Below are 54,570 nucleotides of genomic sequence, written 5' to 3' on the forward strand. Positions count from 1 at the left end.
CCACGAACCCGCTGGAACGCCTCAATCGGGAGATCAAGCGCCGCACCGACGTCGTTGGCGTGTTCCCGAACAACGCCGCCCTGCTCCGCCTGGCCGGCTCCGTCCTCGTCGAGCAACACGACGAATGGGAAGCCGCCGACCGCCGCTACTTCTCCGAAGCCTCCATGACCGAGCTCACCGCGACCACCCCCACCATCGACGAGGCGGTGATACTCCCCGAGATCACCGCCGCCTAAACTAACGACAGCTGATCATCGCAACGAAGCGAAAGACCACCACTCAAACGGACGCGGCCGGCGGGGGCCGTTGGCCGCCGCCCGTTATGTGTGACATCGCGGACATGCGATCACCAAACGACGGTCCTTGGCGCAGCGCCCGACTCCGATACGAGAGCGAGAGTTTCCTGACGCCTCTAGTGCAGTGTCGACGTGAGATGTACCGTGAGCCTCATCTGAACGGGAGGACTGAGATGGCCAACAATAACGAGGACCGGTACGTCGTCCAGAATAAAGATCGCGGTGGTTGGGACGTGAAGAAGGAGAACGCGGAGCGTTCGTCTGGTCATTTTGAAACCCAGAAGGAAGCGATCGATCGCGCGCGGCAGATCGTCGACAATACGGGTGGCGGGCGCGGAGATATCCGTATTCAGGGCCGGGACGGCAAGTTCCGCGACTCCGACTCAGGGAGCAAGAACGAGTCGCCTCGGAAAGACACGCGCTGACCCTTCATTGATCTCGGTGCGTGAACCGCCGGTCAGCGCGTCGGAAAGATGCCTGCCTCGCGCCAACGATCGTGGTTGTCGTGCACCTCAACGTCGCAGTTGCGAAGCCGGGTGATCAGTTGTCGTCGGCTATCGACGTCATTGGTGAGCCAGACGTAGTTGAGTCCATCAATGTCGCTCAGTGGCCTGACGTCGCCTACTCGCACCAGGATGACCTTCTCTTGGCCAAGGGCCATCGCCCAGCCGGCCTCGAATATCACGTTCTGGCGGGCCTGCCCGGTCTCTCTCGCCTCACGAGGATCATCTCGCACGGGATCGTAGAAGTCGGCCTTCACATACGCGAGGTCGTCCGGCGTCATCAGGACGATCACGGCATCAGCAAGATCGATGCCTGCACGCACAATCTCGAGCGTGTGCGGGGTTCCTCCGCCTGCTCGCGTGGTGGCGTCGTCCCATGAAATGACGCGAAGGTCGAGAGCGGTTAGGAGGCTGCTGAGAGCTCGGTAAGCCTCAGCGTCGCGCCCGCGGACAACGAAAACGTATCGCTTGGAGGCCTTCGGGGGTTGAGGTGGCGGCGCCGAGCTGCCCGGTCGAGCGAAGGTCCGTTCAGGGCGCGGCGTCGCGGCCGTGGGGGTGTGAGTTTTCTGCTGCGCGTCTCGATCGAAGTTCTCGTAGAAGTCGAGGGATTCCGCGCTGCCGCGACGAAACGCGGATGACATGCCGGAAGCGCTCGTGGACACGTACGCAACGAGTGCAGCGAAGTCATCGCCTGCTCCACGATCTGCGAGCTTCTGGACCAGATGATTGGTCTTGCGAAGCTTATTCGGGTTCGTGCTCGGGGAAAGCGGGGCGACCTCGTACCTTGTGTAGAGGCCGTCAATAATCGAATGCGTTGCGTGCTCGTCTAACAACCTGGCCAAGGCCTGTCGTGTGGCTCCGCGAAATGCGGTCATCGCTTCCCCTCTCGTCACATCCCGATCGAGCGTACCCATTCGTCCGCGTGCTACGGGCAACCCTCGATCGATGTTGCCTCAGGAACCGGCTCCACTCTGTTATGACAGTTCCGGCGCATCCCACTGTCACTGGCCATCGACGTCGGATCGGTGGTGGAACGAGCTAAGCGCCCCGCTGCGGACACGTCCCTGGTCCGCTGACACGTCGCAACTGTGAGCGTTCGACTCCTACGGCAGGCCAAGCATCTCAGTGGAGCTGAAGGCCGGAGTACTTGAACGTCTCAGCGTGCCCAAGGGGACTCGACCAGTGCATGCGCCAAGGCGTATCCATTAATAGCAGCACCTCGACGGCGGACTGGCCCCTCATCTCGGTCTCGACGCGGACATCGGCAAATGCACCAGCCGCTACATCCCCGACGGCGCGCACGATCTCATGTGTGCCGTTCGGTGCCCAGAACACTGCGGTCGCCTGGCGGGCGTCAGTGAAGCCAGTGTTCTGGACGCGGAACACGATGTTGTCCGCGTCGTCGAGCGCGTAATCGCACTCCCACATGACCTCACGGAACTCACGTTCGCGAGCGTCGATCCGCGCTTGAAGATCAAGCGCCTTCTCGGCAGTCCTGTTTGCTTCGTCAGCGCGACGGTTTGCTCCGCCTGCGTACAAAGCGGCGACGGCCGCCCCAAGGGCAGCGACCAGAGCGACGACGAACCCAGCGATCTCCATGTCGCTGATCGTAGCTGCTCGCATTCTGGATGGTTTCAAGCCTCAGCGCCCTACCTCTTACTGTCACTCATGTGCCTGGACAGGTGTGACCAGCCCTTGCCGCTGGCAAGCTACCTGCAAGTCAACGGCAGCATGTCGTCGACGTCCAGAGGCATTGTCCGAATCGTCCCCGCCGACATGTGTTGACCTGGACCCTGACCGGCACGCCGTCAGACGATGGTGAGCGATGACGAGTGGGGAGTGTCATGGAGGACCACCCACCGCATCTGAGACCTGATGTAATCCTCGAGATTGGTCGTGTTCAGCACGCTTCCGCGTGTCTGCTGACCAGCTTCTCCAAACATGAAGATGCACTTGCTCGGGCCGGCGAAGCGACTGACGTTGATGATGCCGTCGTGGCCGGCGTCGGCGATCGTTTCTGCCCACGCGCGGGTCTTCTTATAGTTCTTTTTGGGTGCCGCCATGTCCCCGGGAACGACTCCAAAGATGCCGGCCTTCGGGTCGGTAAAGTTGGCGAGTTTGAGTTCCGGCGCTTCCATCTCTGACAAGTGCCAGCCAGCTACCGCCGAGCGTGGCAGGTCGAGGGTTCCGGCCGCGCCCATGAGGGTCTTGCCGAGCGCTTCCCGGACCGCGCACTCGGCTTTCTCAGCGCAGTTGAGCGTGCCGCGGGGCGCTTTCAGGTTGAAACGGCCCGGACCGCTTGAGAAGAACCACGGGCTGTGAGGCGCCCCGGACTTTCGGTCGCTCCCATGTACCCGATGAACGCGCAGGCCCTTCTTCCGTTTCAGCACGGGGAAACCCACGTACTCGGAAGAAGGGCCAGGCGCTCCTACAGTGCTTTTCGACCTATCCGTCCCCATGTGAGACATCATGCCAAACAGCCGCGTCATCCTTCGCCATTCTCAGAATGGCCTTTGCGTCGCGCGTGTCGGCACCGCGGAGGACGTCAATCGCAGTGCGGCCGTCGAAGGCGTCGAGCGGAGCCGTGAGCCAATACAGGACCGTCCACTCATCCGCAGCGGCGGGGAGCAGTACCTGGAGAATCTTCGGTAGTCCCGGCACTATCGACCCGGCACCATCGAACTGCAGCTCTGGGTAGATCTTCTTCCCATCCGCAGTCTCGACGCGCAGAAGGCGGTTGTTGTCGGTCCGGCTCTTGAGGGCCTGCCGGGAGATCCCCTTCAGTGCTTGACGAGCGGTCTCGCTCGTGAAGAAACGGCCAAACCGGTCGCTGATTGGGGGGCGCTGGCTCTGCACGATGGTGGCAACAGAGGCGACCGCGGCGGCACGCAACTCCTCATCGTTCGTGGGGAGTGTCAGTTCGCCGTTCTCAAGATTCTCTCTCAGAGCATCGACGAAGTGATCAACGAGCGCGTTGGTTTCTGGGCGATTGATGACAGCAGACATTTCAGTGCTCTCTCTCGGAGCCGCTCTCTTGGTGACTCCTTTACAGGATGCGCTATTCGCAACGTCGCGTCAAGTCGCGTCAAGGTTTTCTCCTAGGTTTCACAGAGAAGGCGTCACGGTCGATGTGCTTCTTGAGCGGGGCTCCGCTGGGGATCGTCTTGTGAGACGCCCGTCAGTCAGGGCGGCATGCGTCGCATCACGCCGACCGGGTCTCGCCAAAAAGGTCAGCGTGCGTCTGACGGCGGAGTCTTGCGGAACAGGCGACGCCAGCGCCGGCGTGATTGCCCCTCTACCTTGGCTGCGTAGCTTGATCCCGCGTTGGTCACGATTCGATTGCTGAGGTCCCACGGGGGTGGAGGTGTCTTGCCCGTGCGCCCGTCGATGTCGAAAGCCATCTTGGAGAAGGTGCTCCATGGTGTGGGTCCGAGTTCTCCCTGACGCCAGTGACGAATGCGCTCGGACAGCTGCGACAGCCGAGCGCGCTGCGCTAGTGGCTGCAGGTCAGTCAAGGAGTAGAAAGCATCCGCCACGGAGGCCAACGTCTTCGTGTCCGGATCACGAGCAACTAGGCGAGCAGCCTCAAGTAGCACGCCGATCTCATATGGTCCCGGCGCGAGCGGGGGAGAGCCCCCTCCTCGCCTCTCGTACTCGTCGAGAACTCGTTGGTGCGAATCGAGGGCTTCGACGCGCGCCGGGATTGCACGCATGATCGCCACCAGGGCATCGTCGAGACGTCCGTTGTAGTTTCGTCGGCCCTCCGCACGGAAAAACCATGCTGTGGTTCCCACCGCGAAGAGCGCACCGACAATCGCACCGACAAGCGTGTCCAATAGCTCCATAGTGGCGGCAGTCTACGTGGACTCACAGCAGCGGACAGCTCGTCCGCTTGCGGTGCGGTCGGGAGCCCTCGAGGATCGACGCCATCGTAATCAATCTCTTTGACCCGCCCCAGCGCCGGGCGCGACAGTCAAGCTCATCTCGAGCAAAACTTTCGGGCCCGGGATGAGGTGGTCTGATTGGATCAGCCCTCGATGTGCGGCTCTGCGGGCTTCGAGTGCTCGATCACCTGCTGAGTGATCACCTTCACTTCGCCGTCGCTGCGTCCATCGTCGTCGCTAGGGGTGCTCTGTGCCATTCTTGACTCCATCAACTTGGAAAACTGCGGTATCCGCGGGTGCCGGATGAGTTACCCCATATATAGTCCCGATGCCGGACGTTGTCCACGCTAGGACAAGAAGAGCGAAGCCAGACGTCAGCCAGATGTGTCTTTGGTTCAGTTGCTTGCGGGACAGCTCATGAGCTGATATTCGGCTTGCAAGCAGGGAGCGCCGCAGCCAGATCGTCTTCAAGGTCGCATACTCGACAATCGCGCCAGGCAGATCAGGCTGCTCCCCGAAACGCGAACGCATGCTCCTCAGTCCGCAGAGGGCCGAAAGCAAGTACAGGATCAGATTTCCTCCGCTGATCCACGGGTCGCCAGAAGCTGTGACGAGTTCTGTCCCTCCAAGGACTCCACTCGCTCCGATGAGTATTGCAGCGCGAGTGTTCGAGTTCGACACGCGCGTGCTCATCGCGCTCTCCTGTCGCTCGAGCTGGGCTTCGAGGAGGTCTAACTGGCTTGGAAGGAGCTGGCTGATCTGCGAGACAAACGGACTTGATGCGGGAGCCGTTCTTCGCCAGGGCCAGTCCACCAGATCAATCTAGCGCGGTGAGCACGTTCATCGCCTCTTATGAATGCTGGTGGGCCTGACGTAGCGAGCGTCACGCACTGTCCAGACCTGGGGTCAATTCTGACTAGCTCGATCATTCGAGCGTGGCAATCGCAGGGCTTCGACGCGAAGCATCACGGATCACTCCCGACCGCCGGTTCGCAGTAGATCACTTGTGAGAGAAGTCCGGCCACCCGAACTGACATAATTGCGATTATCGGCTATTTCCCGAGCGTCGAGATTAGAACATACGAACTACCATAGCAAGGTACTCCGTGGACCGCTGTGGGAGGTGATCGTGCGCCGATGGGCACGAACAAGCGCTACCCGCACATGTCAATGCAACGGCTCGAAGAGAGCCAGCTGCGCGCGGCGCGCAAGCGCGGTCCGCTGCACTCCCTGACGCATGAACAACTGCGGCTCGACCGAAGTCCCGTGACCATCGTCCCGGAGCGGGAGAAGCTCTGGGGACTCGCCTGGCTGCGCTTCGGGGACACGGACGTGCAGTGCACCGTCCTGGTGCGGCGATGGACGGCGGATGCCGTCGGGGTCGAACTCTCACTCGACGATGAGGTTCTACGGTGCTGGATCTGGCAAGGGGCGTGCCAGCGCATCAGCGAGCGGACAGAGGCCTGGACGTAGCCCGTTGTGATCGACTCATGGCGCGGTGGCGAGCGTCCCGGCACAGAATGGAGGGCGTGATCACCATGGTGATCACGCCCTCCATCGACCGTCGGTCAGCGAGTGAGTTCGGTGCCGGCTTTCACCTGGCGGGAGCGGTTCACGCGCGCCTTGGGCGCGCCCTTCTTCCGCCCCTCGTTCAGAGCCTGGTTCGCGGAGCGCGGGTAACCGCTGGCCGACTCAGCCCGGGCCTTGCCTGCCTGCGTCTTCGCCTCCTTCACCGCGGCGACGTCGGCGGTGAAGTCCTGGTGCTGTTCGGCCTCGAACAGGTCGGCCTGACGCTCCTCCTGGGCTCCATCAGCGCGGAGAGTGTCGGCGCGCTCTTCGTGCTCCTCGGCCGCGTCCAGGTGCTCTTGAGTCTCCTCAGCGGAGGCGCCGGTGGAGATCTCTTCCTCGGTAGCCTTCGTGCGCTCTTCCTCCGCGAGGGCGTCTTCACGGTGCGCTGCACGCCAGTCATCGATCGCGTTCGTGAGCGCGTTGTGCTGGTCGAGTGGGCTCGTGGGGTGCTTGGCCACGATCTCGTCCGTGTGGACGCCGTAGAGGTCGCGGATCCGCTCGCGCATGATGTCGCGGGCGTCGGCCGCGCGTGGGTCTCCGTCGAGCTGCTGGAGGAGGGAGAACTGCGTCGCCACACGGTTTCCGTCCGCTCCTGCCCACCATCCGTCGCGGCGCACCTGGTCGCGTGCAACGGTGATCGCCACATCGACCTGACGGTCCCCCGCGGCCTGCGCCCGCTCGAGGTGACGGGCCTGGTCGCGTTCCGCTCGTTCTGCCTCGACACGGGCGCGCTCTGCGAGACGTGCAGCGCCTTCGTCGAGCTCGCGGGACTGGCGCGCCTTCTCGGCGCTCTTCGCTGCGATGCGCTCGCCTACCTGGCCGAGCGACATGAGACCGGCACGAATGGCTTGGTCGCCGGCCTGGAAAATCTCTTCCTGTTCGTTCATGGTGTCCCCCTCTATCTACCGAGATCCGGGCCGCTGGTGCGACCTGGGTTCATTGGTCGTTGTTGCGTCGTGGGTCGTGCTCCGATCGTAGATCCAGGCACCCCCGTAACGCTCTGTCCGGTCGTCCGCTGCATGCGTTCCTGTACGGCCTTCAACGCGGCCTCCGCGCTCGAGCGGAGGGCCGCTGCGTTGTCTGCCGCGCCGCGCTCGTGCTGCACAGTTGCGATGCGCTTCGCAACGCGATTCATCTGTCGCATGACAGCGATCCACCCCGCCTTACTGTCGGTGCCGGCGCCGCGCGCCATCAACCGCATCTGGTAGCCGGCATCGAGCGCACGACGCATCGGCACGGCAGATCCGCGCTGCCCCTGAGCGACGCGGGCGAACTCGTCAGAGGCGGCCGCGAGCGGTCCCGGCGTGCCACGCTCGAGCGCCATAGACGCGTGCGCGTAGACGCCCGATAGATCCGCGGCCGCCGCCTCAGCGCTGAACACCGGGGCACTCTCCCCCGGCCGCACTGCCTCGGTGTCGTGACCTGCCACACGCGCCAGGGCGATCTCCGAGACGGGCGCAGCCTTCACCTTCTCGGGGGCGTCAAAACCGCGCACCCGGGCGGCGCGGCCCGCACCCTTCCAGGCATCCACCGCGGCAAGCTCGCTCGCGTTCGTGTGCTCCCACCCGGAGCGCAGCTGGGGCAGACCGAGCGAACGATCCAGCTTGGACGGTGCGTACCAGACGGGCTTCTCGTCGGCCTTCGTGGGGATCATCGCCGCGGTGTATCCGACGACGCGATCCGTGCCGCCCTTCTCGTATCGAGGGCGCACGATCACGCGGGCATTGCGTGCGGCGGCGATGAATTCTTTCTCGGAGTCCGAGTTCGCTGCGACCGTGCGCAGGCGTCGGCGCAGCTCGTCGCGCTGCGTGTACGCCTCGCCTTCGCGCGCGGCTCGTGCGGTCTCTGCCGGCTTGTTCGCGCTGAGGGTTCGGGCGTTCTGCTGTCGGCTCTCCAGGACGTCGAGTCCGTACTTGACTTCAAGCTCACCGGCGATCTTCTGTGCGCGCACGTAGTCGCGATGCGTGTCCGCCTTGGTGCCGTCCTCGCGGACCAAGTTGACCGCAATGTGCACGTGGTCGTTACCCGCTGTGGACAGGCCATGACGGATTGCAACCCAGCGGCAAGACCGCTCGCCCTCCTCGTCCACAAAACCCATCTCGCGGACAAAATCGGTCGCGATCGCGGACCACTGATCGTCACTCAGCTCGCCCTCTTCGGCCTTCACGCTGAGCGAGCAGTGCCACACGTGAGCGTCGCGCCGCTCCCCCGTCGCGAAACGCTCACCGGTCTCCTCGTCGACGTCGCACACCGGCACAGTGACCTCGGTGCCGAACAGCTTCGACGGCAAGTCGAGCGCGTTCGCGACGTCCAAGCCCGCGTCCGCCGAAAGCTCGCCCTGACCGGCCAACTCCATGATCACATCGTGCCCCGCGACGACGTGCGGCGCCGTGTGCTCGTTCGCCCGACCCGGACCACGGAGGTACATGATCAAACCCGGCATGCTCCCGCCCCGGGTGATGTTCGGCATCATCGCGAACTCACCAACTGCGGCAGCAACTCGTCGATCTTCGCCGACACCTCACGCACCGCGCTCAACGCATGATGCAGCTCATCCCCCGGCCGCTCCCCCGCGTTCGTCGCACGCGCGATCTGGTTCACATTGTTCGCCAACGACGCGAGAAGACGACGGGCATGGAAGAACTCGGCCGCAAGCCGACGACGATCCGTCGACGTCTCGCCATGCTCCGCAAGAGCAGCCTCAACCATGAGGCGCGGAATGGTGACATCCGCCTCCAACGCACGCTGCAACAGCAGCGCCTCCTCCTCCGCGGTCACGCCCACCTTGTGGACGTGCTGGCGGCCTCCCGGCGCGTTCTCACGCCGCCGCCGCCCGCGAACACGCGACGGAACAGGAGCGTCAGCCATGACTCTCCTCCCCTGCCCAGTGCAACGACCCAACCCCGTTGGGAACAGCCCGGCACAATGCCGGCAAGAGACTTAGGGTACCTAAGTCTCTAGCTTGCTCCCGTTCCATGCGTTCATCATACCTGCTAGAGTTGTGCTATGACAGCCGAACACGTGATTGAATCCGCCGAGCGCAAAGCGCGCGAGCTTCTGGATCAGCGCATCGAATCGGTGCGTGCCGTCGTCCGTGCGCAGCACGACACCGCGGCGCTGCGAGAACAGCTTGCCGAGTCCGAAAGGGAGAGCGCTCGCCTGTACCGTGCCGCGCTCAGTGACGGCTGGTCGGAGGCCGAGTTGAAGAAGCTCGGGATCACGGAGACCGGGCCGAAGACGTCACGACGTCGCAGCGCAGCCGCGTCCTCAGACAGCGAGCAGAACGGCTAATCAGCCTGGCTCACGATCCGCATTCCCCCTCACCCGATGCCGGATCATCGCAGCAGAAAGGACCCTGTCAAGGGCGCTTCGCGTCGCTACGCGATGAGGCACGGCCTCCCCCTTGACAGGGTCCTTTCTGCTGTATGGCGGCTTGATATCGGGTAAGGGAGAAGAGCGCTTAGGACAGCTCCGGTCCCCCGCGCCCTAGGTCTTTCTGCGATCCGGGTTTCCGAACGGCCGCCGTCGGCGCACGCTTCATGTACGCGGCATCGACCATCGGCCCGCCCGGGTGCAGGCGCGCCAGATTCAACTCTCGCGCTGGCTGCGCCCGACGCCCTTCCGCGATTGCAGAACGGTGCTCGTCCATCGATGTGAAATGACGCTCGAATCGCTGAACCGCCGGATTCTCCGCGAGCAGAGCTGCAGCATCCTGCGAGCGGGCACGACCGTGCGCCGTGTCGAAGAGAGGACGCGCATACGCGCTCGGCACCCAACGGCCACCGAGTGGATCCTGCCCCGCCTCGGCCGCGGTGATGGCCTCAGACCACCGCTGCACGATGCGCTCCTCCGAGACCTCGAACGGCACCTCCACGTCGACAACATGGACGCTGTAGCCGGCACGCTCCAGCTGTGTGCCGAGTTCGACCGCGGACGCCTCACTGCCCAACACGGTGTCGACGATGATATTCGTCCCTCGGGTCATCATCCGCGCCCGCTGCGCGGACGCAAGCTCCGACGACTCTTCGTGAACGAGCGCCGCCAACTCCATCGGGTAGAGCCGCTCCCCCGCCACCTCCAGGTCGCGGACGGCCGCCGGCTTGATCCATGACTCGTACGATCCATCCGCGATCGACTGGCGCAGCAGCGCGGCCTTGAAGTCGTCGGCATCGATGTTCACGTACGACGACTTCGACGCTCCGAGCACCCGATCCGCAACGCTCCCCTTGCCGGCACCGGGCGGCCCCGCGAGCACCAGAGCCTTGCTCTCGCCCCGCGCGTCCGGATAGCGCGCCGCTGCGTCTGCGAGCAGCTGCCCAAACAGTCGCCCACGCTGCGGTGTCAACTCACCGTCGACCCACCATGTGGGGTTGTTGATCGTCGCCGTCGGCGCATCCTTCGACACAGGCCCACCCGGACGGGAGAGCTGCCGAATCAGATCGATATGACGCTCAGCTTCCGCCGGACTCACTCGGCCGCCGCTCGCGGGTGACGACGCTCGAAGACCTCTTCGTAGATCTCGTCATCGATCAGTCCGGCATAGCTCGCCTGCTCGACCTCAGCCCACGACCCCTCAGGGTGAACAATCACATCGTCAAGCTCGAGCTCGGGATTCGTCTTCCCTCTCGGGGCATACGGCCACCGCGTGAGCTCGTCAACCAGGTGATCCCGCTCGAGGAAGCCGGCCGCATATCGCTGACAGATCTCATACGGCGATGCACCCGAGAAACCCTCTCGCGGCAGCGCCGTCTTCGTCGCCGTCTTCAACGCATTCGTCACCGACGGCTGCGCAATCCCCAGCCACCCCGCGATCCGCACCTGCGTGTACCCACGCTCCCCCAGAATCCGCAACGAACGCCGATAGTCCAGGTCGTCAATTTCCTTCCTCAGCCGAGCCCGAACAGCAGCCCGCGCCTCAGCAGGGATCTCCATGACAGTCATGATCACCACCTCCTATAGCCCAGTCTATAGGAGGATCATAGAAGCGGCTATAGCGACTGATCGCGACGGGCGGTTCCGAAGTCCGGGTCTCGATCTGCTCGCCACAGACCGTTCCATGCCCTGGTCACCAGCTCCCGAGTGCGGGAGGCGCGATCGTCGTCCGATCCGCGAAGCTCGGGCGGCGGCTCGAAGTAGGGCTCTTTCAGCTGCTTGGCGACCAGCGATTTCGAGATCTTGAGCATCCGTGCGACCTCTCGAACGCTCATCCCCTGCTCAGTCAACACAGCGATCGCTTGCGCTCGTACAACGTGGTGTGCGCGATACGCGTCCCACTTGAACTCCACGGCACGCTCTAGCGCAGCGGCCGCATCCTCCGTGGAAACAGGCTCGCCGTGCCAAGTGGGACGCGGCGCCGGCGTCAACGAATCAAGGAACTTTCGCTTCGACTGTCCACTCATGTGGACAGTCGATCGCAGAGTGTCCATTCGTGTGGACACTTGCTCAGAGAATCAGCTGCATCTCACTCGGGTGCACGTGCGCGACGTCGTGGCCTCGACGGAGGACGCATGGCCACTCACCGCGGCCGCCGTGATTGCATCGCAGCTCGTCGAGCGCTTCATCCGCGTCCTCCCAGTCCTCCCGTAGGTCAGTTGCGCGGTTTGCTTCATCGCGGAATCGGGCGAGGGCTTGCGCGTAGTTGTCGGGTGCTGCGTCGGACTCGTCGAAGTCCTCCCGGTGCTCCCCCGCATGCCCCTGGGAGTACGTGCACTTCGCGTCGATCACGTACTCATCTTCTTCACCATCGGGCCCAGTGACCGCGTAGGCGAACGGCGCTCGGCATTCGAGCGCTTCGAGCGCGGCCTGCGCGTCGTCGACGCGGGCGGACGCCGCCCGGTATGCGCTCAACGCCTCGTCGAAGCGCGTCGCCGCCGTCGTGAAGTTGCGGGGATCCACAGGCGTGTTCTCTGCGTTCATGGTCGTTCCCTTCCTCACCGGTCCACTGAGGGGCAGGCGCCCCACAGCCCAACGCGTTCGTCTCTGGCGGCCGCTTCCGCGGCCAGGTGGTCAGATTGTCCCTCATAGGACTTGTCGTAGGTGTACTCGTAGCCGGTGCCAGCTGCGATCGCGAGCACCGCGGCGCTCTGCCCGTCGACGTCGACGTGGCGGAGTAGCCGGCCGTACGCGTCTACGTCGGCCTGCGTGCTGTCGCTCTGCAGCTCAACCTTGCGGCCGTACAGCAGCTCGTCTAGGAAGTTGCGAGCCTCGATCGCGTAGCAGTCCCCCGCTGCGCCGTCGCGTCCGATCTCAGGCGTATCGATGCCGATGATTCTGACGCGCGACTCCCCCGCGCTTGTCTTGACGTCGATAGTGTCGCCGTCGACGACGGCGACAACCTCGGCCGCCTCGGCGGCCGCCACTACTGTCTGCGTTTCTGCAGGGCGTTCCTGCGGCGTACAACCGGCCGTCGACACGAGGGCCACGGCGAGCCCAGCGGTGGTGATCAGCAACGCACGCGTGCGCCGTGGCGGGCGCCGCGTGACGACCGGCCGATTGCCGGGGTTGTTCTCGTCCGTCACGATGTGCTCCTTGTCGATGTGGGGTGGTAAGTCCCGGTGGTCTGCCGTGTCTGGTTGGTCTATCGTGTGCGGTTAGCGAACGAGCCGGTTCGGCAGGCGCTCTGGCGGGGTCGGCAGCGTTCCTCCGTTGCTCGCTCGGGCAGCGTCGACGGCGATGCCGATGGCTTCGGCGGCCCATGCGCTGTCGGATGGCCAGCGGCCGGCCTGTTGATCGGCAGTGATAGCCGCGCGCATCCGCTTCATGGTGACGGTGGGGATGTTGAAGGACCGGGTGGAGCCGGTGCGCTCCTCGGAGCGCCCTCGAAGGCCGCCCCGAGTGGCACGCTGCTTCGGAGTCCGCGCCGCGTGTGTGTCGAGCGCTGCGGCGATCCAGCGGGCGAATGTGTCCGCCTCTCCCCCGTTGGTCCAGTCGGCGAGATATGCCGCTCGAGCGCCATTGAACTCGTCGGGCGTGAGGTAGATGCCCAGGCGGTCCGTGTCGCCGGGAGCCGCCTGCGGTCGCTTCTTCGGCGCCGCTGTCGGCCGACGCTCGGGCGTCGCTCGCGCCGGCGTGACCTCGTTGACCGGCTCTGCGGGCGGCTCTGCCGGCGCTTCCTCGGCGGGCGCGTCGACGGGTTCATAGAATTCGTGCGCGAGCGCGGCCGCGTTGCGGTCGCGGAGGCTTCGACGTGCCATGGCTGTCTCCTTGGTCTGGTTGGTCAGTGCTGTTTTGTTTGTCAGGCGGTGACGGGCACGGGTGGTGCGGTCTTTCGCGCGGGAATGGGAGTCCCGATGATCGGTGCGAGCGCCTGGGCGTAGTCCTCGGCGATCGCAGAGCCCGGCGCGTAAACGCTGACGGGCTTGCCGTCGGTGTAGGCGTCTTTGGCGGCTACTGCCTCGCGGACGGGGCTGGTGATGCGGCCGGGGAACTGCTCGGTAAGCACTTCGACGACTTCTCGATCGATCAGCCGCCCGTGGCGGTACTTGGTGGGGACGATCCAGTGGATGCGCTGCCCGACGTGCAGCCGGGGTGCGACGCGCTGCGCCACGAATTCATTGAGCTTGCCGAGCTGGTCATACGCTTCGGTCGCGCATTCGACGGGTGCGATCACGACGTCTGCAGCTGCAAGGGCAGAGAGGGTGAGGAGGCCCAATGCCGGCGGGGTGTCGATTACGACGTCATCCCAGTGGTCGGCGAGCTCCGGCATGTCGCGCAGCGAGGTGATGATCTCGGGCCGCTGGTCTAGAGAGGCGAGGTCCTGGCTTCCGACGAGAATGCTCACACCCGGCACGCTCGGCGACGGGACGGCCGCCTCGAGCGCGGATGCTTCCCCGACCAGCACGTCAGCTGCGACCGCCGACAACTCCGTGTCTTCGGTCACGCCGAGGCGCTTGGTGAGGTTGCCCTGCTGGTCGAGGTCGATTGCCAGCACGCGCCGCCCCATGGCGACGAGTGCCGCCGCGAGGTCTGCGGATGTCGTGGTCTTGCCCGATCCTCCCTTGAGGATCGCGAGCGTGTAGACGGTCACTTGGAGTCTCCCTGAGGGTCGAGCTGGTCGATGCCGCGCTGCACGGTCTCGATCAGCGCCGTGTTGACGGACACCTTCTTGCGGTCGGCGTAGTCCATGATCCGATCGCGGGTGTCTTCGTGGCCTGCCCACTGGATGAGGTTCGCGCGGGGTGCGGAGCGTTCGGGACGGGCGTCTTCTTCCGCCTTAGCGTCGCGCAGCTCCTTGATCAGTTCCCGCAGCCTGTAGATACCAACGATGATCACGGTCACCAGCCCGCAGAGCACGAGCCAGCCGACGACGATCAGCACCCAGGCCCAGATGCCCCAAGCCAGGAATCCTTGAACAATCATGTTTTCTCCTTCGTCTCAGGCGGGGTTCAGAACGGGGTGTCGCTGTTGGGGATGTCGGCGACTTCCCATGAGCCGGCCTGGTCGCTCTGATTGCCCTGCTCCCCCGCTGCGGTCTTGCGCTCGGCCTTCTTCGCGGTGACCGTGTGGTACTTGAGGCTGAATCCCACCTCAACGGCGGTGACCTGCTGCGCGGTGCGCTCCTGCTCGGTGCCCTTATCGGTCCACCGGTTGGTTTCGATGCGTCCCTCGATCGTCAGTCGATCTCCCTTGTGGGACGAGGCCGCGACGTTCTCGGCCTGCTCACCCCAGGCTTCGACGCGGAACGCGTTGGGCTCGGCGTCTTCGAATCCTCCGTCGGGCGTTCGGCGCTGTCGGTTCTCGATGATGGTGAAGTGGACCACGGGGCGGCCGTTCTGCGTGTAGCGCAGCTCGGGATCCGCGGTGAGGTTGCCGGCGAAGGTGATGGTCGACATGGGTTCTGCTCCTTGTGGTTGGTGGTGTTGGTCCGCCGTGTTGTTACTGTCAGTCTAGCCTAGTTGGTCAATGTGGTCTAGTTCATATCACGTGTTTTCTGGTCACTCTGGTGCGTCATCAGTCGGCACGTCGAGCTGAGCCCGCTTGCGTGCAAACTCCGCGAGCTGCTCGGGGGAGTAGTTGGCCTTCATGTACCAGTGATTCGCCTGCCACTGCCAAAGGTCAACGTCCCGCTGCAGCTGCGCGTTCTCGCTGGTGAGCCGGATGATCTCTTGCCGCATCCAGTTGAAGGACTCCCACGACACCGGGCCGCGCTCGTCTCTCTGCTCCTCGTCCATCGCTCAGCCCATGTGAGCGGCGACGCGCTCGATGTGATCAGGACGGAAACCGCTCCAGTGATCCTCGTCGTCGACGACCACGACGGGCGCCTGTGCGTAGCCGAGTTCCTTGACGTACTCGAGCGCAGCGTCGTCCTCGCTGAGGTCCACGACGCGATAGGGAATGTTCTTGGCGTCGAGCGCCCTATACGTGGCGTTGCACTGGACGCAGTTCGGCTTACTGTACACCCGCAGCTCGTTCTCGATCATGTCCCTTGTCCTTTCTCGATCAATTCGCTGGCTCGTTCCTGATAAGCGGAGCAGTGCCGCAGCAGCAGGGCCGGAACACAACCGCTAGGCGGTGGGGGGAGAGAATTTCGTTGCGATGTGAGGGAGCGTAGCGACCGCGTGGCGAAAATCTTGGAGGAGCCGGCCCCGCAGGGGCTTGTGTGTAGGACCGCGGCGGCAATGATGGAGCGGCAGGAACGATGCCCGAAGCTCTTAGAGCCTGGTGGCCCGCGAGGGCCACTCCTGGCCGCGTAGCGGCCCCGACGGGGGAGTGCGAGGGGGTTGCTCCCCTCGCGCCCCGATAGGGGCACGGCGGGCCTGTGCGGCTGTAGAATTACGGTGTGCTTCCGGTGTGGTAACCGGTCGCCGTGTTGATGTCAGGCCCGGCTTCCCCATTGGGGAACCGGGCCTGACTGCGTCAGGCGGCGGGCTGGTGGTCCTGGATCTCGGCGTATGGTGCGCGGTCGGTCCAGCTGTAGGGCGTCTCGACGCTGACCGTCTTGGCGTTGACGCGGGCGACCTTGGCCCAGTGGCCGCGGATCTTCACGGCGTCACCTTTGGCGATCGTGTCGCGGCTGTAGCCGGTGGCCGTGCCGGTGGCGATCTGGTCGGCGCGTACCTGCTCCCAGTAGGCGAGCTGGTCGCGCAGCTCGTCGAGCTTGGGCGCGTAGTGCTTTGCCCTCTTGGCCTTCTGCTCGTCGGTCGCGGGGCGGTAGCCCTTCTCCGGGTCGTACACGTCAGCGATGATCTGGCGCTCGTAGCGGCGGATATCAGCGCCGATCTTCTCGATGCGGTTGGCCACGGTCACCGGGTTGTAGCGGGCGTCGGTCGTTGCGGCCGCTGCGTCGGCGCGGCGGGCGGCTTCCTCGGCGTCGTTGTGGGCGTCGATGCTGCGCCGCATGCTTTTGTGCGCCTTGTCGATCGCGTTGCGGTGGCGGCGCTCGGAGTGGTGGCCCACCTTGATCGGCTCGCCGCCCTCGGGCAGGCTTCCCACGTCGCGCATGTGCTTCTCCCATGCGGCGTCTGAGTTCGCGGCCTTCCGCTCGGCCTTGGCGTCGAGTGCTGCAGCGCGGTCGGCCTGGCGGGCGATCTTCGCGGCCTCGACTTCGGCGGTGCGCCGGGTCGTGCGGTCGATCTCCAGTGGTGCCAGCTCGAACCCTGCGGCCTCCAGCGCGGCGGCGGTGCGGGTGATGATGTGATCTTGGGGGAGCCGGTCGCGGCTGTTCGGGACGAACCATGCGCCGATGCTCCGGCCCCAGCGCCAGCGGTTGGCCTTGAGGATTGTGGCGGTTCCGTCGCCCTTGGCGGTTCCCTCGATGATGGTTCCGGCTTCATGCGTGTGGGTGATCGTCAGCATGGCGTGTGCTCCTTGTTCATGTGGGGTGGTTAGTCCCGGTGGTCTGCCGTGTTGTTACTTTCAGTATAGTCTAGTTGGTCAATGCTGTCTAGTCTGTGTCTGAGTGGTCTTCGATGTCTTCGAGCTCGACGCGGTCGAATCGGTGGGCGATCTTGTCGGCGACGCGCTGCGCTCGTGCGCGGGTGCGGTAGGTGCCGGTGCGGGTCTCGTCGAATGTGACGCCGTAGCGGGTGCGCAGATCGATCCCGGTTTCGCTGTGGAGATATCCGGTTTCGCCCTTGTAGGTGACGAGAATGCGGGTGCTCATGGGTGCCTCCTGGTTAGGGCGGGGCGGGCCTGTGACCCACCCCACCGAGTCTCACTACGGGGTGTCGGTGCTCTCGACCGTGGCGGCGATCTGCTCGACGGGGGAGAGGGTGTAGCCCCAGCCTGCGAGGGTCTGCAGGTAGTGTGCCGTCTCCGGTCGCGGACTCCGCCAGGTGGTGCGCCCGGTGCTGGCCTCGATGCCGCCGAGGACGATTGCCAGGGTGACGTGGCCCGCCTTGGTCGGGTGCGCGGTGAGGAAGTCCGCGAACCGGTCGCCGTAGTAGCCCGATACCGGCTCGACGCCGAGAAGGTCGGCCGCGAGGGCGTTCCCGCTCAGTTCCCCGGCGACCAGGTAGCGCGCTTCGGTGAGGCTTCGGGCGATGACTTGTGCGGAGTCCTTGGGGAGCGTCTTGCGCCCGAGGAACTGGGCGAGCCATTCCCGGCGCACGCTCTCGGCGGCGTCCCAGTCCTTGTTGTTGGCGATCAGCTGCTTGCGCTCTGCCTTCTCCTCGTCGGTCATCGGTCCGGCCTTGCGGCCCATGCCGTCGTCGACGACGGTGTAACCGAGGGCTTCCGGCTCGTCGACGTAGTAGTTCACCTGGTGGTTTCCGTCGCGCTGTCCGAGCACGTAGACGGCCACGCCGTCTTTCCCCTGGATCTCGTCTACGCTCACCCGCTCGCCCTCGCTCGTGCGGAGGTCACCGAGGCGGTAGGGGGTGCGGGCGTCCCATGCGGGGGCTTCGGAGAGGATGCGGTGGCCTTTGGCGGCTTCGACCTGTTCGCCTGCTTCCCGGGCCTGAGCGGTGGCGCGCTCGTCGCGGGCGCGCTGGACGGCGTGGGGGAAGTATCCCGGCTCCTCGTTTGCGATCCGGGTCAGCGTTGCGACGACGTCGGGGGCGTCTTCGAACTCGATCAGTGTTGCGGCCTGGTCCAGGGTCATTCCGGTTTCCGCGATCAGGCGGGTTCCGGTTTCGCTGGCCGCGACCGTCAGGCCCGTCTTGATCTTGTCTCGCTTCGTGCCGGTGCGCTTGGCGATCGCGGTGACGGAGAGTCCTTCGAGTTCCAGGGCCTTGTATGCCTGGATGCGGTCGCCGTCGGTGAGTGCCTGGCGCTGGTCGTTCTCCACCAGCTGTTCCACGATGCGCTGCGCGTCGTCGGCGGCGTCGGCCTCGACGATGTAGACGGGCACGCTCGGTAGGCCGACCTGCTGAGCGGCGAGGGTGCGGCGCTGGCCGTAGCGGACGTGCACGCCGTTCTCATCGCGGGTTGCGACGATGGGGACAAGAACGCCGTTCGCGCTCACGCTGTCAAGGAATTCCTTGTCCAGGCTTGCCTCTGCCGCCGTGCGGACGTTGGTCGCCACGTCGATGGTCTGCGGGTCGATAAGTTCGAGGACTCCGGCGGATGCTGTTGCAGTGGTCATACTGTGCTCCTTGTTCATGTGGGGTGGTAAGTCCCGTTGGTCTGCCGTGTTGTTACTATCAGTATAGTCTAGTTGGTCAATGCTGTCTAGGGTGTTCTTCGTCTCCTTCGTCGTGTCCTTCGCTGTGGCACTGCACCCAGTAGTCGGCGGATGCGGGGTAGCCGTGCGCTTCGAGCAGCGTGGCTAGAGCGTCGACTTCGCCACAGTTCAGGCTCATGGCCGTCTCTCGGGCCAGGTCGGCGTTTGCGAAGGTGTCGCAGAATGTGGTGGATGCGTCGAGCCGGGTAGCGCTCATGGTGACCTTCTTTCTGGACTGGTGTCCGATATTCGGGTGCAGGGGCCCTCGGCCCTTGCCCTAGCGGAGCGAGAGGGCCTCGGCCCGTCTTCTCTTCCTCCCCCACGTTTTTTCGCCGTGGAGGCACTCCGTGCCGACTAGGGAGGGCTGTTCTGAGCGCGAGAGACCGTGGAATACCGGACTGAGCGCAGCGAGGGAGGATATGCCGCGAAAGCTCTCGCGCTCGGGGCTGACCGACCGCACAATGCCACAGGCTCTATGGCGAAAATGTGGCGCCACCGGCGCCAGACAGCGGCCGCGTGCGTCCGGCCTCCACGAGGGCGTAGCCCTCGCCTCGAGCTGGGAGAGCCGTTCGGGTCATCCGGTGAGCTGCGCCTCGAGGAACGTGGCCAGGTCGCGCGCGTTGAGCCGGGCCGCTTCGAGTCGACGTGCGGTCTTGTGGTCGTACCGCTGGTTCGGTCCGCGTGGGTATCCCACGCGTTCGTGGACAGACTGACCGGGCAGCTGCAGAGCGCTCGGGTGAGCGCGTCGGCCTCGACGCCTCTTGCGATGCGCCTGGTGCTCCTCATGCATGATCAGCCGCCACTTCGCCCACACGATCCGCTCGACGTCGTACCGCCTCGCGCGATCGGCCAGGTACCCGTCGACGAAGAGGCGGACAGCGATCGGCTGCGGGTCGACGTCCTTGGCCGCCGTCCAGGAGCCGTCGACGAGGCGGACGAGTCCGTGGCTGTGCAGACGGTGCAGCAGACGGCGGACGGAGGCAGCGGTGAATCCGGTGCGGAGGGTGAGATCTGCCACAGTCCAGGAACCTCCGGGCAGCAGTTGGAGGTGGAGGTAGCCGGCGGCACGTCCGAGAGAGCCGGGAGCTGCGTAGATGTCCTGGTTGAGTGCGGTAGTTCTCAGGGTCAGCTCACGGAGGAGGGCGGTGCGGGCGGGGGGCATACGCCCTTGTGACAAATCGGGTTCGTGAGGATCTGTGGAGAACTTTTCGGAGAGGGTGTACCGAGCCCCGTGCTCGCCTTCGGCCTGGGCGGTGCGCCGGATCCAGCCGGCGTCCTGCAGCGCGCGGAGGGCGTTGTGGGCTGTCTGGCGGCACCAGCCGGTCTCCAGTGCCAGACGGCGGATGTCAGCCTCGATATCGAGTGAGACGGCTTGTGCCATGTACAGGCAGAGGGCGTCGAGAATGGCGCGGTGCGCCGTGGAGCCTCGTGCGGCCCTGTGGGCCGTGGAGCCGCGGTCGGCTCCCCACATACCGGGGAGCGCGTCAGCGCGCTCCTGGACGCGTGTGAGGGCTGCGACGACGTGATTTTCTCGCTGAGGGAAGGTGGGGTCGTCGCCCTGACCGTTAGAGGGGTTTGCGGCGGCGTAGTAGACGGCCATTCGCCAGGCCCCATCGATGACGTGTCGCTGTCCCGCCTCGGTGCGCGGCACGCGGGTGCCGACGTGGCGGCGTGTGCGTGCGTGCTCGAGCGCGGGGGCGGTGCGTGCGAGCGCGGCGACGTCGGCGCGGCGCCAGCGGGCGTTCGCGGCCGCGAGGAAGATCTGCGCCATGGTGGCGGAGGTGTCCGCGGCCGGGGGAGCGGCGAGGATCTCCCGGATGCGGGGGGACAGGTCGCGGCGTTCGCCGGCGAGGTAGGGGTGCCCGTCGGCGTCAGCGTCGACGTCGCGGGGACGGGTGGCCTGTGCTGCCGGCGGCAGCTCCACGCCTTCCTCGTCCAGCCACACGTCCAGGTCCTGGAGGCGCTGCGGGGTCGTGGTGGGCCTCAACAGCACCTCGACCGGTCCCAGGGGACGGGAGTGCCCGCCCGCGCGGTGTGGCGACAGCGGCGGCCGAACCGCACCGGTCGCGGGGTTCGTGAGCGGCGAGAGATCCAGAGAGGGCAGAACGGTCCGCGCTCGGCGCGCGAGCTGGTTCACGGTGCCAGCGTCAGCGGGCGCGGTGAGCGCGATCCAGACGTGGCGGCCGCCAGAGGGGCCGGACTCGCAGACGAGATACGCGATCGCGAGCTCGTCGAGCCACCGGGTCAGTCGGCGAGCATCTTTCGCCGGGTTTCCGCCCTTGGCGTCCAGGTCGAAGCACAGGTACCGGAATCCGCCGGCGGTGTCGGTGAGGGGGAGGGCCCAGGGGCCGTCAGGGGCAGCGGTGCTGTCGGACGGGTAGGTGGCGGTGTAGCTGTTCGTGAAGTCGCCGTGCGCGTCGCGGACGTCGACGCGGACGCTGCGTCGACGCGTGAGCTGGGACAGCGACACGGTGAGATCCCAGGCAGACTCCGGTGTCCCCCAATCGGAGGACACCCCGCGGCGTGTCGCGTCTAAGACGGCATGGAAATCTGCGTCAAGTGGCGTTATGATGGGGTCAACTCCTTTCGAGGTAGCGCATGACGAAGCCCCGGTACCCTCCGGTTCTTCACTTCTCGATCCGTGTCCGTCGCCAAACATCTACGGGTCGAAATACTTGGGAGAAACCCGCCGCACATGCGGCGGGTTCTTTCGTTAAGCGGCTGGCACGCGCAGCATCCCGTCTTTGAGTGGCCGTTCGGGGAACCAGGTGGGACGCCCATAGGCGTCGAGCGGAAGGTGCTCGACCATGAGGTCGAACAGCTCCGACGGCGAGATCTCGAGTTCCTGCGCGAGCGCTTCCCAGCGCTTCTTGCTGGTGAGCTCGACCTCGTAGCCAAGGTTGGTCGGCTGTACCATCGTCCCTCTGGGACGGCGGTAGGTCCGCCGCTTCTTTTCGTCAGCCATGCAGTCAGTTAACCCCAAGGTCAGGGTTAACACCGGCGCGACACTCCGGGCCTTCAACCCGTACTTGAAACCCGGCATCTCAGCTGGCGTCGTCGCCCGTCAGGGGCTCTCCGAGGAGGTACTTCGAGTACTCGCGGAGTTCGCGGCGGATCGCCTCGCGATCGGCTGCGTATCTGACCCGCTGCCCGTTGCGGTCGTCGCGTGCGTCCGAGGTGACAATGCCATCAGCTTCAAGCTCGCGCACGTGGTTGAAGATCGTGCGGTGCGAGGCGCCGCCGAGGGCCTTCTCGATTTCGCCTGTCGTCATGGGCTCGGGGTTGGTCGCTAGGAGCCGCACGATGGCCGCTCGGATGGGGTTCGCACCAAACACTTTGACCGCCCTCGCTGGTTCAGGAGGCAGCGGCTGATCGGGAGATGCGTAGCGAGGCATCTGCCAAGTCTGCCGTAGCCGGTTCTGAGGCTATCAAGCAGGCAGGTTAACTGCAAGCTTGCAGAAGGTTTGCAATCTCGCAGGCGGCACGCACCGCTACTCTCCGAGGAGTTCGGCGTGCAGCGCGGCGAGAATCTGGCGGACGCGGGTCTCGTTGACGGTGTAGCGAAAGTTGCGCCCGGTGCCGCGCTTCTCGGGCGGCACATCGATGGTGACGACGTCGAGCTCGACGAGGGTACGCAGGACGCGGCCCAGAGATCCTCGGGGAGTGTCGGTGCCGGCGAGGATGTCGGAGAGGTACGCACCGGGGTTCTCGCGGATGTACTCGACCACGCGGAGGTGTGCGCGGTTGCGCACCAGGTTGACGGCGTCGTCAAAGAGATTTGGGGTAGCAGGCATGCGGCTCAGCATCCTTTAGGGTGCGGGCGTGGCGGTCGGGTCGCCAGGGCCGGTTCGTCGAGGGAGGGCGTACAGGTAGGTGGTTTCGACTTTGTCTGCGACGATCCAGGCCATCTCGGTGGTGATCCCGCTGGGTGCTATCGGGTCGAGCGGGAGTTCTCGGGTAGTGAACGGGGTCACCTGTGGCTGGTCATCGCTGACGTTGGTCCAGCTAGCTTGACGGCTGGCTGTCCCGTACACAATGGTGCCAGTGATTGCGGTGGGCGTGAGGTTGCCGAGCGGTTGAACGCTGGGATTGGTGCCGTACCGGATCCAGACGTTGCCGTAGGTGAGGGTGGTCCCGTCGATCGCGTGCAGCGGCACGGAGTCACTGCGGATGCCGCTCGTGCGGGTTTCGGCCTGGGAGAGGGTTTCTCCCGTGGCGACGTCGACGGCCGCGACGATGCTCTGCTGCCCTTCGGTGCTCCACACGGCGATGAGGGTGGTGGCGTCGGCTGCGGAGACGTTACTGAGCTCGGTGGTCCCGTCGGGGCGGGTGTACGGGGTCTCGGACACGTCGCCGTCGACGGTGATGGTGTAGATCGTGGTGTCGTCGACGGCGATCACGCCGGCGTCGGTGGTCATCACGGGGCGAGCGGTGACGGGGATGTCCTGTCGGGTGATGCCGTCAGCGGTGACGAAGCCCACGGTCTGATCGGGGAGGACGATCAGCGGTTCGGTACCGAGGAAACTTACGTCGGCACCGCGGGGGAGGTCGTAGTCGACGGAGTCGACTGTGCTGTCTTCGACGTAGAGCGGCCAGACGGTGAGGGCGTTGGAGCGCGAGGTCGCGAGGACCTCGTATCCGCCGATTGTGGTGGCCGCGAGCTGCGCGCCTCCACGAGGGGAGCCGTTGCCTTTCCAGACCGTCTTTCCGGTGTCGGGATCCAGAAGCCGGAGATCTCCGGCTTCGGTGGTGACCGCGACACGTCCGTCCGGGAGGAAGGTGGGTTCGGTGTTGGAGCGGATCGGCACGGCCCACGCTGCCGTCTGGTCGTATCCGGGAGGAGAGAGGACGGCGAGCTGTTCTCCGACACCGGGCGGCGGCGCGATGGTGGCCGTCGGCGTCGGTGCAGGCCTCGTCAGTGCGATCGCGACCGGCGTGGCTGCGCCGATGACGACGAGGCCGGCGACGGTGACGATCGAGGCGATGACAGCGCGTCGACTGACGCGCCGGTTGCCGATCGCCATTTTGCCGTCGTGCACCTGGTCGACGATGACGTGTGTGGTGCCGTCAGCTTCGACGACCATCCGGTCTGTGCCGTCGGGGGTGGCGGCGATGACGCGGACAGCGTCGTGTCCGTCGGCCTGCAGGATGCCGGCGACGTGGTCGATCGCCGCATCGGTGGCACCCTCGCCGGTGGCGATGGGTACACCGTCGAGAGTGACGGCGCCCTCGGCGTCGACCTCGAGGCGGTAGACGGGGTAGGGGGGAACGGTGGTCAGATCGATGTCGCTCATGCGGGGATGGTCTCCTCAATGCCCCAGAATTCCCAGTGCCAGGCTTCGTCGGGACCTGGTCCGCCGGGTTCGGCCCAATCGGGGTGCACCCAGCCGTAGCGGGGGGCGTTGGCTTTCAACCACAGGTAGATCGGGTGAGAGAATCTCAGCCGATAATGGCTGCGGTCGCCGACGTCGATAGCGAGCGCCCATCCGTGGTTGGAGGTGCCAGGCTCGGCGGCCTCATCCCCGTAGATCGCTTTGGCCTCGACCTGGCCGGCGTAATCCCGGTACCCGTCGTTGATGGGCAGGTCATAGCCGAACTCCGCCCGGAAGGCGTTGTTCATCGCGATCAGGTTGGCGACGGCGTCACCGCGCAGGGTGTAGTTCGGCGCCCAAGGAATGGGGGCGAGCAGGCTCTCGTCGATGCGGCCGTTCTCGAAACCGCCCCACTGGCCGGGGGGATTCTTCCCGGGCGGGAAGTTGCCGTTATTGCCGATCGGGTTCGCGCACTGGGCTGCTTCTGCCCCGTTACCGGGGTCGATGTTCACTTCCGCGAGAGCGGCGGCGACGTCGACGGCGTCCTCATAGAACTTCTCGTAGTGGTACGGGTCGTCGTTGCCCTGCACCTTGTGGGCGGCAATGCTCGGCTCCATCGATTCCCACCCGGCGACCTCTGCCAGCCGGGTCAGGAAGGTGCGGGATGCCGTCGCCGGATCCGTGACTTCCTCCCAGGTTCCCCACCCTTGGGACACCTGCTGCTGGAAGAGACCGCCACCGTCCGCGATAGAGCCGTCCGGGTTGGTGGCGTCGTCGTCGTGGTTGAGGTTGATCAGCGACGATTCGCCCATAGCAGTCATCACGCCGATGACCTGCGCCTTGACGGGCAGCTTCAGCTCCGTGGCGGCGTTCATGATGATCGCCGCGTTGACCAGCTGCTCGCCCTTCCAGGTGCCGACCTCGTCGACGGGCAGGTTCTCGATGTTCACCTCGTAGTCGATCGTGGGGAACTTCCCCCCGGGGAGGGAAGAGCACGACGTGGCGATGAGGACGAAGATCGCGATGAGCGGGATGCAGATGACACCGCAAACGGCGGCGGCTGCGCCCTTCATCCCAGATCCGCCGGGGGAGTGAGGCGGTCCACGAACCAGGATGGTGTGCCGTTCCCGTGTCCGTCTCCCTGACGGATGAGTTCGATCGTGTACTGGCCGATGTCGGTGGGCACGAGCACGCTCATCTGATTGAAGTTCGGGGCACTGGCGACGACACCGGGGCCCGTGACCTGGGAGGGGCGAACCCTGGCGGGGTTTGTGCCCTCGTAGGCCAGCAGGGCGTCGTTGGTGAGCATGGGAGAGAGCTCGGCCCACCACTCCTCGTAGGAGCGGTTGTGGTTCGCGAAGCTGGTCATGGCTTCCTCAGCCACCCGCACCCCGTCGTCGAGCGCGTCCGGCGCGATGGTGCTGGTGGGCGCGGGCTGGGCCGTCGCTGTGTCCGTGGGTGACGGGCTCGGGTTAGGTGTTGGTCCCGCGTCGGTGCATGCCGATAGCGTGAGCATGAGACCAACGGCGACGACGCTGATATGGGAAGTTCTCGGCTTCCGCGTCATATTCCGCGAGTTTCGGCGTCTACTAGATGACGGTTTCGTCATTTTCCCACCCCCCGTATCTGACTCATCCTTGATACTATAGGATCGCATTAGATCCTGTACACGAGGGGGGCTTCGATGACAGATACACCGACGACCCGCGTTAACCCGTTCCATCGGGTGCGCGGCGCCGAGCAGAGCGACGCCGATGTCGACCAGCTGCGCGGCGAGGAACTCGTGGGTCCGCCGACGCCAGAGTCTGCGCCGTCGGTTCCGCATCCGCTCGAGCAGGTCTTCCCGACGATCCCCGAGGCGCCTGGTGCTCTCGTGTATGTCATCGCACTGCACGGCGGCGCGGGAGCCTCGACGATCGCGGGCCTGATTCGTGAGCAGGCTGCGGATCTGCCGGGGGAGGCTGCCCGCGAAGGACATCGGGCCTGGCCTATCTCCTCGTATTCCGGTATGCCGATGAACGTTCTTGCGGTGGCACGCACTCACTATCACGGCCTCCAGACGGCAGAGAGATTCGCGCTGGCATGGGCTGCGGGGGAGTACCGGGACAGCCGGCTGCTGGGAATCGTGCTCGTCGACGACGGCCCACAGCTGACCAAAGCGCAGCTCAAGGCCGTTGAGCGCATCGGCCGGATGACGCCGCACGGGTGGCGGGTTCCCTGGGCCGAGGGATGGCGCCTGGCCGAGCCCACTCTCAAGACCTCTTCTCCTCGCGTCCGGTGGACCATCGGACGCATTCGCAAGCTTGCTCAAACCCCGCCTACGGAAGGAAAGAAATGAACACTCTGATTGAGGTCGCGACCGCGATCACCGGCGTCCTGCCCAACCCTGAGCCGGAGCAGCCTCCGGGCACGGAGGGCGTATCCACGCTGATCAACTGGCTTGCCTGGGGTGCGCTCATCCTGGGTCTTGCCGGCTTCCTCGCGAGCGCCGGGTACCTCGCATTCGCCGCATTCACGGGCCGCGAGATCCAGGGCTTCAAGGGCCTCGTGATCGCGCTCATCGTGTGTGTCCTCGTCGGCGCTGCCGGCGGCATCATCGCAACGTTCACCGGCTGAGCAGGGGAGAGATCATGAGCGACGACAACAGCGATAGCAACCGCGGCCTGGTCAAGTTCAACGCGTGGTGGCTGGCGGCAGCGATTTTGGTGCTCGCTGTCATCGCCGCTCTCGTACTGGTGCTGACCTTCGGCGGCAGGGACAACCCCGAAGGGGGCACCTCGCCATCAGGCGCACCGTCGACACCGTCCGCGCAGCCGGGCGAGGACGAGTCGACTCCGCCCGAGACAGGGGGTGTCTGCGACCTGCCCTCGGGATCAGACATCCCCACGGTCGGACCCGACGCCGAGTGGGTCAACCGCATGGGACTGCTCACCCCCACGTCGAGTGAGTATGCCGCGGCATCGGCCGACGACACTCTCTGGGGCTGCTTCGCTCCCTCACCGACGGGAGCACTTTTCGCGGCGACCAGCTTCATGGCTGGGCTACAGGAGAGCACTGATGCCGATGCATTCCGGGCTTTCGTCGAAGATGCGGCCGTAGACAACAACGGGCGGGCTCCGTTTATCGAGGAGAACGCCTCACTGGCTCGTTCGCCCGAACCGGGTCGCACCGCTCAGATCTCGGGTTTCCGGTTCGACAGTGTCGAACCGGAGGAGGTCGTGATTCGGGTCGGCATGAGCCAGAGTGCTGGGTCCGAGACGGTGACCGCCTATGTGTCGTTCACCCTTGTCTGGGACAGCGAGAGGGATACCTGGCTGGTCGATGTCGAGAGAATCACTCTCCGCCCCACTCTCGACCCGTTGGCCGGATACACGGACTGGAGCGCTTCGCAATGATCCGCATGGCAGCTGAGGAAGAGGAGTGCCAGGTTTGGGACGCACTCTGCTGGGCTGGCGAGGGCATCAGTGACGCTGCCAATAGCGCGTTCACGGATTTCGTGCGTGATATCTGGAAGCTGCTGATCGATTTTCTCGGGTGGATCAACTCGTTCTGGGTGGGCATCCCGAGCGCGGATGTGACAGCCCCGGCGATTGGTCAGATCAACGGGTGGATGGGCTGGTACACGGCCGCGATTGCACTGATCGGACTTCTTATCGGTCTGGGTCGCATGGCGATCTCGAACGACTTCAAGTCCGGTCTGCCGGCGGTCAAGATGGTCGTGAACCTCATCCTGGTCACGGGCGTGTACGCGGTGGCGTTCGCGGGTCTGACGACGGCGGGCGACCAGTTCGCGCCGTGGATCATCCAGAAGGCGACGGGGGAGGAGCTGAGCCTGTCGGGCATGCTGTCTCTCTCGGAGATGATGCTGATATACCCGGGTGGCGGGCTGTTCCTCGCGATCATCGGCCTTCTCGGCGCCGTGGTGAATGTCCTGTTCATGGTGATTCAGGGTGCTCTCGCGTCGACGATGTTCGCTCTGCTGCCAGCGGTGGCCGCGGGGAGTGGGACCGAGATGGGGTCGAACGCATTTCGTCAGCTGCAGGGCTGGTTGCTGGCCGTGATTCTGTTCAAGCCGGTGGCTGCGATCATCTACGCCTTCGGGATGATGCAGATGAAGAACCCGCCGGCGATCGAGGGCCTCGATGACATCGGGAAGTCGATCTACAACGCCTGCGTCGCCATGGTGATTCTCGGCATGGCGGCCCTCGCTCTGCCGGCACTGATCAAGTTCCTGGTGCCGGTGGCAGCGGCGGCAACCTCGAACGCGTTCTCGGGTGGCGCGGCGGTCGCTGGCGTTGCTGCAGCCGGGTCGGCCGTCGTGATGGTCGGGGCGGTAGCCGCGACCGGTGGAGCGGCTGCACCGGCCGCGGGCGCTGCTGCAGGAGCCGGTGGTGCCGGCGCCGCGGCCGGTGGCGCCGCATCGACTGCAGCTGCAGGTGGAGCGGCTGCCGGAGGCACCGCGGCGTCGACGGGCGCTGCTACCGGGGGAGCGGCGGCGAGCGGAGGAACGGGCGCTGCTACGGCGGCCGAGTCCGGTACGTCGGCCGCCGCATCCTCGCCGTCGACGAGCCCGGGCGGTGCGGCACCTGCCGCTGTGGACAGCGGTGGAGCTGCGCCCTCGAGCGGCGGTAGTTCCTCTGGGTGGAATGCGGCGGGATCCGCGATGAACAGTCTCGGCAGCTCGGCATCGAGCAGCAGTAACGGAATTGACGAACAGGGGTCGAACGATGAGTAGCAATGACACCACGATGGTGGAGCACGGCAACATCGTCATGCCCGCCAAGCTCGGCATCGGCGGGCTGGGTGCGGGTGTGACGTTCGGGTCTATCCCGTTCGCACTCGTCCTCATTGGATGCATCGTGCGCGGCTGGTGGCTTGCTGCCGGCATCATCACGCTCCTCGGCGTGGCCGCGGCGGTAGTGACCGTGGTCACCGTCAAGCAGGGCCGCAACTGGTATCGGCGCAAGGCGAACCGCATGGCATTCCGCGCTGCGGAGCGTCGCGGCGACACGCTTCTGGTTGCGGGGCCCGCGGGACGGATCCCGGATGGGAGCTTCCGTCTGCCGGGCCTGCTGACGGCGTCAGAGCTGAGCGAGCACAAAGACAGCTACGGCAACCCGTTCGGGATGATCCGTCTCGCCACAGCGACGACAAAGCACTACACCGTGGTGATCGAGTGCTTCCCCGATGGGGACTCACTCGTGGATCAGGACAGGATCAACCGGCAGGTCGCCCATTGGGGTGGCTGGCTCGCGCAGCTGGGTGTGGAGGATTCGATCGTCGGCGCATCTGTCACGATCGAGAGCGCGCCGGACTCTGGCCTGCGGCTGCGGCGCATGGTCGCGGAGAACGTGTCTGACCACGGCAGCGACTTCTCCACCGCTGTTGTCGGTGGCCTCGCGGACACGCTGTCGGGCGGTGCTCCTCAGCTGAGCACGCGTCTGGCGCTGACGTTCAATGGCACGGGTCTGGAGTCGAAGAACTCCGATCGGGGCGTGCAGGAGATGGCGGACGAGATCGGCAACCGCCTCCCGGTCCTGTTGGCTTCGCTGGGCATGACGGGAGCTGGCACCGGGGCGCAGGCGTGCACGGCGCAGGACATCGTGGACTTCACCCGCGTGGCGTACGACCCGACGGTGTCGGCCCGCGTCGAGCAGGCCCGCCAGGAGGGCGGGACAGGCCTGACCTGGTCGGAGGCCGGCCCTGCGTTCTCCGAGGCGAAGTACGACCGGTACTACCACGACCGTGGTGTGTCGAAGTCGTGGACGATGTACGAGGGTCCGCGATCAAAGTTCTACGCGACGGCGCTGCGCCGCGCATTCGAGCCGATGAAGGGCGTTCTCCGCAAGCGGGTGACGATCCTGTATCGTCCGATCCCCGCTGGGGATGCGCCGGATGTGATCGAGGCCGAGATCAACAACGCGCAGTTCAACTCGTCGACGAAGCAGCGCGCGACGGCCCGGCAAAAGAACCGCATCCGGTTCGCGAACAAGGCGGCCGAGGAAGAGGCCGCGGGTGCGGGTCTCATCCGGTTCGGCATGATCATCACCACGACGTGCCGGACGAACGATGAGTTCCCGCGTCTGGAGAAGGTCATCCCGTCGCTGACGAATCAGGCGCGCCTCAAGATCCGTGAGGCGCTGGGGAACGAGGACGTGGCATTCCTCGCGGGCCTGCCCCTGGGCGTGGTTCTGCCCGCGCACATGACGTTGCCCGATCAGATTAGGGACTGGCTGTGATGACGATGACGACGACAAGAGCGCAACGACGACAGACGGAGGCGGGAGAGCTGCGGCTGACCCCGCGTGAGGCAAAGCGCCTGGAGCACAAGGTGCGACCCCCGGCTGTCACTCCGCTGCAACGCTGGCTGCAGTTCCTCGACCGCACCCGAACGCAGCGCCGCCGTGCGCTGGGGCGTGCGGGGCGTCGAGGCTGGCGTACCAGCGGCACGGGGCGGATGCCCTGGATCGAGCCGCTGCCGGAAGCACAGGGCACCACGGTGCAGGTGTGCGGTCTCTGGCCGTTCATCGCCGGTTCGAGCGACCTTCCCGTGGGCGTCCCCCTCGGGAAGAACCTGCTGAAAGGCACGGTGGTCTGCGCCGATCCGATCAGTTGGTTCCTCGCCAATCTGATCAACCAGCCCTCGTGCTTCGTTCTCGGCCGTCCCGGCCTGGGAAAGTCGACGCTCGTACGTCGCATCGTGACGGTGCTGGAGGCCTGGGGGCACATCCCGATGGTCCTCAGCGACACGAAGCCCGACTACGTGGATCTGATCGACGCGATGGGCGGGCAGGTGTTCCACCTGGGCCCTGGCCAGGAAGTCATCAACATCCTCGATTTCAGCCAGTTGCTGAGCGAGCTCGAGCAGATCCCCGACGACATCACCCGTGGCGACGCGCCGCGGCGTGAGGCTATCGACGCGATGAAGCGGCGTCGGGCCACTCTCGTGACGGGTCTGCTGGAGCTGGGCCGTGATGCCCGGATCAGCGAGAAGGAACGCAGCATGGTCGTGGAGGGCCTGCGCATCCTCGATGAAGAATTCGACATCGAGAAGGAAGGCCGGCAGCCGCGGATTAGCGACCTGGTGGCCCTGGTGCGCTCTCGTCACCCGCGCCTCGCCGCGATCGCGCAAGACCGTGGCGATGAAGAACGGTATGCGGAGCGCACGGAGCTGCTGCTGGACGGTCTGATTGCGTTGACCTCGTCGGGTGTGTACGGGTCGATCTTCGACGGTGATAGCACCGTGCAGATCGAGGCCGGTCGGCCGGTCGTGTTCGATCTGTCGTCGATCGATGACGGCGACCTGACCCTGCAGGCGGCCGTGCAGGCCGTGTCGTGGTCGTTCGGGTCTGCGGTCGTCGACGCGGAGAAGTACCTCGCGGATGCCGCCCTGCGGCCCCGCCGTCACTACTTCCTGGTGATGGATGAGCTGTGGCGCATGCTGCGCGCCAGTTCGGCGATGGTGTTCTTCGTCGACGCGCTGACGCGTCTGAACCGTGCACGCGGTATCGCACAGGCGATGATCACGCACACGATGGATGACCTCAAGCTGTCGTCTGACGAGCTGACGACGATCGCGTGGGGCTTCGTGGCCCGGTCCGCGATGGTGTTCATCGGCGGGCTCGCGCAGTCCGAGATGGGGAACCTGGAGCAGGTGTTCGCCATGTCGGCACGCGAGAAGTCGATGATCATGGACTGGAGTGCCGACGGGTCGCTGAACCCGCACACGGGCACACAGGCGGTCCCGCCTGGGCGAGGAAAGTTCTTGCTCAAGATCGGAAAGAAGCCGGGGACACCGTTCGAGGTGGAACTCACGGCTGCAGAGATGGACGTGAACAACACGAACCGGGCCTGGACGACAGCGGCAGAGCGGTTCCGTGCGAACGCGGCACGCGTTACCGAGACGCTGGAGGAGGCGGCCTGATGCGCCCGAACCGGCGGGCACAACCTCTCGCGGCCGACACCGGGTGGCTGGTGATCGGCGGGGTACTCGCGGTGGCGATGTTCGTCGGGGTGCTGGGCTGGTTGGCTGCGCTCACCAACCCCGGCGTCGACGAGCTCGGCCGGCGTGACCCTTTCACGGTGCTGGCGGCTGTTCTGACAGGGAAGCTGTCGCCGGCGCCGCTGCAGGTCGTGATCTTCCTGCTCGGGCTGATTGTCCTGGGGGTGGCGGCCGCCGCGATCGCCACGCTGGCGCTGCGGCGCCGGTCATCGGGATCCCGGGTCGACCACAAGGCGGCGTCGATGGGACAGATCCGCGAGCTGGATGAGATGACGCAGAAGAAGGTCGCGGAGGACACCGCCCGTCTCGGCGCAGAAGGCGCAGCGGACGGTGTCCCGCTCGGCCGACACATCCCGTCCGGCAAGTTCCTCTTCGGCACGTGGGAGTGGGTGCAGATCTGGCTCATGGGACCGCGTGCGGGCAAGACGAGCTGCGTGTGCGTGCCGCAGATCCTGGAGACGCAGGGGCCGGTGTTCGCGACGTCGAACAAGCGAGACATCGTCGACCTCACCCGCGGGCCGCGATCGGAGATCGGCCGCATGTGGATCCACGACGTGCAGGACATCATCGGGGCGGAGCCCACCTGGTGGTGGAATCCGCTGTCGTTCGTGACGAACTTCGAACGTGCGGAGAAGCTTGTCGACGTGTTCGTCTCGGCCGCGCAAGAAGCTGACGCGAAGGAAGATGCGTACTTCGGGCCGGCCGGCCGGGAGACACTCGCGCGGTTGTTCCTCACCGCTGCGGTGACGGGGAGACCCATCACTGACGTGTACCTGTGGGCGATGGATCCCAGCGGGCGGGATCCCGAGATCGGAGATCCGTCTGTGCTGCTCGTCGAGGACGACTACACGCAGGCACAGGGCCTCTCGAAGACGCAGACGCTCACGGAGAAGCAGCGTGACGGCGTGTACGGCACGGTGCGGACCTTTATCGGCGTCCTGGCCAACAAGAAGGTGCTCCCGTGGATCACGGACACCGACGGGCGACCGCACTTCGACCCGTACGACTTCGTCAAGTCCACCGACACCGTCTACGCGATCTCTCGCGAGGGCGGTGGTAGCGCCAGGGCGATCACCGCGGCGCTGACGATGGCGGTCCTCACGGCCGCCGAGGAAGTCGGTTCCCGGATGCGTGGCGGCCGCCTCGCAACACCGTTGATGGCGGTCCTCGACGAGGCCGCGAACGTGTGCCGGTGGCGAGACCTGCCCGACGTGTATTCGCACTACGGCAGCCGCGGCATCATCGTCTCCACGTTCTTCCAGTCCTGGCAACAGGGCGTCGAAGCGTTCGGCATCAACGGGATGGACAAGCTCTGGGGAGCCGCGAATATTCGCGCCTCGGGCAGCGGCCTCGCGGACGATAAGTTCCTCCCGCACCTGTCCCAGCTGATCGGTGACCACGACGTGGTGCACCGCACCAGCACCCAGCAGCACGGAGGCCGGTCGACGACGACCAGTATCAGCCGCGAGCGGATCTTCGACGTCTCGGAACTCGCAGCGATGCCGCGCGGCCGCGCGGTGATGATCCCCGCCACACAGCCGGCGACGCTGTTCGCGCTCGAGCACTGGTCGGCGAAACCGTACGGCGAGAAAGTGGCCGCGAGCCGCGACTACTACGAAGCGCAGGCGGTCCAGACGGGACACCTCGAGGAGACATCGAATGTCTGATTACGACGACGAGACCCCGGATGAGCCCGAGGTCGAAACGTACTACCCGAACGTGTATATGTGGGTCGAACACTGGCTGTTGCCGCACTGGAAGCGTGACCTGTCCCCGGCTCGGTGGGATGCCCGCTGGTGGGAGTACACCGAGGTCCTCAGCCGGTTCGAGGCCCTGTGGCGGGCGTGGGAGTTCCTGCGCCTTGAAGGGCCGACCGGTATGGCGGTCTTCTTCCGCGACTACCTCGACACGGCCATGCCGATCATCACGGCGAGCGATGGCCCGTTCTGGCGTGTCGAGAAAGTCTCTCGAACACGCACGCTGCCCGAACAGTGGCCGAGCGAGCTTCCCTCGCCTGAGGACATGCCCGACCTGGTCTGACCGGAGCTGACGCGATGCTGTTCTACGACATCTTCTTCCTCGTCCTGGCGGCGGTGGGAGCCGCTTTTCTCCTGGTGCCTGTCTTTCGGGATCCCGGGATGGCACGCCGCAAGCGCGTCACCCGCTGGGTCCACGCGATCGGCCTGTGCCTGGTGGCGGTGTCTCTCGTGGCCGTCGGCCGAACGTCGGCCGAGTGGGCCGCGTTTCTCGTCCTCGCCGTCGTGGCCGTCTGGGCACTGGTGATCCTCGCGCTCCGCCTCCAGGACCGCATCGAGCAGACTCGGGGGCTCAGGGCAGATGCCACGCTAGGTCAGCTGGCCGCACCGACGCCGATCTCCGCGACGCGGGCGTTCTTCCACTGGATCGCATGGTCAGTGGGAGGGGGCACGGTCCTCCTGCTGGCAGTGATGGTGCTCGGCGGGATCCTCGAACCCGAACTGACATCGTCCGTGATGAACGTACCGGACGCGTGGAAGCTGATCCTCGGTGCCGACATCCTGATCATCGTGGCGGCCGGGATCGGCGTGCTGATCCAAAAGCTCACGCGTGATGAAGCGGTCCGGTACCACGAGGCCCTGACGGAGGGCATCACCGCCCGGCTGCGGGCGGAAGAAGCCGCCGGCTACGGCAAGGGGTATTCGGACGCGCTGTCAGGAACCGCACCAAACGAAGGCAGCTAAGTACCCATGGGACTGTTTTCGCGGCGCGGTAGGGCAGAGCTGATCACCGATCTGCGGCCGGGGGAGATCTTCGTGTTCGGATCGAACGCTGCGGGCTCTCACGCGGGCGGCGCCGCCCGACAGGCCGTGCGAGACTTCGGCGCCATCATGGGGCAGGCTCACGGACTCCAGGGCCGCTCATACGCGCTGGTGTCGATGTCTGGTCTGGATGTGATCGCGGAGGAAACCGCCACGTTCTATGCGTTCGCTCGCACGCATCCAGAGCTGACGTTCTTGGTGACGGAGATTGGGTGTGGCATCGCTGGCCACACCCCCACAGAGGTCGCGCCATTGTTCGCCGGAGCTCCGCGAAACGTCGTCCTTCCGCGCTCATTTATAGAGCTTCTTGAGGGTACGCATGAGTGAGTCGGGAGAGCGGGCTCGTGCAGCTGCTTTCGGACGGCAGCGCGCGCAGGCCGAGCAGAGAGAGGCACAAGCGATCCTCGATCGGATACCGCCGCCGTGGTACCGAGTGGCCGCTGCGCGTGCGCATCGTCGCGCGGCCGACGAGGCGCGGGTCAGCTTCGAGCGTGCACGGTACGAAATCGGAGAGCACGAGAATGCTCTCGCGCATCTCGGTGCCGGCGCAGATCCGGACGAGTGGGGAGTGTTCAGCCTTGCCCCCGGCGTCAGCCTGGAGGCGACTCTCGCCCGGCTTGAGGCAGGGCGATACGAGAACGCGGATCTCGCGGGCGCTGCCGCCGCATTGCGGCCGCTCGTGGCTCCCGCGCGCGCGTCGACCGTTCTCGGTGACGCTGCCGCGCGGAAGGAGATCGAACGGGCAGTGGCCGCCCTGGCGGCGCGGGCACCCCGCAGGCTCGTGCGCGAGCTCATCGACCATCTCCCCGCCCGCGAGCGGCCGTTGCCGGCACGCGCCGAGGATCTCGCTCACTACGGCAGGTACAAGCTGCTCGTCACCGAGAGCGCGTCAAAGATCCGCCTCGACGACATCGTGATGGGCTCGGTGCGGGGGAGGGGCTTCGGCAGCTCACTCCTGCAGGAGCTATGCCGGTACGCAGACCATCGCTCCCTGCCGATCGTATGCACCATGATGACCGACTACCCGGACCTGCCGCGGGATGCGTCCCCGGAGGAGTACAAGGCGGCCCAGCGGACCGCTGAGCGTCGCCTGGCCGGGTGGTACCACCGCCATGGCTTCCGGTCCTCTCGCCCCGTCGACGAGTGGAAATCCCGCACGGATCTACGGCGGGAACCCGGCCCCCACGAACGGAAGGAAACGACATGACCGAGAACACGACAGTCCCAGAGAAACCCGCGCGCACGACGCTGCGCGACGCGCTGCGACAGATCCGGGATGAGATCGCGGCACAGTTCGCGATCGACCGCACCGGCATCACACGCCGAGAGGTCCCTGCCCGGGCGAAAGCCGCAGCCTGGGCCGCGATCGCCGGAATCTACCTCGTGGGCTGGAGCGAAGGGGTCCGGGTTGCTGTCGTGATGCTGCTCGGATGGACTCCTGCGCCCGACACGTGGCCCACGGGTACCGTTGCCACCGCCACGGCGGGCATCGTACGACAGATCGCCGTGGTGTTGATGGCGGCCGCGTTGATCTGGGCGTTTCGTCGGTACGCGGGCGCTGAGGTACAACGTGCCACCTGGAGGACCAGCGTCAAGACGTTCCCCGTCGGCTACCTCGCCGTGTTCATCGGATTCACCCTCGCGGGGGCGCTCAGCACGGTCTTCGGGTTGCCGTCCAACGAGTTCGATCTTGCGCCGATCGATGACCCGCTTCTGCACGTTCTCAATATCGTCAACGATGGGATGGCCGGCCCAAGCGAGGAGCTGGCCCTTCTCGCGCTCGTCGTCGTTGCGCTCCGTGCCACCGGGCACAGCTGGACTGTGGTCCTCATCGCGGCGATTGCTGTGCGGGTGCCCTTTCACCTGTACTACGGCTGGGGTGCGATCGGCCTCGCCGCCTGGGCCCTCCTGATGGTTCTGCTGTACCGCCGCACGGGAGCTATCGTCGCCCTCATCCTCGAGCACGCCACGTTCAACATGCTCACTTACGCCGGCGCCATCGGATGGTCACTCAAGCTGATCTTCACGCTGTCTGGCCTCGTGGTCGTCGGCGTCGTCTTGACTAAAAGCATCGCGCAGCGAGAGAAGGCCGCAGCGGAGAAACCGTAGTGCGCTCGGCACACGTCGAGAGAGGGCCCCGCCAGCTCGGCGGGGCCCTCTCTCTTGAGTTCTGCCGGACAGCCCGCGCGGTGGTTACTCCCCAATTTCTCCGATGTGCTCGCCAGAGAGAGCGCGTTTGACGAGCTGCGCATGCTCGGCAGACACCGGGAACTGGATCTCGGCGCCGTCTGGGAAATGCTCGTCCCCGGCACTGACCATGAGAAGGAAGTCGCCACTCGGGTACTGCGTGATGGTGAGTGATCCGCTTGTCAGCGACGGCTCCCCGTCGATGGTGCTCACCGGCCAAGTCAACGTGATCCGAAGGTTGTCGTTGTCCATCTATACTCCGAGCGGTGCGACGGATGCTGCGGCCGAGTGGAACGCCGCATACCGCGGCCGCCGCGTCGTTCATCCGGGACGCGAGGCGACCGAGGTCGACCCGCAGATGTACGAGCAGATGAACACCGAGCTGGGTGCGCTGCGCGAGCGGCTGCGCAGCGTTCCCGTCGACGATCGCGAGACGTGGGCGCGTGTCGCACGGCACACGGCAGGCCGAGCGAGCGCAGAGGCTCGGCTCGGTTCACGCCAAGGGTCGTCACGGCGTCTCCGGTGCGTGCGGCGAGTTCGGCGACGTTGATCAACGCCGACTGTTTACTGGGCGTGTCTGCGTAGTGACATCTGCAGCATGTAGCGGGATGTTCTTCGACAAGGGTGCAGCGGCGAGTCCATCCCGTCGATGATGTAGAGCGCCGTCGCCGACGGCAAGCCATACTCACAACGGCGGCGTTGGCTAACTATACGAACAGTCGATCCGCCTGTCAGAGATGTAACAAAGACGTCATATGATCTGATTGCTGTTGAAATGTCTAAATAAGTACAGTGGTGTGACAGTGCTGAGGTGACGATGCCCAGCCAAACCCCAAGGAGATGACCGTCGTACGCTTCACTCGTTCCCTTTCCCTCACCGGCGGTGCTGCGCTGAGTGCTGGGCTGGTGGTCGAGTGCGGCATCAACCTGGCTCGTTGAGCCGTCGGCGGGGGCGGTCGATGACGCCCGCACGGTTCGTCCGCGTCCGATCCCGTGCAGACTTCGTATCAATTGGAATCGCGCGCATGCGCGAGCAGTCGCTGGCTGAACAGTGTGAGGTGTACCGCAATGTCTACTGAACCGATGAGGGTCGATCTCTCGGAGTTCCCGCTCGTCGACCACCACTGCCACGGGGTCCTCGAGAGTGATCCCAGTCGCGAAGACTTCGAGCTACTGACTACCGAGTCCGACTGGGCAGCCCCCGAAGGAACCACCGGATTCGACTCTCAAGTAGGTTTTGGGATCCGGAGATATTGCGCTCCAGTCCTCGACCTGCCCTCGTTCGCGAGCCCCGAGGACTACCTTGCCCGACGGGTGGCGCTCGGAGCGCCGGAGGTCAACCGCAGACTGCTGCGATCCACGGGGATCTCCGACTACCTCATCGAAACCGGGTATCGCGGCGACGCGATCCTGACACCTTCCGCAATGGCCGACGCCGGCGCTGCCCGCGCTCATGAAGTGGTGCGCCTTGAGCGCATTGCTGAGCAGCTCGTGGAGGGCGGATGCTCTGCCCCGCAGTTCAGAAAGACTTTCGCTCAAACCCTCGACGACGCCCTTCGCGCAGCGGTAGGTGTCAAATCCATCGCCGCCTACCGCATCGGTCTCGACTTCGATCCTCGCCGTCCGTCCGCAGAAGACGTAGACACCGCGCTCGACGCGTGGATGCGCTCAACGCTCGGTGGAGAGGTCCGACTGTCGGACGCGACCATCATCCGTCATCTCCTGTGGGAGGCGGTCGACCGCGGCGCCCTCATCCAATTCCACATCGGATACGGCGACGCCGACGTCGACCTTCTGCGGTGCACCCCGTTGCTGCTGACCGAATTCATGAGGCTCACGCGCGCGTCAGGCGTCCGCATCGCGTTACTGCACTGCTACCCGTTCCACCGCGAAGCGGGCTACTTGGCCCAGGTCTTCCCTCACGTCTTCCTCGACGTGGGTCTCGCGGTGAACTACACCGGGTCGCGCTCGCACGCGGTGATTGCGGAGTCGATGGAGCTCGCCCCGTTCTCCAAGCTAATGTTCTCCAGCGACGCCTTCGGCGTTGCGGAGCTCTACCTCCTAGGAGCGCTGCTGTTCCGCCGGGGGACCGAGGCCGCCCTCGCCGACTTTGCTGCGCGGGACGGGTGGCCTGTCGAAGAGCAACGCCGGGTCGCTGAACTCATCAGTTCTGGCAATGCACGCCGCGTCTACGGGATCGGCGCATGAGGCCCGATCTGGCGCTCCTCGCCGCGCACTGGCGAGCGGCGTTCGTCGCGGAGCAAGAGGCCGCAGTTGGACTGCGGAAGGATCTGCACGCAGACCCGCGTGCATCCGCCGACGAGGATGATGCTTCGCGGCGTATCGAGGCCGCTCTCCATGGGGTCATCGCTTTCCGGCGGAGTGCGGACACCGGACGTATCGGCCGTATCGGCCCGGAGCGCGGCGCAGCGATTGCCCTCCGCGCTGAACTCGACGCCCTTCCGCTGCGAGAGCAGACCGGCGCGCCCTATGCAGCGACCGGCGAGCTCATGCATGCCTGCGGACATGACGTGCATCAAGCCGCCCTCGTGGCACTGCTTCGCGCCTCCGTCGGTATCGACCTTCCATTCGGGCTGGTCGCTCTTCTGCAGCCGCGGGAGGAGACCTACCCGTCAGGTGCGCTCGACATGGTGCGAGAGAACGTTCTTCTCGATGAGGACATCGCACACGTCATCGGCGCGCACGTGCATCCGGCGGTGCCCGTCGGCGAGATCGCGGTGGGTGGAGGATTCATCAACGCCGCGGCCGACGAAATCGACATCCGGTTGGTGGGACGCGGCGGCCATGGCGCCTACCCGCATGACGGAGCAGACCCCGTTGCAGCTGCCGCACACATTGCGATTGCTTTGCCGGAGCTGGTACGGCGTACCGTCTCGCCTCTGAATGCAGCCGTCATCAGCATCGGCACATTGCACGTGGGCGATGGCGCTGCGAACGTCCTCCCGGAGAATGCCCACATCCGCGCCACTCTGCGCAGCACTGATCCGGCGGATCGGGTTGCTCTCCAGCGTGCAGTCAAGAGCACCGCGGAGAGCATCGCGAGCGGATTCGGGGTGGTCGCGGTCACCACTGTCACCGAAGGCGAGCCGGTGCTGATCAACGACGCCGAGCTTGCCGCTCGCATCGGCGACGCCGTCGTCACCCTCGGAGTCTCGCGCGCGGAACCACTCCGCTCACTCGGTGCCGATGACTTCTCCTACTTCTCCGACGCCGTGCCCTCCGCGATGCTCTTCGTTGGCGTCGAGACCGCAGGAGAGACACCACCGCCGTCCCTTCATCACCCGCGGTTCCTGCCGACGGATCGTGCCGTGCAGGACGTGGGCATGGCGCTCATGGCCGGCTACCTCGCAGCCGCTGAAAACCTCCTCGACGCGCGTCCTTCGGCGATCACAGCTCCTCAGGTCCGCGAGACGCTGACGGATCACCCCTCCATCGAGAGGGAGCATGCATGAACTCGGTGACGCGGACACTCGCACGCGGCACTCGCTAACGCATCCTGTTCCGCCGATTCGACGTCTGCTTCAAGCTGGCCGCAGGTGAAGAGAAATCTTATACGTACTATCTGTTACATCTAGCGCTATTTGTTGTACTCTGTACTATCCAGTTCGTATCCTGGGGCGTCAGAGTCGACGCCATACGAAGGGTTCTGAAATGACTGCAGCATCCACTCGCGTCGGGGACAGCACCCCGGTCGCCCCGCGCAAGACACTCCGCCTGTGGGAAGTCGTGGCAATCTCGGTGGGCTTCATGGGGCCCGTCATGGCGATGTCGTTGAACGGCATCGGAGTCGCCGGACTCGTCGGCTCCGGCGTGCCGTTCACCTTTATCGTCTCGTTCGCTGGGACGATGCTTGTGGCATACGCGTTCATCCGGCTCACCCGATACATCACTCACGCCGGGTCGGTATACGCCCTCGCAGGCTCCACGCTCGGCCCTCGGGCAGGCTTCTTCGGAGGTTTCGCGCTCCTGGGCACCTACATCTTCTTCGCCGTCTGCATCGCTGGCGCGTGCGGGGTTTTCTTCCAAGCGATGATGACCGAGTTCGGGGTAACACTCCCGTCGTGGACCTGGGTTCTCGTGCCCGTCGTCGTCGCCGTGTTCACCCTCATCCTCAACGTGCGTGAGTCCACCGTTACGGCTCGTACGCTCCTGGGCATCGGGTTCGTCGGAATCGCCGCGATGGTCGTGCTCTCGGTGGTCATCATCGTTCGCGTGGCTTCGGGAGACGCGCCCGTATCGACCGGCGTGGACTTCTCCGTGCTGCTTCCCGGCGACGCCCCGATCAGCGCCGTCATGACCGCCGCAGTGTTCGGATTCTTGTCGTGGGCAGGATTCGAGTCGGGCACCTCGCTGGGAGAGGAGACGCAGAACCCTAAGCGGGTCGTTCCGCGCGCTCTCCTGCTCGCGGTCGTCGTCGCCGGCGTCATCTACGTCCTCGTGATGTTCGCGCAGACCATCGGTTTCGGAACCGATGAGGAAGGTGTCGCGGCGTTCGCTGGAGCATCCTCCACTCTCACAACCCTCGCGTCCACTTACGTCGGACAGTGGTGCGCGGTGCTCATCGCGATCTTCGCATTCCTCGTCGCGTTCGCTTCCCTGCTGAGCTCGACCGCGGCAGCCGCCCGTCTCCTCTTTGCTCTCGCACGCGACGGGTTCGGACCGAAGTCGTTCGCCGCTACGAGCGACAAGACCGGAGTCCCCGTCCGGAGCACGATCTTCGTGATCATCCTCACCGTCGTCTTCGCGGTCGGGTTCGGCCTGTTCGGCGCCACATCGGTGGAGGTGTACTACTGGTTCGCGACCATCGCGACCCTCTGCATGGTGGTCGCATACGGAATGACCTCGGTAGGCGTCATCAAGCACACGTTCTCGCGTGGATCGAAGATCCCGAAGTGGGAAGCCATCATCCCGGTCCTCGGCCTCGCCTTCCTCGCCTACGTGTACTTCATCCAGATCGCCGGCCAGGCCGCCCCGTACACATACTTCCCGTGGATTGCGGGCGCGTGGTGCCTGATCGGCTTGATCATCGTGCTCGTCCGCCCATCCCTTGCCGACAGAATCGGATCTCGTCTGAGCGTGGAAGAGCTGGACTGATAATGACCGTCAACAACCCGAACCCGACGACAGGAAAAGACACCATGGGCACCGAGGCAGAAAACGACGAACTGATCTTCATCGCCACCACCGACATCGCGGCGCGCACCAAGGGACGCTCGATGCGGTTGGCGGACTTCGACGAGAACGCCTCGCTCGGTTGGGTGCCCGCAAACCTGGGCATCGGCTCGCTCGGTCACATCGTCGATGACATCCCCTACGGCTCCACCGGTGATCTGCGCCTCAAGCCGGACCTCAGCTCGCTCGCCCGCGTGGATGGAATCCCCGGGCGGCCCCCGCTGAACGTCGTTTTCGCGGATCTGGTAAACACGGACGGGTCACCTTGGGAGAGCTGCCCGCGCACCTTCCTCCGTGACGCTGTCGAGCAGCTGCGGACTGAGTTCGGCATCACAACTCGTTCCTCTTTCGAGCACGAGTTCGTGGACGTCAGCGCCAAGGGAGACCACCACCCGTTCTCGCTGCAGGCATTCCGGCGCGCAGAGCCGCTCGGATCCGAGCTGATGCGCGTACTGCACACCGCCGGACTCGAACCGGAGACCTGGCTTCCCGAGTACGGTCGTCACCAGTACGAGATCACCGTCGCCCCCACCGATCCGGTCGCCGCGGCAGACCGAGCCATCCTCGTCCGCGACATCGTCTACGACGTCTTCGAGGCCCACGGACGCGAAGCCTCCTTCGCCCCTGTCGTCGTACCGGGCGAGACCGGCAACGGTGTGCACGTGCACTTCGGACTCGATGACCTCGACGGCAACACCCTCGTGTATGACCCCACCCGCCCTGGCCGCCTTTCCAAACTTGCCGGCAGCTTCGCCGCCGGCATCGTCAAGTACGGGCCCGCCATGGCCGCCCTGTTCGCCCCGTTGGCGACCAGCTACCTCCGTCTCGCGCCGCACAACTGGTCAACGGCACGGTCGTTCCTGGGGCTTCAGAACCGCGAGGCGCTGTTGCGCATCTGTCCCACCAACGAAATCGACGGCCGCGACCCCAGCAAGCAGCTGCACTTCGAATTCCGTGGCGGTGATATCGGAGCCAACCCCTGGATCCTTCTGGGCATGATTCTGCGGGCAGGAATGCAGGGACTCCGTGACCGACTCGAGACGCCGGAGATCGTCGTTGGAGAGCTCGACCTGGAGGATCGACACGCCCACCTGACCAGGCTTCCCCGGGATCTCGAGAAGGCACTCGATGCGCTGAAGGCGGACGAGGTGGTGTCCGGGTGGTTCTCGCCGGCGTTCCTGGCAACCTTCGAGGCCATTAAGAAGGACGAGTTCGCCTCTGTTCAGGGCCGCTCGCTCACCGAGCAATGCGAGGTGTACGCTCGTGTCTACTGAGCATGCGAACTCCACGACGACGCCAGCGCACGGAGACGGTGTACCTGACCTCCTCGCACGAGACCGCGCCGTCATCGCGGGGGTAGAGAAGCTGCGCTTCTTCCCGCTTGCCGCCGTCTCAGGCTCCGGTCACACACTCGTCGAACCCGACGGCCGCGAACTCATCGACCTCAGCGCAAGCTGGACGGCATCAGGTTTTGGGCATGGCAACATGCGCATCGCTGCTGTCATTGCCGATGCCGCAGCTTCAAGCCCCGGATCCTCGATCCTGTCCGCCACGCATCCGGACGCAGTCTCACTCGCGGAGGAACTACTCGATCTCGTGCCCAGCTCGCTGCCGCCTGAGGAGAGACGCGTCTACCTCGGACATGCGGGCACAGACGCGAACGAAGTGGCGCTACACGGCGCTCGCCACGCGACCGGGCGACCGAACGTGATCGCGTTCGAGAACGGCTACCACGGCGGAATGGGTGACTCACGGGGTGTATCCGGCGTTCACATCGCCTCTGGTGTGCCTGCCGACCCGCACCTGACTCTTCTGCCCTACCCGGATGCGTACAGGCCCCACACCGGCGACGCGTCCACCATCGTCGAAGACATCCTCGCCGCAGCCAGCGAGGAGCTGTCCCGCGGGAAGACTGCGGCAGTGATCGTAGAACCTATCCAGTCCGATGGTGGGGTCATCGTGCCCCCAGCCGGTTTCCTGTCAGGTCTGCGAGAACTGTGCGATGCGCACGGCGCGTATCTCATTGTCGACGAGGTGAAGGTCGGCCTAGGACGCACTGGGCTCCCGCATGCGTTTGCCTATGACGGCGTCGTTCCCGACATCGTCACCCTCGGCAAGGCGCTGGGAGGAGGACTCCCGCTGTCCGCCGCTGTCGGTCCAGCCTCTGTATTGGACGAACCGGTGGCTTCTGCATTGATGACCACTACCGGTAACCCGATCTCGTGCGCTGCCGGCCGTGCCGTTTTGTCGATTGTTCGAGAGGGTTCCGTTACTGCCAATGCGCGGGATCGTGGGTTCCAACTACTGACATTGTTCGAGGAGTACGTCCGCACGTACCGGCCGGGTGCCTGCCACGTGGGCAACGTGCGCGGTCGCGGGCTGTCGGTCGGCGTCGAGATCGTTCACGACCGCCAGTCCGCGGCTGCAGACGACAACCTCACCGCGAAGATCGTCTACCGAGCTTGGCAGCTCGGCGTAGTGGCCTACCCGGTGCGGGGCAACGTCATCGAACTGACCCCGCCGCTGACAATCCCGGCTGACGCACTCTCGGAAGCGGTGCGACTCCTGACCCAGGCAATAGACGACGCCGCGGAGGGCGTCGTGTCCGACGAGCAGATCGCTGACTACCAGGGCTGGTGATATGGCCCACGGTCAGCGACCTCAAGGTCACGCGGACGCGGGGGTGACGGGCTCGGAGATCCAGGTTTCCCGAACAGCTTCAAGGGACTCAAGGCGCTTACGACCCGACTCGCCACGTTCTTCCGTCACCCCCGCGATCACTGTCTCCAGGACCGCCAGCGCGGGGACGAGAGAGTCGAACGGGGATGGTGCGTCCACATTCGCTGGCAACACGGCCTTCGCTACGTCTGCAACCGGCGACATCCAGCGGTCCGTGAACAGCACCAGTTCAGCACCCTGCGACGCGACACTGCGCGCGAATCGCACGACCCCCTGGTCGTACCTGCGGTAGTCGAACACAACCAAGACGTCGCTTCGACGGGTGTCGGCCACGACGGCAAGGCGCTTGAGCTCGTCAGGGCCAATCGACTGCACATCGGGACGCAACAGCATCAGATGGGCCGCGAGATAGTCCGCCAGCATCAGACTGAACCGTCCGCCGATCAGTCGCACGCGTCGGCGCGGGTCCGACAACAGGGACACCGCTCGCTCGTACTCGCTGAGCGGAAGGTCACCCATCGTTGCACTGATGCCGGAGGTGAACACCTCGGTCGCGTGGGCCAGTTCGTCGTCGTCGGAGCGAAGATCCGCTCGCCCGTACTGCTCCAGTGGGGATCCCAGACGTTCCTGTACTTCGTGAACGAGTTTTTTCTGGAAGTCGGGATACCCGGTGAAGCCGAGACGTCCGACGAACCGAATCACGGTGGGGGAGCTTACCGACGCGCGACGCGCGAGTTCGGCGACTGTCTCCAGTCCCGCGATGGGATAGTTCGCGAGCAGCGCTCGTCCAACTTTCCGCTCGCCTGCGCTGAGCGAGTCCAGAGCCCGTCTAACTTGCTCACTGACCAGCAGGCCGCCAGCCTGCAAACCATCAACGGCCATCGTCACTCCCTTGGTTGGAACCCACGTTACACATTGGCATGATCACTACCTTCTGTTGATGCGGTTCCGACTTTCTGCGCCCGAACTGTCGCGGAGATCAGTGCGATGGTCTGCTCCTCGAGCGTCGGCGCCGTCAGCAGGAGAACGTCGCGAGTCAGCGCCGCGCCAAGGAGAGGCACCGTGACCACTCCCTCCTGCGCGTGAAGGTCTTCTGGCAGAGCAAGCTCGGGCACCATGGCTAGGCCTAGTCCTGCGGCAACATATGCGCGAACGACTCGGTAGTCGTCCGTTCGCGGCCCGATTCGAGGATCGAAGCCCGCGGCGTGCGCAGCCGCGGTGAAAGCGAGATCCCCCGGGTCCGTTTCTCTGACGCCGAAGACCCACGGCTCTCCACTGAACTCCAGGAGATGACGTGAGCCCGCATTCGCGAGAGGGTGTCCGCTAGGGGCAATCAGGGTGAATCGCTCTGCAAACAGGGAGGAGCGGCGGACGCCCGGTCCCGCAGGCGCGGGGTCTCCCGGCCGCTCAAACACGATGGCAGCATCCAATGCGAGCTGGTCCATCATCAGGGTCAACTCGTGGAGTTCGCCTTCGACGACTCGGGCGGAATAGCCGGAGGAATCGAGAGCGCGCACCAGCGCTGGCAGCACTCGAGCTGCGGCGGTGGGGAAGATGCCGAGCCTGACCCGTCGCCGGCCGTCAGCTAGCGTTTTCGCCACATCGCCTTCTGCGCGAGATGCGCGGTCGAGGATAGCAATCGCATGCGGAAGCCAGAGTCTGCCTGCTGAGGTGAGCTGCGTGCCAGCACGGGAGCTGTCGATGACCGGCAACCCCGTCGTCAGCCCAAGCGCACGCAGGTGATGAGTCACAGTTGGTTGACTCCACCCCAGGGCGGCCGCCGCCCCCAGCACGGAGCCATGTTCTGCAACTGCCCGAAGGGCGGCGAACTGACGTAGATCGAGCATTCGACTCTCTCAATACCTCGTATTGGAACTCACACGATAGTCACTATTCCATATGGACGACATCCCGATCACGATTGAAGAGTGAACACGGACACTCTCGACCCCCACACCATCCAGGCTGCGTCGCCATCTGACACTCCGACGCCGTACGCCGATGCGCTGCTTCACTATGCAGCTCGAGACACGGTTCGCTTAAATGTCCCGGGGCACTCCGCCGACCCTCACGCGGCTCCGGAGCTTGCCGCCTACTTCGGTGAACACCTCCTCCGGTTGGATGTGCCGCCGCTTCTCGCCGGCCTCGACAAGGGCCAGGACAACCCGTTGGCGCGCGCCCATGAGTTGGCAGCTGGGGCATACGGGGCTCGCCGGACATGGTTCCTCACGAACGGCGCCTCGCAGGCCAATCGGATCGCGGCTCTCGCGCTTGCTGGATTCCGCGATACCAGGCAGCCGGTCATCGCGCAGCGCAGCGCCCACTCGTCGTTCTCCGACGGGATCGTACTTGGTGGCCTGCTGCCGCGGTTCGTGCAGCCTTCCATTGACGGCTGGTTCGGTATCAACCATGGTGTGTCGCCCGCGGCCCTGCGCGAAGCGCTGCACGGACTCCCCGATGAGGAACGGCCGAAGGGCATCTACGTCATCTCGCCGAGCTACTTCGGTGCCGTCGCAGATGTTGCCGCGCTGGCAGACATCGCACATGAGGCGGGAGCGCCGCTCATCGTGGACGCGGCGTGGGGCGGGCACTTCGGATTCCACCCAGACCTCCCCAACAACCCTCTTCATCTCGGGGCGGACCTCGTCGTCTCAAGCACCCACAAGCTCGGCGGCAGCCTCACCCAGTCCGCCATGTTGCACCTCGGACACAGCCGCTTCGCTGACGAGCTCGAACCTCTCATCGACCGCGCATTCGGACTGACGCAGTCCACGAGCGAAAGCTCGCTGCTGCTCGCCTCGCTGGACATCGCCCGTGACGCCATGCAGCGCGGGCATGATCGGATCGGTGCTGCCATCGCCGCGGCCGAAGAGCTACGAGACAAGATCCGTAACGGTGGTCGCTTCGCCATCGTCAGCGACACGTTTGAGCGCTTCCCTGACATCGAAGCGTCCGACCCACTCCGAGTCTCGATTGACGTCGCCCGTGGAGGGGTTCACGGCAACACAGCCCGAGAACTGCTCATGGACCGCGACGGCATCTACTTCGAGATTGCCACTGAGAACTGCATCGTTGCCGTCATCGCTCCGGGCGTGGTTCCTGATGTTGACCGCGTTGTGCGCGCACTTCACGCCCTCCCCAACGACCCCAACGTTCGCACCGAGCACACACTCGATGCCCTCGGTGCGCTTCCGGCGCCCGGTCAACTGACGATGCTTCCACGCGACGCGTTCCTCAGCCCTGCCGAGTTGATCCCCGCGGAAGACGCGGTCGGCCGGGTGTCAGCAATTGCACTGGCCGCCTACCCCCCGGGGATCCCAAACGTTCTTCCCGGCGAAGTGATCACCCACGAGCTAGTGGAGTTCCTCCAGCGGGTTGCGGCGACGCCAGGAGGCTACGTGCGCGGGGCGTCCGATCCCAGCATGACGCTCTTCTCCGTCGTCGATGCTCGCTAACAGCTGTTCGCCTCGGGATGCAGTCGTCCTCCACGGCTCGATGCTACCCGCGGCTCGATAGCGGGCCCCGTCACGCTCGGAGCGAGAACGAGCTCTCTACTAAGTCGGACAAGCTTTGCGAAGGAGGCCTCGGCTGGAGCGGCGCATCACGACATGTGCTCGCAACTCCAGGAGTCCCTAGGGCAGCACGCCCAGGACCCCTCCAGTCCCTCTCAGAGCGAGAACTAGCGCCACGCGAACAACCCATCACGATCTATCCGCAGCCGCACCGCCGAGTGCAGGCGTGGGTGCACTCGGGTGGGCGCAGTCCGACGTGAGTCATGCCGAAGGGGATGGGCGGAGAATGGGTTTCTCAGCTCGTGCCGACCTCCGCCAGACCGCAGAACGCCAAGGCGGTCAGCGCGTACGTCTTGGCGGCGACCACGAGCTGTTCGATCGGCACGTACTCATCTTCGGCGTGCGCGGTGTTGCCGACGCCGGGGCCGTACATGACGCCCTGGAGGCCTCTCGCGTCCATCCAGGTGATGTCGCACAGTCCAAAGAAGCCGCTGAGTTCCGGTAGGCGCGATTCATCGATAGCGCCGAGCGCAGCGCTGTGCGCCGAGGTCAATGCCGGAAGCAGCGGATGATCCGGGCTCAAGGTGTACGGCGCCCACAAGAGCTTCCACTCGAAGATCGGCGTGTGCTCACGCAGCCAGGGGTCCAATGCGCATGCGCTTCGAACGGCATGTTCGATCTCGGCGATGACGTCCTCGTTGGTCCGCGCGGGGTTGTGAGTCACGGAGTACTCGACGGTCAAGGTGTCGGCGAGCGCAAACGGCACCTTGAAGCCGGTGGGATGCGCGTCGAGCACCGCCGGGAGGATGCTGAAGTGGCCCGGAACGTAGTGGGGGTGCCGGTCGTGCTGCGCCCACTGATCTTCGAGGTTCCGGAGGGCTTGGTAGACGACCCAGAACTTGTCAACAGTGTTCACCCCCAAGGTCTCGCCATCGAGGGTGGGGTGCAGCGCACGTCCGCGCAGGCTCGAATGCGCCGCCTTTCCTTCGAACGAGAGCGAGAACCAGAGCCCACCCGCGCTGACGGTTGCGAGCTTGGGTGTCGTTCCGTCATAGCTGGTGGGCTCCACAATCACTGCGGCATCGGCTGTGTACCCGGCGTCCAGGGCAGCGCTCGTGCCGTATTGGTGATCGCCCGTTTCTTCTCCGACCACGGCTTGGAGGACGACATCTCCTTTGAGCTTGACGCCGGCCCTCTTCAGAGCCAATGCCGCGAATGCGGCCGCCACGACCCCGCCCTTGTCGTCGGTGGCACCTCTGCCATGCACGTCGGTGTCCGTGACGAGACCTGAGAACGGATCGCGGCTCCACTTGCTCGCGTTCGCCGGAACGACGTCCACGTGTCCGTTGAACAGGATCGACGGTCCTCCACCGGCGCCGACGATGCGGCCGCAGGCGTTGTCTCGGTCCGCTTCGACCGTCACGATCTCGACATCCGCTCCGGACGAGCGGTAAAGATCGGCGAGCAGAGCACTCACCTCGCTCTCGCGACCGATATGGTCGGTGTAGTTCTGGCCGGGGTACCGAGGGTTGACGCTGGGAATCTGTACGGCCTCGGCAAGGGTCTGCACCAACGCCGGCGTCAGTTCGTCGACGGCGGCAAGAACCGTCGACACCGCCTGGCTACGGGCGCTGTGGTGGCTGTTGGCCTCAGACATTTTTTTCTCCTTCGGTGGCGTTGGCCGTTACAGGGGTGTTCGCAATGGCTGTGTCCCTCGATCGCTGATATCTAACCGGCGCTCCAGGAACGAGTCGGCGCAGTCCGACGGCACCGCGCTCCATCAGTCCAGCGATTCCGCGAGGAAGGAATATCAGCACCAGGATCGTGCCCCCACCAATGATGATCTGACGCCACGATCCGAGGTCGGACAGTTGACGGTCGATGAGCGTCACGACGATCGCTCCGACGACCGGACCCCATATATGTCCGGTGCCACCGAGGAAGATCATGCTCAACCCGAGGGTCACGAATCCGAAACTGAAGAGCGAAGTGTCGGCCACCCGGAAATACGAAACGTACAGAGCGCCCGAAACGCCAGCGATACCGCCGCTGAGCACGAAGGCGAGCATCTGCTGACGGACGCGGCTGATCCCTCGGCTCACCGCGAACTGCTCGTTATCGCGGAGCGCGACGAGGCTCCGACCGAAGCTGCTCCGCAACACCGAGTCGAGGGCGATGAGAAGGAGGGCCACCGCGAATCCTACGAGCCAGAGGTAACCGAGACCTCCGAACTCGTGAAGGGAGAAGGAACCGATCCCGAGCGAGCGCAGACCTGGAAGTCCGCTCGATCCACCAGTGAGGCCGGGGACAGCAAGGATGAGGTAGTAACACAGCTGCACGAACACGAAGGTGATTAGGGCGATATAGATCCCTCGCATCCGCACTACAGGCAGATAGGCGAGTGCGCCGGCGGCCGATCCGACGGCGCCGCCGAGCAACAGCCCCGCCCAGGCGTCCCATCCCCACGAGACGACTGAGATCGCCGCCGCGTACCCGCCCAAACCGAAGAAGCCGACGTGCGCGAAGTTGAAGATGCCGCTGATCCCCAGGGTGAGGTTCCAACTCGCCGCGAGAAGCGCATACAGCAGTGCCGTGATGGCGACGAGCCTGCTCGACGCCGAGGTCACCAGGTATGGCAGGGCGGCCGCCGCCGTCAGGAGCCCGAGGTATGAGCCGTAGCGAATGATCAGCCGATTCATGCGGTTCGTCCTTTGATCAGACCCTCTGGCTTCACCAGCATGACTACTACCAGCACAATGAATACGACCACAGGGCTCCACTGTAAGCCGAAGAAGTACGTCGTACTCGCCTCCAGCACGCCGATCGTGAACGCGCCAATGATGGTCCCGAGAAGTGAAGTGGATCCTCCAAAGACGAGCACGACGAAGGCCGTGAGGAGAGGCGCAAATCCCTTTGCGGGCGTAATCGTCGTCGTCGTTCCGTAAATGAGCGCGGCGGCCGCAGCGAGAACAGCGGCAATGATGAAAACCGCGGCGTAGACACGCTTCGGTTGGATCCCAACGAGGAGCGCCATCTGACGGTTCTGCTCCACCGCGCGGATGCTCGCGCCCCACTCCGTTCGCTTGAGGATCACCATAAGGCCGAGTATCAGCACCATTGCGAGCCCGAATCCGATCACGCTGGTGGCAGCGAGTGGGATGCTGCCGAGACGGAAGACGACGTCCGATACGGGCGCGATCTGCCGGTTCTGCGGACCGAAGACGAGCTGGGCGGCTCCCTCGACCATGCTCGCGACGGCCAGGGTCGATACCATCACGAGGAGGGTTCCGTTGTGGCGCTGGAGCAACGGCCGAACGGCGACGAACTCGAGGAGAATGCCGAACACCGCGAGCAACGGCACGGCGGCAATGAAGGCCACCAGCACCGGTAGGCCGACCTGCGCGCTCAAGGCCCAGATCAGATAAGCCCCAACCACGAGCATCGCGCCGTGCGCGTAGTTGAAAACACCCAGCGTGGACCAGATCAGTGACAAGCCGCTCGCCAGCAGGGAGTACAGCGAACCCAGGACGAGTGCCGACACGGCGATGGCGAGAAGCGCGTCAGCCACGATGGCCTCCCTCCGCCGCGGGGCGATTGTGGTTGTCGCCGGTTCCCATATACATGTCCATTACTTCTTGGTCGCTCGGACGTTCTGCCGCCGTACCGTTGCCCGCCACTCGCCCAGACTCGACCAAGTACCACCGGTCGGTGAGTTCAAACAGGAAGTCGACGTCGCCGTCCGCGACTAGCAATGCCAACCCGGTGGCACGTACCGATCGGAGAGCTGCCAGGATCTCCGCCCGCACCTTCGGTGCGAGACCCAGGGTAGGTTCGTCCAGGATGAGCAGTCGGGGCTTGGCCATGAGGCCCATACCGATCGCCACCATCTGACGTTCTCCCCCGGATAAAGTGCCGACGAGCTGGTCGCGCCTGTCTGCGAGCTTGGGGAACAGCTCGCGCACGAACTCGAGAGTCTCGCTCCGCGTGGCTTTCGAGTTCGGTGAGCGGCTCGCGAGCACGAGGTTCTCGGTGACGTTGAGCCGCGAGAACAGGCTGCTGCCCTGCGGGATCTGCGAGAGACCGTGTCTAACGATGCTCGCAGGTGATGTGTTCGTGATCTCAGTTCCGCCGAAATGGACGGTGCCACTCGTCGCGCGGAGCAGGCCGGATACCGCGCTGAGGAGGGTCGTCTTGCCGTGTCCGTTCGGGCCGAGCAGAGCGACGGCTTCACCAGCACCGACTGACAACGAGACTCCGCGGACAATGGTGACCCGACCGTACCCCGTGGTGAGCCCGGCGACCTCGAGGACGTCGCTCACGTTCCGTGCCCCTGACCGAGATATGCCTCGATGACCGCTGGGTCGCTCAGAACCGAGCTGGGCGGGCCCTCTGCGAGGATCCGCCCAGCCGACATGATCAGCATGCGAGGGGCAACGGCGCGGAGCAGGCTCAGTACATGCTCGATGATGAGAAGGGTCACACCCGTATCGCGTAGCCGTCCCAGCAATGCGACAAGATCGGCCTGATCGTCGTCATCGAGGCCACCGGCCGGTTCGTCGAGCATGAGCAGTTTTGGCCCAGCGACGAGGGCGCTCGCGATCATGAGCTTCTTCTTCACGATCAGCGGAACATCCGACGCTCGTGCAGCGCCGTACGCTCCGATACCTGTCGTTTCGAGAGCCGCTGCTGCCTCAGCGGACAGGGAGTTCCGCCTACCATCGCTCGAGGTCCGCAGGTATGCGGCAGCGACCAGCACATTCTCTTCGACGGTCATCGTGCCAAACAATTGCTCAGCCTGGAATGTGCGGCGCAACCCCCTGCGGCTGATGCGATTCGCATGCAGATTGTCGACGCGACGACCTTCGAAGCGCACTGTTCCCGCGCTGGGCCCGAACGGTAGCCGCTGGGGGTGTTGGAGACGTGGGCGAGGGCGTCGAGCCAGGTGCGGTCGATGGCGGGTGTGCGGCTGCCGGCGGGTGTGCGGCTGCCGGCGTCTGTTCAGGCGAGTAAGGTTCTGAACTCGTCAATGGTGGCGTCGAGAAGCTCTATGAAGGTGCGTGTCTCGAGTTGCGTAGTCCAGGCGCCATAAGCGATGTAAAAGACGGCGGTTCCGGTTTGCGCTGCGAGAGCGGCGGCGATCGCCGCGGTCCCACGGACGGTAAGGGCGGCGCCCAGAGCATTGGTCAGGGAGGCGCGTTTGAGCGACTCGCGTTCTAACAGGCCGGGGCTGGAGTCGATGATCTGCTGTCTGGTTCGGGACCACAAACGCCGTTCCTCCGGGAAGAACTCAGCCCCGCCGCGGAGGGCGTCTTCAATGAGAGCCATCGGCGTTGTTGCTGTCGAGACGGCCAGGGCGTCGAGGAAGTAGGCCTGGTACGCGGCCTGATCGACGAACAGGACCTCGCGTTTGTCGGCGAAATAGCGGAAGAACGTGCGCTCAGTGACCCCCGCTGCGTGGGCGATGTCACCCACCGTGACATCGTCGAACCCGCGCTCGAGGAAGAGGTCGATGGCGGCGTTCTTGAGTCTTCCTTCCGCGTCTGCAGTCCACCGCTCTGACGCCGCTCGCCTTGTCCGGCTCGCCCTCGAGCAGGCTCCGGCGGGCGCCCGCCTGCACGCGGTTGCCGAAGAGGCCATCCCGACGCGGGTGATCGCGGAGGCCATTGCGGATGCGCTCGGTGTGAAGACCGCATCGATCGACCCCGCAGATGCCGTCGACCATTTCGGGTTCATCGGAGGGTTCTTCTCCGCGAACATGACCGCCTCCAGCACCGCGACACGGGACGCTTACGGCTGGACCCCGACGGGGCCGACGCTCGTCGAGGACATCGCGAACGGGGCATACACGAAATGACTCCCCCACCGCGGTGGAAGATGGCGATCATTACCTGGATCGCTATCTACCCGATCATCACCACTCTGCTGCTGATCCTCGGGCCGATCATCCTCGGCCACCTCCCCATCCCCATCGTGACGCTGATCCTGTCCGTCACGCTCGTCCTGCTCATGACGTTCGTCGTCATGCCACTGCTCA

63 protein-coding genes (1 of these 63 only partly in view) are annotated in these 54,570 nt (G+C 65.1%); 24 read left to right on the top strand and 39 right to left on the bottom strand.

The window, feature by feature from the left end:
• Together A4X16_RS05555 and A4X16_RS17380 are read left to right on the top strand one after the other, a co-directional pair.
• The coding region (locus A4X16_RS05555; RefSeq protein WP_197491780.1) for a transposase at positions 1–236 on the top strand (236 nt) is incomplete at its 5' end.
• A 233-nt stretch (positions 237–469) separates the two neighbouring features.
• Complete coding sequence (locus A4X16_RS17380; RefSeq protein WP_082914296.1) at positions 470–721, top strand: DUF2188 domain-containing protein; 252 nt, start codon at positions 470–472, stop codon at positions 719–721.
• Between the two features lie 32 nt (positions 722–753).
• Here the strand turns inward: A4X16_RS17380 and A4X16_RS17385 are convergent, their stop codons facing one another.
• From A4X16_RS17385 to A4X16_RS17730, 5 genes are all read right to left on the bottom strand, one after another.
• Entirely contained in the window at positions 754–1,674 is a 921-nt protein-coding gene (locus tag A4X16_RS17385) for a TIR domain-containing protein (RefSeq protein WP_181800790.1), read from the bottom strand.
• Positions 1,675–1,921: 247 nt separating this feature from the next.
• Positions 1,922–2,398 (bottom strand): hypothetical protein, encoded by a 477-nt coding sequence (locus A4X16_RS05565; RefSeq protein WP_067117662.1) that lies wholly within the window; start codon positions 2,396–2,398, stop codon positions 1,922–1,924.
• A gap of 209 nt (positions 2,399–2,607) precedes the next feature.
• Complete coding sequence (locus A4X16_RS17390) at positions 2,608–3,189, bottom strand: RES family NAD+ phosphorylase (protein WP_181800789.1); 582 nt, start codon at positions 3,187–3,189, stop codon at positions 2,608–2,610.
• A gap of 55 nt (positions 3,190–3,244) precedes the next feature.
• Entirely contained in the window at positions 3,245–3,805 is a 561-nt protein-coding gene (locus A4X16_RS05575) for an antitoxin Xre/MbcA/ParS toxin-binding domain-containing protein (RefSeq protein ID WP_067117669.1), read from the bottom strand.
• A gap of 224 nt (positions 3,806–4,029) precedes the next feature.
• A complete protein-coding gene (locus tag A4X16_RS17730; protein WP_157559993.1) occupies positions 4,030–4,644 on the bottom strand; it encodes a hypothetical protein in 615 nt (204 codons plus the stop codon).
• A gap of 1,176 nt (positions 4,645–5,820) precedes the next feature.
• Between A4X16_RS17730 and A4X16_RS05580 the strand changes: the two genes are divergently transcribed.
• Positions 5,821–6,156, top strand: coding sequence for a hypothetical protein (locus A4X16_RS05580; protein ID WP_067117672.1), 336 nt, complete (start codon positions 5,821–5,823; stop codon positions 6,154–6,156).
• A 95-nt stretch (positions 6,157–6,251) separates the two neighbouring features.
• On the opposite strand, the gene A4X16_RS05585 is transcribed toward A4X16_RS05580, so the two are convergent.
• Genes A4X16_RS05585 through A4X16_RS05595 form a run of 3 tightly spaced genes read right to left on the bottom strand, consistent with a single transcriptional unit; the run spans position 6,252 to position 9,120 of the window.
• Positions 6,252–7,139, bottom strand: a complete 888-nt coding sequence (locus A4X16_RS05585) for a hypothetical protein (protein ID WP_067117675.1) — start codon at positions 7,137–7,139, stop codon at positions 6,252–6,254.
• An 11-nt stretch (positions 7,140–7,150) separates the two neighbouring features.
• Positions 7,151–8,725 (bottom strand): relaxase/mobilization nuclease domain-containing protein, encoded by a 1,575-nt coding sequence (locus A4X16_RS05590; RefSeq protein WP_067117678.1) that lies wholly within the window; start codon positions 8,723–8,725, stop codon positions 7,151–7,153.
• Positions 8,722–9,120 carry a MobC family plasmid mobilization relaxosome protein gene (locus A4X16_RS05595; protein WP_082914299.1) on the bottom strand — a complete coding sequence of 133 codons (399 nt, stop codon included), beginning with the start codon at positions 9,118–9,120 and terminating at the stop codon, positions 8,722–8,724. Before A4X16_RS05595 ends, A4X16_RS05590 begins: the two co-directional genes overlap by 4 nt.
• Positions 9,121–9,258: 138 nt before the next feature.
• Between A4X16_RS05595 and A4X16_RS05600 the strand changes: the two genes are divergently transcribed.
• A complete protein-coding gene (locus tag A4X16_RS05600; protein ID WP_067117683.1) occupies positions 9,259–9,543 on the top strand; it encodes a hypothetical protein in 285 nt (94 codons plus the stop codon).
• A 169-nt stretch (positions 9,544–9,712) separates the two neighbouring features.
• Here the strand turns inward: A4X16_RS05600 and A4X16_RS05605 are convergent, their stop codons facing one another.
• The 22 genes from A4X16_RS05605 to A4X16_RS05705 all read right to left on the bottom strand — a co-directional run bounded on the left by A4X16_RS05605 (position 9,713) and on the right by A4X16_RS05705 (position 25,549).
• On the bottom strand, positions 9,713–10,657 hold the full coding sequence (locus A4X16_RS05605) for a zeta toxin family protein (RefSeq protein WP_067117686.1): 945 nt from the start codon (positions 10,655–10,657) through the stop codon (positions 9,713–9,715).
• A gap of 62 nt (positions 10,658–10,719) precedes the next feature.
• A complete protein-coding gene (locus tag A4X16_RS05610) occupies positions 10,720–11,193 on the bottom strand; it encodes a hypothetical protein (protein ID WP_067117869.1) in 474 nt (157 codons plus the stop codon).
• A gap of 47 nt (positions 11,194–11,240) precedes the next feature.
• A complete protein-coding gene (locus A4X16_RS17735) occupies positions 11,241–11,651 on the bottom strand; it encodes a helix-turn-helix domain-containing protein (protein ID WP_157559995.1) in 411 nt (136 codons plus the stop codon).
• 43 nt (positions 11,652–11,694) lie between these two features.
• Entirely contained in the window at positions 11,695–12,168 is a 474-nt protein-coding gene (locus tag A4X16_RS05620) for a hypothetical protein (RefSeq protein ID WP_067117693.1), read from the bottom strand.
• A 14-nt stretch (positions 12,169–12,182) separates the two neighbouring features.
• Complete coding sequence (locus A4X16_RS05625) at positions 12,183–12,770, bottom strand: thermonuclease family protein (RefSeq protein WP_197491781.1); 588 nt, start codon at positions 12,768–12,770, stop codon at positions 12,183–12,185.
• A 72-nt stretch (positions 12,771–12,842) separates the two neighbouring features.
• The gene (locus A4X16_RS05630) at positions 12,843–13,445 is read right to left on the bottom strand and encodes a hypothetical protein (protein ID WP_067117699.1); all 603 of its coding nucleotides are present in this window, start codon (positions 13,443–13,445) and stop codon (positions 12,843–12,845) included.
• Between the two features lie 41 nt (positions 13,446–13,486).
• Positions 13,487–14,278, bottom strand: coding sequence for a ParA family protein (locus tag A4X16_RS05635; protein WP_067117702.1), 792 nt, complete (start codon positions 14,276–14,278; stop codon positions 13,487–13,489).
• Positions 14,275–14,610, bottom strand: a complete 336-nt coding sequence (locus A4X16_RS18040) for a hypothetical protein (protein WP_171011028.1) — start codon at positions 14,608–14,610, stop codon at positions 14,275–14,277. Before A4X16_RS18040 ends, A4X16_RS05635 begins: the two co-directional genes overlap by 4 nt.
• Positions 14,611–14,636: 26 nt before the next feature.
• Positions 14,637–15,083 (bottom strand): single-stranded DNA-binding protein, encoded by a 447-nt coding sequence (locus A4X16_RS05645; protein WP_067117708.1) that lies wholly within the window; start codon positions 15,081–15,083, stop codon positions 14,637–14,639.
• 102 nt (positions 15,084–15,185) lie between these two features.
• Positions 15,186–15,422 carry a hypothetical protein gene (locus A4X16_RS05650; protein WP_067117711.1) on the bottom strand — a complete coding sequence of 79 codons (237 nt, stop codon included), beginning with the start codon at positions 15,420–15,422 and terminating at the stop codon, positions 15,186–15,188.
• 3 nt (positions 15,423–15,425) lie between these two features.
• Positions 15,426–15,671: a glutaredoxin-like protein NrdH gene (nrdH, locus tag A4X16_RS05655; RefSeq protein ID WP_067117713.1), complete on the bottom strand. Its 246-nt coding sequence runs from the start codon at positions 15,669–15,671 to the stop codon at positions 15,426–15,428.
• 436 nt (positions 15,672–16,107) lie between these two features.
• The gene (locus A4X16_RS05660; protein ID WP_067117717.1) at positions 16,108–17,046 is read right to left on the bottom strand and encodes a DUF3560 domain-containing protein; all 939 of its coding nucleotides are present in this window, start codon (positions 17,044–17,046) and stop codon (positions 16,108–16,110) included.
• An 88-nt stretch (positions 17,047–17,134) separates the two neighbouring features.
• Complete coding sequence (locus A4X16_RS05665; protein ID WP_067117720.1) at positions 17,135–17,353, bottom strand: hypothetical protein; 219 nt, start codon at positions 17,351–17,353, stop codon at positions 17,135–17,137.
• Positions 17,354–17,407: 54 nt separating this feature from the next.
• Positions 17,408–18,775 carry a ParB/RepB/Spo0J family partition protein gene (locus A4X16_RS05670; protein ID WP_067117723.1) on the bottom strand — a complete coding sequence of 456 codons (1,368 nt, stop codon included), beginning with the start codon at positions 18,773–18,775 and terminating at the stop codon, positions 17,408–17,410.
• Between the two features lie 76 nt (positions 18,776–18,851).
• Positions 18,852–19,070, bottom strand: a complete 219-nt coding sequence (locus A4X16_RS17740) for a hypothetical protein (RefSeq protein WP_113681848.1) — start codon at positions 19,068–19,070, stop codon at positions 18,852–18,854.
• A gap of 357 nt (positions 19,071–19,427) precedes the next feature.
• Entirely contained in the window at positions 19,428–21,323 is a 1,896-nt protein-coding gene (locus A4X16_RS05675) for a helix-turn-helix domain-containing protein (RefSeq protein ID WP_067117726.1), read from the bottom strand.
• Between the two features lie 243 nt (positions 21,324–21,566).
• Positions 21,567–21,818 (bottom strand): hypothetical protein, encoded by a 252-nt coding sequence (locus tag A4X16_RS05680; RefSeq protein ID WP_067117872.1) that lies wholly within the window; start codon positions 21,816–21,818, stop codon positions 21,567–21,569.
• 79 nt (positions 21,819–21,897) lie between these two features.
• Positions 21,898–22,248, bottom strand: coding sequence for an ArsR/SmtB family transcription factor (locus tag A4X16_RS18400; RefSeq protein WP_067117729.1), 351 nt, complete (start codon positions 22,246–22,248; stop codon positions 21,898–21,900).
• Positions 22,249–22,344: 96 nt separating this feature from the next.
• Complete coding sequence (locus A4X16_RS05690) at positions 22,345–22,647, bottom strand: helix-turn-helix domain-containing protein (protein WP_137772176.1); 303 nt, start codon at positions 22,645–22,647, stop codon at positions 22,345–22,347.
• A 15-nt stretch (positions 22,648–22,662) separates the two neighbouring features.
• Positions 22,663–24,147, bottom strand: a complete 1,485-nt coding sequence (locus A4X16_RS05695) for a PQQ-binding-like beta-propeller repeat protein (protein ID WP_067117734.1) — start codon at positions 24,145–24,147, stop codon at positions 22,663–22,665.
• The gene (locus A4X16_RS05700; protein ID WP_067117737.1) at positions 24,144–25,238 is read right to left on the bottom strand and encodes a M15 family metallopeptidase; all 1,095 of its coding nucleotides are present in this window, start codon (positions 25,236–25,238) and stop codon (positions 24,144–24,146) included. The genes A4X16_RS05695 and A4X16_RS05700 overlap by 4 nt, the downstream gene beginning before the upstream one ends.
• Entirely contained in the window at positions 25,235–25,549 is a 315-nt protein-coding gene (locus A4X16_RS05705) for a hypothetical protein (RefSeq protein ID WP_181800771.1), read from the bottom strand. The genes A4X16_RS05700 and A4X16_RS05705 overlap by 4 nt, the downstream gene beginning before the upstream one ends.
• 300 nt (positions 25,550–25,849) lie before the next feature.
• Here A4X16_RS05705 and A4X16_RS05710 point away from each other — a divergent pair, with 300 nt between their 5' ends.
• The 12 genes from A4X16_RS05710 (at position 25,850) to A4X16_RS05765 (ending at position 37,074) form a co-directional block, all read left to right on the top strand.
• Positions 25,850–26,503, top strand: coding sequence for a DUF6668 family protein (locus A4X16_RS05710; RefSeq protein WP_147251370.1), 654 nt, complete (start codon positions 25,850–25,852; stop codon positions 26,501–26,503).
• The gene (locus A4X16_RS05715) at positions 26,500–26,781 is read left to right on the top strand and encodes a hypothetical protein (protein ID WP_067117746.1); all 282 of its coding nucleotides are present in this window, start codon (positions 26,500–26,502) and stop codon (positions 26,779–26,781) included. The genes A4X16_RS05710 and A4X16_RS05715 overlap by 4 nt, the downstream gene beginning before the upstream one ends.
• Before the next feature lie 14 nt (positions 26,782–26,795).
• Entirely contained in the window at positions 26,796–27,560 is a 765-nt protein-coding gene (locus A4X16_RS05720) for a hypothetical protein (protein ID WP_067117749.1), read from the top strand.
• Between the two features lie 5 nt (positions 27,561–27,565).
• On the top strand, positions 27,566–28,900 hold the full coding sequence (locus tag A4X16_RS05725) for a hypothetical protein (protein ID WP_157559997.1): 1,335 nt from the start codon (positions 27,566–27,568) through the stop codon (positions 28,898–28,900).
• Positions 28,893–30,404, top strand: a complete 1,512-nt coding sequence (locus A4X16_RS05730) for an SCO6880 family protein (RefSeq protein WP_067117755.1) — start codon at positions 28,893–28,895, stop codon at positions 30,402–30,404. The genes A4X16_RS05725 and A4X16_RS05730 overlap by 8 nt, the downstream gene beginning before the upstream one ends.
• The gene (locus A4X16_RS05735) at positions 30,404–32,089 is read left to right on the top strand and encodes a hypothetical protein (RefSeq protein ID WP_197491782.1); all 1,686 of its coding nucleotides are present in this window, start codon (positions 30,404–30,406) and stop codon (positions 32,087–32,089) included. The genes A4X16_RS05730 and A4X16_RS05735 overlap by 1 nt, the downstream gene beginning before the upstream one ends.
• Positions 32,089–33,834, top strand: a complete 1,746-nt coding sequence (locus A4X16_RS05740; protein ID WP_067117762.1) for a type IV secretory system conjugative DNA transfer family protein — start codon at positions 32,089–32,091, stop codon at positions 33,832–33,834. The genes A4X16_RS05735 and A4X16_RS05740 overlap by 1 nt, the downstream gene beginning before the upstream one ends.
• Positions 33,827–34,207, top strand: a complete 381-nt coding sequence (locus A4X16_RS05745; protein WP_067117765.1) for a DUF4913 domain-containing protein — start codon at positions 33,827–33,829, stop codon at positions 34,205–34,207. The genes A4X16_RS05740 and A4X16_RS05745 overlap by 8 nt, the downstream gene beginning before the upstream one ends.
• 14 nt (positions 34,208–34,221) lie before the next feature.
• A complete protein-coding gene (locus A4X16_RS05750; RefSeq protein ID WP_067117768.1) occupies positions 34,222–34,887 on the top strand; it encodes a hypothetical protein in 666 nt (221 codons plus the stop codon).
• Positions 34,888–34,893: 6 nt separating this feature from the next.
• Positions 34,894–35,292 carry an A1S_2505 family phage non-structural protein gene (locus A4X16_RS05755; RefSeq protein ID WP_067117771.1) on the top strand — a complete coding sequence of 133 codons (399 nt, stop codon included), beginning with the start codon at positions 34,894–34,896 and terminating at the stop codon, positions 35,290–35,292.
• A gap of 241 nt (positions 35,293–35,533) precedes the next feature.
• Positions 35,534–36,172 (top strand): hypothetical protein, encoded by a 639-nt coding sequence (locus tag A4X16_RS05760; protein WP_067117774.1) that lies wholly within the window; start codon positions 35,534–35,536, stop codon positions 36,170–36,172.
• Positions 36,169–37,074 (top strand): CPBP family glutamic-type intramembrane protease, encoded by a 906-nt coding sequence (locus A4X16_RS05765; protein ID WP_067117778.1) that lies wholly within the window; start codon positions 36,169–36,171, stop codon positions 37,072–37,074. The genes A4X16_RS05760 and A4X16_RS05765 overlap by 4 nt, the downstream gene beginning before the upstream one ends.
• Before the next feature lie 84 nt (positions 37,075–37,158).
• On the opposite strand, the gene A4X16_RS05770 is transcribed toward A4X16_RS05765, so the two are convergent.
• The gene (locus tag A4X16_RS05770; RefSeq protein ID WP_067117781.1) at positions 37,159–37,404 is read right to left on the bottom strand and encodes a hypothetical protein; all 246 of its coding nucleotides are present in this window, start codon (positions 37,402–37,404) and stop codon (positions 37,159–37,161) included.
• A 1,062-nt stretch (positions 37,405–38,466) separates the two neighbouring features.
• On the opposite strand from A4X16_RS05770, the gene A4X16_RS05775 reads away from it, so the two are divergent.
• From A4X16_RS05775 to A4X16_RS05795, 5 genes are all read left to right on the top strand, one after another.
• Positions 38,467–39,360, top strand: a complete 894-nt coding sequence (locus A4X16_RS05775; protein ID WP_231880282.1) for an amidohydrolase family protein — start codon at positions 38,467–38,469, stop codon at positions 39,358–39,360.
• On the top strand, positions 39,357–40,625 hold the full coding sequence (locus A4X16_RS05780; RefSeq protein ID WP_082914306.1) for a M20 metallopeptidase family protein: 1,269 nt from the start codon (positions 39,357–39,359) through the stop codon (positions 40,623–40,625). Before A4X16_RS05775 ends, A4X16_RS05780 begins: the two co-directional genes overlap by 4 nt.
• 199 nt (positions 40,626–40,824) lie before the next feature.
• Entirely contained in the window at positions 40,825–42,267 is a 1,443-nt protein-coding gene (locus tag A4X16_RS05785) for an APC family permease (RefSeq protein WP_067117786.1), read from the top strand.
• A 2-nt stretch (positions 42,268–42,269) separates the two neighbouring features.
• Positions 42,270–43,619 carry a glutamine synthetase family protein gene (locus A4X16_RS05790; protein WP_231880283.1) on the top strand — a complete coding sequence of 450 codons (1,350 nt, stop codon included), beginning with the start codon at positions 42,270–42,272 and terminating at the stop codon, positions 43,617–43,619.
• Positions 43,609–44,985, top strand: a complete 1,377-nt coding sequence (locus tag A4X16_RS05795; protein WP_067117789.1) for an aspartate aminotransferase family protein — start codon at positions 43,609–43,611, stop codon at positions 44,983–44,985. Before A4X16_RS05790 ends, A4X16_RS05795 begins: the two co-directional genes overlap by 11 nt.
• A 27-nt stretch (positions 44,986–45,012) precedes the next feature.
• Here A4X16_RS05795 and A4X16_RS05800 read toward each other — a convergent pair whose 3' ends face one another.
• Positions 45,013–45,906, bottom strand: a complete 894-nt coding sequence (locus A4X16_RS05800) for a MurR/RpiR family transcriptional regulator (RefSeq protein ID WP_082914307.1) — start codon at positions 45,904–45,906, stop codon at positions 45,013–45,015.
• Between the two features lie 26 nt (positions 45,907–45,932).
• Complete coding sequence (locus tag A4X16_RS17395; protein ID WP_082914308.1) at positions 45,933–46,871, bottom strand: LysR family transcriptional regulator; 939 nt, start codon at positions 46,869–46,871, stop codon at positions 45,933–45,935.
• 81 nt (positions 46,872–46,952) lie between these two features.
• Between A4X16_RS17395 and A4X16_RS05805 the strand changes: the two genes are divergently transcribed.
• A complete protein-coding gene (locus A4X16_RS05805; protein ID WP_082914309.1) occupies positions 46,953–48,479 on the top strand; it encodes an aminotransferase class I/II-fold pyridoxal phosphate-dependent enzyme in 1,527 nt (508 codons plus the stop codon).
• A gap of 352 nt (positions 48,480–48,831) precedes the next feature.
• Here A4X16_RS05805 and A4X16_RS05810 read toward each other — a convergent pair whose 3' ends face one another.
• Genes A4X16_RS05810 through A4X16_RS18230 form a run of 6 tightly spaced genes read right to left on the bottom strand, consistent with a single transcriptional unit; the run spans position 48,832 to position 54,173 of the window.
• Positions 48,832–50,193, bottom strand: coding sequence for a M20 family metallopeptidase (locus A4X16_RS05810; RefSeq protein WP_067117792.1), 1,362 nt, complete (start codon positions 50,191–50,193; stop codon positions 48,832–48,834).
• The gene (locus A4X16_RS05815; protein WP_197491783.1) at positions 50,186–51,316 is read right to left on the bottom strand and encodes a branched-chain amino acid ABC transporter permease; all 1,131 of its coding nucleotides are present in this window, start codon (positions 51,314–51,316) and stop codon (positions 50,186–50,188) included. Before A4X16_RS05815 ends, A4X16_RS05810 begins: the two co-directional genes overlap by 8 nt.
• Positions 51,232–52,104, bottom strand: coding sequence for a branched-chain amino acid ABC transporter permease (locus A4X16_RS05820; RefSeq protein ID WP_067117799.1), 873 nt, complete (start codon positions 52,102–52,104; stop codon positions 51,232–51,234). The genes A4X16_RS05815 and A4X16_RS05820 overlap by 85 nt, the downstream gene beginning before the upstream one ends.
• Positions 52,097–52,855 carry an ABC transporter ATP-binding protein gene (locus A4X16_RS05825; protein ID WP_067117801.1) on the bottom strand — a complete coding sequence of 253 codons (759 nt, stop codon included), beginning with the start codon at positions 52,853–52,855 and terminating at the stop codon, positions 52,097–52,099. The genes A4X16_RS05820 and A4X16_RS05825 overlap by 8 nt, the downstream gene beginning before the upstream one ends.
• Complete coding sequence (locus A4X16_RS17400; RefSeq protein ID WP_331709741.1) at positions 52,852–53,538, bottom strand: ATP-binding cassette domain-containing protein; 687 nt, start codon at positions 53,536–53,538, stop codon at positions 52,852–52,854. The genes A4X16_RS05825 and A4X16_RS17400 overlap by 4 nt, the downstream gene beginning before the upstream one ends.
• Positions 53,535–54,173 (bottom strand): TetR family transcriptional regulator, encoded by a 639-nt coding sequence (locus A4X16_RS18230; RefSeq protein ID WP_082914317.1) that lies wholly within the window; start codon positions 54,171–54,173, stop codon positions 53,535–53,537. The genes A4X16_RS17400 and A4X16_RS18230 overlap by 4 nt, the downstream gene beginning before the upstream one ends.
• Between A4X16_RS18230 and A4X16_RS18235 the strand changes: the two genes are divergently transcribed.
• Positions 54,058–54,390: a nucleoside-diphosphate sugar epimerase gene (locus A4X16_RS18235; RefSeq protein ID WP_231880285.1), complete on the top strand. Its 333-nt coding sequence runs from the start codon at positions 54,058–54,060 to the stop codon at positions 54,388–54,390. The two genes, A4X16_RS18230 and A4X16_RS18235, sit on opposite strands and share 116 nt — an antisense overlap.
• A gap of 20 nt (positions 54,391–54,410) precedes the next feature.
• On the top strand, positions 54,411–54,570 hold the 5' portion of the coding sequence (locus A4X16_RS05845; protein WP_067117811.1) for a hypothetical protein. Its footprint extends 62 nt past the window's final position; 160 of the gene's 222 nt are visible here — the first part of the coding sequence; the start codon lies at positions 54,411–54,413; its stop codon lies beyond the right edge, outside the window.

This window comes from Microbacterium sp. H83 (assembly GCF_001650405.1).
Classification (GTDB): Bacteria; Actinomycetota; Actinomycetes; order Actinomycetales; family Microbacteriaceae; genus Microbacterium.

Excerpts from the sequence above, each read along its gene's own strand:
- A4X16_RS17730 (WP_157559993.1), bottom strand. The coding sequence starts at position 4,644 with ATGGAGCTATTGGACACGCTTGTCGGTGCGATTGTCGGTGCGCTCTTC.
- A4X16_RS05745 (WP_067117765.1), top strand. The coding sequence starts at position 33,827 with ATGTCTGATTACGACGACGAGACCCCGGATGAGCCCGAGGTCGAAACG.
- A4X16_RS05665 (WP_067117720.1), bottom strand. The coding sequence starts at position 17,353 with ATGAGCACCCGCATTCTCGTCACCTACAAGGGCGAAACCGGATATCTC.
- A4X16_RS05790 (WP_231880283.1), top strand. The coding sequence starts at position 42,270 with ATGACCGTCAACAACCCGAACCCGACGACAGGAAAAGACACCATGGGC.
- A4X16_RS05700 (WP_067117737.1), bottom strand. The coding sequence starts at position 25,238 with ATGAAGGGCGCAGCCGCCGCCGTTTGCGGTGTCATCTGCATCCCGCTC.
- A4X16_RS05585 (WP_067117675.1), bottom strand. The coding sequence starts at position 7,139 with ATGAACGAACAGGAAGAGATTTTCCAGGCCGGCGACCAAGCCATTCGT.
- A4X16_RS18040 (WP_171011028.1), bottom strand. The coding sequence starts at position 14,610 with ATGATTGTTCAAGGATTCCTGGCTTGGGGCATCTGGGCCTGGGTGCTG.
- A4X16_RS05720 (WP_067117749.1), top strand. The coding sequence starts at position 26,796 with ATGAGCGACGACAACAGCGATAGCAACCGCGGCCTGGTCAAGTTCAAC.
- A4X16_RS05740 (WP_067117762.1), top strand. The coding sequence starts at position 32,089 with ATGCGCCCGAACCGGCGGGCACAACCTCTCGCGGCCGACACCGGGTGG.
- A4X16_RS05595 (WP_082914299.1), bottom strand. The coding sequence starts at position 9,120 with ATGGCTGACGCTCCTGTTCCGTCGCGTGTTCGCGGGCGGCGGCGGCGT.
- A4X16_RS17385 (WP_181800790.1), bottom strand. The coding sequence starts at position 1,674 with ATGACCGCATTTCGCGGAGCCACACGACAGGCCTTGGCCAGGTTGTTA.
- A4X16_RS05725 (WP_157559997.1), top strand. The coding sequence starts at position 27,566 with ATGGCAGCTGAGGAAGAGGAGTGCCAGGTTTGGGACGCACTCTGCTGG.
- nrdH (WP_067117713.1), bottom strand. The coding sequence starts at position 15,671 with ATGATCGAGAACGAGCTGCGGGTGTACAGTAAGCCGAACTGCGTCCAG.
- A4X16_RS05755 (WP_067117771.1), top strand. The coding sequence starts at position 34,894 with ATGGGACTGTTTTCGCGGCGCGGTAGGGCAGAGCTGATCACCGATCTG.
- A4X16_RS05645 (WP_067117708.1), bottom strand. The coding sequence starts at position 15,083 with ATGTCGACCATCACCTTCGCCGGCAACCTCACCGCGGATCCCGAGCTG.
- A4X16_RS05785 (WP_067117786.1), top strand. The coding sequence starts at position 40,825 with ATGACTGCAGCATCCACTCGCGTCGGGGACAGCACCCCGGTCGCCCCG.
- A4X16_RS17395 (WP_082914308.1), bottom strand. The coding sequence starts at position 46,871 with ATGCTCGATCTACGTCAGTTCGCCGCCCTTCGGGCAGTTGCAGAACAT.
- A4X16_RS05600 (WP_067117683.1), top strand. The coding sequence starts at position 9,259 with ATGACAGCCGAACACGTGATTGAATCCGCCGAGCGCAAAGCGCGCGAG.
- A4X16_RS05730 (WP_067117755.1), top strand. The coding sequence starts at position 28,893 with ATGAGTAGCAATGACACCACGATGGTGGAGCACGGCAACATCGTCATG.
- A4X16_RS05780 (WP_082914306.1), top strand. The coding sequence starts at position 39,357 with ATGAGGCCCGATCTGGCGCTCCTCGCCGCGCACTGGCGAGCGGCGTTC.
- A4X16_RS05670 (WP_067117723.1), bottom strand. The coding sequence starts at position 18,775 with ATGACCACTGCAACAGCATCCGCCGGAGTCCTCGAACTTATCGACCCG.
- A4X16_RS05575 (WP_067117669.1), bottom strand. The coding sequence starts at position 3,805 with ATGTCTGCTGTCATCAATCGCCCAGAAACCAACGCGCTCGTTGATCAC.
- A4X16_RS05735 (WP_197491782.1), top strand. The coding sequence starts at position 30,404 with ATGACGATGACGACGACAAGAGCGCAACGACGACAGACGGAGGCGGGA.
- A4X16_RS05750 (WP_067117768.1), top strand. The coding sequence starts at position 34,222 with ATGCTGTTCTACGACATCTTCTTCCTCGTCCTGGCGGCGGTGGGAGCC.
- A4X16_RS05580 (WP_067117672.1), top strand. The coding sequence starts at position 5,821 with ATGGGCACGAACAAGCGCTACCCGCACATGTCAATGCAACGGCTCGAA.
- A4X16_RS05710 (WP_147251370.1), top strand. The coding sequence starts at position 25,850 with ATGACAGATACACCGACGACCCGCGTTAACCCGTTCCATCGGGTGCGC.
- A4X16_RS05770 (WP_067117781.1), bottom strand. The coding sequence starts at position 37,404 with ATGGACAACGACAACCTTCGGATCACGTTGACTTGGCCGGTGAGCACC.
- A4X16_RS05765 (WP_067117778.1), top strand. The coding sequence starts at position 36,169 with ATGACCGAGAACACGACAGTCCCAGAGAAACCCGCGCGCACGACGCTG.
- A4X16_RS05590 (WP_067117678.1), bottom strand. The coding sequence starts at position 8,725 with ATGATGCCGAACATCACCCGGGGCGGGAGCATGCCGGGTTTGATCATG.
- A4X16_RS17740 (WP_113681848.1), bottom strand. The coding sequence starts at position 19,070 with ATGAGCGCTACCCGGCTCGACGCATCCACCACATTCTGCGACACCTTC.
- A4X16_RS17735 (WP_157559995.1), bottom strand. The coding sequence starts at position 11,651 with ATGAGTGGACAGTCGAAGCGAAAGTTCCTTGATTCGTTGACGCCGGCG.
- A4X16_RS05680 (WP_067117872.1), bottom strand. The coding sequence starts at position 21,818 with ATGGCTGACGAAAAGAAGCGGCGGACCTACCGCCGTCCCAGAGGGACG.
- A4X16_RS17380 (WP_082914296.1), top strand. The coding sequence starts at position 470 with ATGGCCAACAATAACGAGGACCGGTACGTCGTCCAGAATAAAGATCGC.
- A4X16_RS05565 (WP_067117662.1), bottom strand. The coding sequence starts at position 2,398 with ATGGAGATCGCTGGGTTCGTCGTCGCTCTGGTCGCTGCCCTTGGGGCG.
- A4X16_RS05690 (WP_137772176.1), bottom strand. The coding sequence starts at position 22,647 with ATGCCTGCTACCCCAAATCTCTTTGACGACGCCGTCAACCTGGTGCGC.
- A4X16_RS05715 (WP_067117746.1), top strand. The coding sequence starts at position 26,500 with ATGAACACTCTGATTGAGGTCGCGACCGCGATCACCGGCGTCCTGCCC.
- A4X16_RS05800 (WP_082914307.1), bottom strand. The coding sequence starts at position 45,906 with ATGGCCGTTGATGGTTTGCAGGCTGGCGGCCTGCTGGTCAGTGAGCAA.
- A4X16_RS18230 (WP_082914317.1), bottom strand. The coding sequence starts at position 54,173 with ATGGCCTCTTCGGCAACCGCGTGCAGGCGGGCGCCCGCCGGAGCCTGC.
- A4X16_RS05810 (WP_067117792.1), bottom strand. The coding sequence starts at position 50,193 with ATGTCTGAGGCCAACAGCCACCACAGCGCCCGTAGCCAGGCGGTGTCG.
- A4X16_RS05695 (WP_067117734.1), bottom strand. The coding sequence starts at position 24,147 with ATGAGCGACATCGATCTGACCACCGTTCCCCCCTACCCCGTCTACCGC.
- A4X16_RS05650 (WP_067117711.1), bottom strand. The coding sequence starts at position 15,422 with ATGGACGAGGAGCAGAGAGACGAGCGCGGCCCGGTGTCGTGGGAGTCC.
- A4X16_RS05660 (WP_067117717.1), bottom strand. The coding sequence starts at position 17,046 with ATGCTGACGATCACCCACACGCATGAAGCCGGAACCATCATCGAGGGA.
- A4X16_RS05620 (WP_067117693.1), bottom strand. The coding sequence starts at position 12,168 with ATGAACGCAGAGAACACGCCTGTGGATCCCCGCAACTTCACGACGGCG.
- A4X16_RS05630 (WP_067117699.1), bottom strand. The coding sequence starts at position 13,445 with ATGGCACGTCGAAGCCTCCGCGACCGCAACGCGGCCGCGCTCGCGCAC.
- A4X16_RS05610 (WP_067117869.1), bottom strand. The coding sequence starts at position 11,193 with ATGACTGTCATGGAGATCCCTGCTGAGGCGCGGGCTGCTGTTCGGGCT.
- A4X16_RS18400 (WP_067117729.1), bottom strand. The coding sequence starts at position 22,248 with ATGCCTCGCTACGCATCTCCCGATCAGCCGCTGCCTCCTGAACCAGCG.